Here is a 57,290-nt window from a genome sequence, read left to right as displayed (position 1 = left end):
GCTGATGGAGGCCGTCCGGCGGGCGCCGGAGATCCTGGTCTTCGAGCACGCCATGGTCGTCGACCTGCTGACCGCCGCCGACGGCGGTGTGGCAGGTCTGACCATCCACGTGATGGGGGAGGGCGACGCCGACGGCGTCGGGATCGTACGCACCCGGGCTGTGGTCCTCGCCTCCGGCGGCCTCGGCCAAGTCTTCTCGCAGACCACCAACCCGGCCGTCGCCACCGCTGACGGGATGGCGATCGCCCTGCGTGCCGGTGCGACGCTGCGCGACCTCGAGTTCGTCCAGTTCCACCCCACCGTGATGTACCTGGGTGAGGACTCCCGCGGCCAGCAGCCGCTGATCTCCGAGGCCGTACGTGGCGAGGGCGCCTTCCTGGTCGACTGGGACGGCGCGCGGCTGATGGACGGCGTCCACGAGCTTCGCGACCTGGCTCCCCGTGACATCGTCTCCAAGGCGATCATGAAGCGGATGCTCGAGACCGGACACCCCAACATGTGGCTCGACGCCCGTCATCTGGGCGCATCGGTGATCGAGCCTGCCGAGATCTCCGACCGCGAGACATCAGCCAGCCGCACATTCTGGGGGCGCCGCTTCCCCAATATCCTCGCCACGCTCCTTTCCCACGGCATCGACCCGTCCCAAGACCTGATCCCGGTCGCGCCGGCCTGCCACTACGCCTCCGGCGGCGTACGCACCGACCTGTGGGGCCGCAGCGACGTCCCGGGGCTCTACGCCACCGGTGAGGTCGCCTGCAGCGGGGTCCACGGCGCCAACCGGCTCGCCTCCAACTCGCTCCTCGAGGGGTTGGTCTTCTCGCGCCGGATCGCCGAGGTGCTGCCCGGCGAGCTGCGACAGCTGGAGGATCCGGCCCCCGGTCGCGGCACCGGCCGCGCGCTCGTCCCCGGCGCCGCGCTCAAACAGCTGCAGGAGACGATGACGACCAAGGTCGGGGTCCTCCGCAACGCCACCGGCCTCGCCGAGGCGGTCGAGGAGCTCGAGCGGCTCGGGAGCGTCCCGGCGACCGAGATCGACCCGGCTGCCTGGGAGGCGACCAACCTGCTGACCGTCTCGCTGGCGCTGACGAAGTCCGCGCTGCTGCGCGAGGAGACCCGCGGGTCCCACTGGCGCGAGGACTTCGCCGAGCGTGACGACCCCAGGTTCGCCGGCCACTTCGATCTGACCCTCCGGGACGGCGAGCCCGTCGCCACCTTCACCCCGGCCCCAGCTACCGACCCGCTGACCCCAACCCTGGCAGGAGCCTGATGACCATCCGACGCGTGCCCTTCGACGAGATCCCGCAGTCGCTGCGTGACGAGCTGACCAAGGCCGGCCTCGACGCCGGCGAGGTCTACGACGCCGTCGAGCTCGCTCTCGATGAGGACCTGCCCTCGGTAGCTCCCGGTGAGATGCCCAGTGAGGACGTCACCTCGGTGGCCACGATCGCCCCCGACGCGGCCGCGATCGGCGTCTTCGCCGCCCGGGAGGACGGCGTGGTCGCCGGCCTGGGCGTGGCCGAGCTCGTCTTCGCGTACGTCATGGGTGACTCGGTCACGGTCACCGACCGCGTCAAGGACGGCTCCAAGGTGAAGGCCGGCGACGTCATCATGCGGATCGCGGGGCCGACCCGTGGCCTGCTCACCGCGGAACGTACGGCTCTCAACTACGCCTCCCACCTCTCCGGCGTCGCCACCGGTGTCGCGGCCTGGACCGAGGCGCTGGAGGGGACCGGCGCCCAGGTGCTCGACACCCGCAAGACCCTTCCGGGCTTCCGGGCCCTGGAGAAGTACGCCGTACGTTGTGGCGGCGGCGCCAACCACCGGATGTCCCTCTCCGACATGGCGCTGGTCAAGGACAACCACATCGTCGCCGCCGGTGGCGCCGTGCAGGCCTACGAGGCAGTGCGGTTCGCCTACCCGGACGTGCCCGTCGAGGTCGAGGTGACCACGCTCGAAGAGCTCGAGGCCCTCCTCGACGCCGGCTGCGGCCGGATCATGCTCGACAACATGTCCACCGCGATGATGAAGGAGGCCGTCGGGATCACCGCCGGCCGAGCCGTGCTCGAGGCGTCCGGCGGCCTGACCCTGGATCGCGCCCGCGAGGTCGCCGAGACGGGTGTCGACTATCTCTCCGTCGGTGCGCTGACCCACTCGGTGAAGGTCTTCGACATCGGCTTCGACCTGTCCGAGGGCTGAGGGGTCCGCCATGCCCCTGCTCGCAGTCAACATCGGCAACAGCCACACGGTTCTCGGGCTGATCGCCGACGGCGTCGTGTCCGCCGACTGGCGGGTCTCCACGCTGGAGCACCGCACCGCTGACGAGTGGTGGGCGCTGCTGCGGGGGATCCTCGGCGATTCGCTGGTGGCGAGCATCGACGGCGTGGTGGTCTGCGCGACGGTTCCCTCGGTCCTGCACGAGTGGCGCGAGATGCTCGCCCGCCATCTGGGCTCGGTCCCGAGCGTGGTGGTCGAGCCGGGCGTACGCTCCGGCATCCCGATCCTCATGGACAACCCGCGCGAGGTCGGCACCGATCGGATCGCCAACGCGGTCGCCGCCGTGGCTCTGCACGGCGGTCCGGTGATCGTGGTCGACTTCCGCGGGACGGCGACGACGTTCGACGTGGTCAACGCCGCGGGACAGTACGTCGGTGGTGCGATCCTGCCGGGGATCGAGCTGTCCTTGGAGGCGCTGGGGCGGCGCGGTGCGCAGCTGCGCAAGGTCGAGCTCGCCCGCCCGCGGTCGGTGATCGCGAAGAACACCGTCGAGGCACTGCAGTCGGGAATGGTCTTCGGGGTCGCCGCGCAGGTCGAGGGTATGGTCGCTCGGATCATCGCCGAGCTGGGCGTGTCCGCCGACGACGTGACGGTGATCGCCACCGGCTATCTCGCGGAGTTCGTGCTGGACGAGAGCAAATGTTTCTCCGCGCATTCCCCGTGGCTGACGTTGCAAGGGCTGGAACTCATATTCCAGCGGAATGTCGCTCGTTAGTGCTTTTCGGTATGCCGCACTGTTGATTCAACTGGGTGATATGTAATGCTATGCGTATCTCGCTTATACGCGGGGCCTATATTCGGCCCGTTTCCCGGGTGAAGAGCAGTGAAGGTAGGAACATGGCTAAGAAGGTTCAGATCATCCTCGAGGATGACATCGACGGCTCGGAAGCAGTCGAGACGGTGTCCTTTGCCCTGGACGGCACCTCCTACGAGATTGATCTCAGCGATGCCAATGCGGCAAAGCTTCGCGATTCTCTTGCGCTCTTCATCGGTCACGCACAGAAGGTGAGCGGTCGCCGCGGCAGCGCCAAGAAGGCCCCTGCGGCCGGTGGGACGACCCCGAAGGTCATGCGCGAGTGGGGCAAGGCCAACGGTTACACCGTTCCCGACCGCGGTCGCATTCCGGCCGAGGTCCGATCGGCTTTCGAAGCGGCCCACTGACCGACAGGTCCTGCCGCGCCGAACGACCGGCTGCCGCGCCCTTCCGGGGCGTGGCAGCCGTCTTTGCGTGGTCGGCGCTGTCCGACGTACGGAACGCGTGTTCGCTCTCAGCGCACGGATCGCGCTGTGTTGTCGGGAACGCGTAGGCTGTCTTCGGGGTTGGATCTTGGTGACGCCCCAGAATTCTTAGGAGAGATGCGTACATGTTCGAGCGGTTCACTGACCGAGCCCGCCGGGTGGTCGTGCTGGCCCAGGAAGAGGCCCGCATGCTCTCCCATAACTACATCGGGACCGAGCACATCCTGCTCGGCCTCATCCACGAGGGCGAGGGCGTCGCGGCCAAGGCCCTCGAGTCCCTCGACATCTCGCTCGAGGCGGTGCGCAACCAGGTCGAGGAGATCATCGGCCAGGGTCAGCAGGCACCGTCCGGGCACATCCCGTTCACGCCGCGCGCCAAGAAGGTGCTCGAGCTGTCCCTGCGCGAGGCGCTGCAGCTCGGCCACTCCTACATCGGCACCGAGCACATCCTGCTCGGCCTGATCCGTGAGGGCGAGGGCGTTGCCGCCCAGGTGCTGCAGAAGCTCGGCGCCGACCTCAACCGGGTCCGCCAGCAGGTCATCCAGCTGCTCTCGGGCTTCCAGGGCAAGGAGGGCCAGGCCGGCACCTCCGGTGCCACTGCGACGGCCGGCACGACCTCGACCGAGGCGCCTTCCTCCAGCCTCGTGCTCGACCAGTTCGGCCGCAACCTGACCCAGGACGCCCGCGACGGCAAGCTCGACCCGATCATCGGCCGCGAGGCCCAGATCGAGCGCGTGATGCAGGTGCTCTCGCGGCGTACGAAGAACAACCCGGTCCTCATCGGCGAGCCCGGCGTCGGCAAGACGTCGATCGTCGAGGGGCTGGCCCAGGACATCGTCAAGGGCACCGTCCCCGAGACGCTCAAGGACAAGCAGATCTACACGCTCGACCTTGGTGCGCTGGTCGCCGGCTCGCGCTACCGCGGTGACTTCGAGGAGCGCCTCAAGAAGGTGCTCAAGGAGATCAAGACCCGCGGCGACATCGTGCTGTTCATCGACGAGATCCACACCCTCGTCGGCGCAGGTGCGGCCGAAGGCGCGATCGACGCGGCGAGCATCCTGAAGCCGATGCTGGCTCGCGGTGAGCTGCAGACCATCGGTGCGACCACCCTGGACGAATACCGGAAATACCTGGAGAAGGACGCCGCTCTCGAGCGCCGCTTCCAGCCGATCCAGGTGCCGGAGCCGACGATTGCGGTCGCGATCGAGATGCTCAAGGGCATCCGTGACCGCTACGAGGCCCACCACCGGGTGACCATCACCGACGAGGCGCTGGTCGCCGCGGTCACCATGGCCGACCGCTACATCTCCGACCGGTTCCTTCCGGACAAGGCCATCGACCTGATCGACGAGGCCGGCTCGCGCCTGCGCATCCGCCGGATGACGGCCCCCGCCGACCTGCGGGAGTACGACGACAAGATCGCCGACGTGCGCCAGCGCAAGGAGGCCGCGATCGACGGCCAGGACTTCGAGGCGGCTGCCCGGCTGCGCGATGAGGAGAAGCAGCTCATCGCCAAGAAGGCCGAGCGCGAGAAGGCCTGGCGTGCCGGTGACATGGACGAGGTCGCCGAGGTCGACGAGGAGCTGATCGCCGAGGTTCTCGCCGTGGCGACCGGCATCCCGATGGTGCAGGTCAACGAGGAGGAGTCTCAGCGCCTGCTGCGCATGGAGGACGAGCTCCACAAGCGCGTCATCGGTCAGGACCAGGCCGTCAAGGCGCTCTCGCGTGCCATCCGGCGTACGCGTGCGGGTCTGAAGGACCCGAAGCGCCCCGGCGGTTCGTTCATCTTCGCCGGTCCGTCCGGTGTCGGTAAGACCTGGCTGTCCAAGACGCTTGCCGAGTTCCTCTTCGGCGACGAGGACGCGCTGATCCAGCTCGACATGTCGGAGTTCGGCGAGAAGCACACCGTCTCGCGGCTCTTCGGTTCGCCTCCGGGCTACGTGGGTTACGAGGAGGGTGGCCAGCTCACCGAGAAGGTGCGCCGCAAGCCGTTCTCCGTGGTGCTCTTCGACGAGGTCGAGAAGGCTCACCCGGACATCTTCAACTCGCTGCTGCAGATCCTGGAGGAAGGTCGCCTGACCGACTCCCAGGGCCGCGTGGTCGACTTCAAGAACACCGTCATCATCATGACCACCAACCTCGGCACCCGGGACATCGCGAAGTCGGTCAACCTGGGCTTCTCCCAGGCCAGCGACAAGGCGGGCTCCTACGAGAAGATGAAGTCCAAGGTCTCCGACGAGCTCAAGCAGCACTTCCGTCCGGAGTTCCTCAACCGTGTCGACGAGGTCATCGTGTTCCCGCCGCTGTCGCAGGAGCAGATCATCTCGATGGTCGACAACATGATCGCCTCCGTCGAGACCCGTCTCAAGGACCGCGACATGGGCATCGAGCTCACCACGGCCGCGAAGAAGGTGCTCGCCGAGCGCGGGTTCGACCCGGTCCTGGGCGCCCGACCGCTGCGTCGTACGGTCCAGCGCGAGCTCGAGGACGTGCTCGCCGAGAAGATGCTCTACGGCGACATCGGCCCGGGCGAGATCGTGCTGGTCGACGTCGACGGTGAGGGTCCTGCCGCGCAGTTCACCTTCAAGGGCCAGAAGCGTTCGTCCATCCCGGACGTTCCTCCCCTCGAGGGCGCGTCGGTCTCCGATATCGAGCTCCCCGACCAGGACGAGCCGACGACGGTGGACAAGCCCAAGCCCGAAGAAGAGTAACGTCGAGAAGTCACTTATCGACGCCGAGTGGTCAGAAGATCTGGCCCCTCGGCGTCGGGCTTTTTCCGACGCTTCAGTAATCGACCTCTCGCGGTCAGAAACTGACTTCTCGGCGGGTTAGGGGAGGGCGAAGAAGTCTGGTTCCACTTCGGTGGCTAGGTTGTCTTTCACCAGGCCTTCCAGGGCTCGTTGGCGTTGAGGGGCGTCGGACCAGACCACGTCCAGGCGGCTGCGGTGGACGGGGGAGTCGGCGTCGCGGAGGACGGCCAGGAGGCGGCCGCGGCATTGGCGGTCGGTGCCGGCCCAGGTCTGGACCTTGCGAGGCGGCCCGTCGTACGCGGGGTGGCCGGCCGCGCGCCAGGCGCACAGGTCCGCGACGGGGCAGCGGGCGCAGGACGGGTTGGCTGCCGTGCAGACCAGCGCACCGAGCTCCATCACGGCGACCGACCAGGTGGCGGCGGTAGGCTCGTCTGTCGGGAGTACGCCGGACGCGAGCTCGCGCTCGGCCTTGTTGACCGACTGCGACGGGAACTCGACGCCGCTCAGGGTCCTGGCGAAGACGCGGCGTACGTTCGTGTCGAGGACGACGTGACGCTTGCCGTAGGCGAAGGTGGCGATCGCTGCCGCGGTGTAGTCGCCGACGCCCGGGAGCGCGATGAGGTCGTCGTAGCTGTCGGGCACCTCGCCGCCGTGGTCCGCGACGATGGCGGTGGCGGCGGCGTGCAACCGCAGCGCTCGGCGCGGGTAGCCGAGGCGGCCCCAGGCGCGTACGGCCTCACCGGTCGGCTCCGCGGCCAGGTCGGCCGGGGTCGGCCAGCGCTCCAGCCAGGCCTCGTGGACCGGGAGCACGCGGGAGACCGGGGTCTGCTGGAGCATGAACTCGCTGACCATCACCGACCACGGTGTCGCGGCCGAGGAGCGCCACGGGAGGTCGCGGGCGTTGGCGTCGTACCAGTCCAGAACGGCGTCGTGGAGATCGGTCACACCCAGATTGTGCCGTGCGACAGGTATTGCCGCGGAGTGGCACCCCGAAACCTGGGCGCGGGGTCATTACGGTGTCGCCTATGGCCCGTGCGAGAAGGACTGGAGGACGGCTACCGGCCTCGGTCTACTGGCGCCGGCGGCTGGCTGTGCTCTCGATCGTCCTGCTCCTGGTCGTCGGGCTCTCGCGGTTCTTCGTCAACGCCTCCGACGAGCCGGACGACACCGCCACGCCCGTGGTCGACCAGCCCACGGCGACAGTGACGGTCACGCCGACGCCGAGCGCTGAGCCGTCGAAGCAGGCGGGCAACGCGGGCGGCAACAAGCCCGACAAGCCCAAGAAGCCGAAGAGCAGCGCACCGCCCGAGCCGACCGGCGAGTGCTCGCCCTCAGACATCGTCGTCGAGCCCGCCGTCGCCGACGGCTACTCCTACGACAACGTCACCATCCCGCTGCAGCTGCGCACCGTGAAGGCGTCTGCGTGCACCTGGAAGCTGTCCCCGGACGCGCTCCAGGTGCGGATCTCGCAGAAGGGCGGCGACCTGGTCTGGTCGACGGTCGACTGCCCGAAGGCAGTGCCGACCAAGGAGATCGTCGTACGCCGCGACGTCGTCACCACGCTCCCGCTGACCTGGACGGGCCGCCGTGTCGTCGCCGGCGAGTGCACCGGACACGGCCCGTGGGTGAAGCCCAACTTCTTCGTGATCGTCGCAGCCGCCCTCGGTGGGGAACCGTCATCGGCCACCTTCGGCCTCTACAAGCCGGGCACCGCCCTGTCGCGTACGGAGCCCGACTCCCCGGCCGGCTGACCCGCCGAGACGTCACTCCCGTCGTCCGAGTTGGCACTGGCGTGCCAACTCGGACGACGGGAGTGACGCTTCGGCCGACGCGGGTGACGCTTCGGCAGAGGGTTTGTCAGACGTAGCGCTCGAGGATGGTGGACTCGGCGAGGCGGGAGAGGCCCTCGCGTACGGAGCGGGCACGGAGCTCGCCGACGCCCTCGACGGCCTGGAGGTCGTCGACGCTGGCGGAGAGGAGCTTCTGGAGGGTGCCGAAGTGGTCGACGAGGCGGTCGACGACGGCGGGTGGGAGACGGGGGACCTTCGCGAGGAGGCGGTAGCCGCGCGGGGCGACGGCGCCGTCGAGCGCGTCGGAGGTGGTGAGGCCGAGGACGCGGGCGGTGGCGGCGGGGTCGACGAGCTCGGCGGAGTTGAGCGCCTCGAGCTCGGCCAGCAGCTCCTCGGGGCTGCGGGAGCGACGGCCGCGCGGGAGGTAGTCGCGGATGACCATCTCGCGCTCGGCGTCGACACCGGTGATGAGCTCCTCCAGCTGGAGGGACAGCAGCCGGCCGTCGGTGCCGAGCTCGAGGACGTAGTCCTCGATCTCGCGGGCGATGCGGGTGACCATCTCGAGGCGTTGGGCGACCACGGCGACGTCGCGCACGGTCACCAGGTCTTCGATCTCCAGCGCCGACAAGGTCGATGCGACCTCGTCGAGCCGCAGCTTGTAGCGCTCCAGGGTCGCCAGCGCCTGGTTGGCGCGGGAGAGGATCTGGCCGGAGTCCTCCAGGACGTGGCGGGTCTCTCCGACGTAGGCGGCGATGATCTGCATCGACTGCGACACCGAGATCACCGGGTGACCGGTCTGCTTCGCGACCCGGTCGGCGGTGCGGTGCCGGGTGCCGGTCTCGGTCGAGGGGATGGTGTGGTCGGGCATCAGGTGAACGGCGGCCTGCACGATGCGACTCAGCGAGTCGTCGACGATGATCGCCCCGTCCATCTTGGCGAGCTCACGCAGGCCGGTGGAGGTGAACGGGACGTCGAGCGTGAAGCCACCGGTCGAGATCGCGTCGACCATCTTGTCGTAGCCGAGCACGATCAGCGCGCCGGTGCGGCCCCGAAGGATCCGCTCGAGCCCGTCACGCAGCGGTGTCCCGGGCGCGATGAGAGCGAGCGTCTCGCGCAGTCGGATGGAGTCCGCGGTGCGGTCGGCGGGCACGGGATTCCTTTCGGAGTGGGATGAGGTGATTCTAGCGGTGGATCCAACCGTAATACCGAGAACGATCTGCCACGAGTCACCAAGATGATTACACCAAGCGGAGGAATTCCAGGGCGGAACCGATGCTGTGTACTTCAAATACGCGCATTCCGTCGACATCGCGCTCATTGGGGCGGTTGGGGACCGGTGTCCCCGGGTCGGCGGGGACGACCGCCACCGTGAATCCGAGCCGCGCCGCCTCGGAGAGTCGCTGGTCGAGATCGCGCACCCGCCGCAGCTCGCCGGCCAGGCCGATCTCCCCGAGCGCCACCACCCCGCGTGGCGTCGGGGTGCCGGAGTGGCTCGAGGCGACCGCGAGCGCCAGCGCCAGGTCGGCGGCCGGGTCGCTGATCCGGGCCCCACCGACGGTCGAGGCGAACACGTCGCGACCCGAGAGACTGACCCGCGCGTGACGCTGCAGCACGGCGAGGATCATCGCGAGCCGGGAGCCGTCCAACCCCGAGGTCGTACGCTTCGCCCGCTCCTCGGCCCCGAGCACGGTCAGTGCCTGGATCTCGGCGAGCAGCGGCCGACGCCCCTCCATGGTCACGGTGACGCAGGTGCCGGGGACCGAGACGTGGTGGGTCTCGACGAAGAGACCCGACGGGTCGGTGACCGCCACGATGCCCTCCGAGGACAGGTCGAAGCAGCCCACCTCGTCGATCGGGCCGAAGCGGTTCTTCATCGCTCGCACCATCCGGAACCGCGAGTCGCGGGCGCCCTCGAAGTGGAGGACGACGTCGACCAGGTGCTCCAGCACCCGAGGCCCGGCGATCGCCCCGTCCTTGGTCACGTGGCCGACGACCACGGTCGTGATGTTGCGGGTCTTGGCCACCCGGATCAGCGCTGCTGCCACCTCGCGCACCTGGGTCACCCCGCCGGGGATCCCCTCGACCCCGGAGGCGCCGATGGTCTGCACGGAGTCGACCACGATGAGCTCGGGCCGGCTCTCCTCGATGTGGGTCAGCACCGCGCCGAGGTCGGTCTCGGCGGCGAGATAGAGCTCGTCCTGGATCGCGTTGGTCCGGTCGGCCCGCAGACGCACCTGCGAGGCGGACTCCTCACCGGTCACGTACAGCGCCCGGCGTCCGTAACGCGCCGTCTGCGCCGCCACCTCCAGCAGCAGCGTCGACTTCCCGACCCCCGGCTCTCCGGCCAGCAGGATCGCTGCCCCCGGCACCAGCCCGCCGCCGAGGACCCGGTCGAGCTCCGGCACCCCCGACGTACGTCGCTCCGAATCGCTCACCGAGACCTCACCGATCGGCACCGCCGCGGTGGAGACGGGGGCCGACTGCGTACGTCCGACCGGGGCAGCCGCCTCCGCGACCGAACCCCAGGCCTGGCACTCGCCACAGCGACCGACCCACTTCGCTGTCTCCCAGCCGCACTCGGAGCATCGGTAGGTGGCGCGTTTGGACGAACGAGCGGTAGCCATGACCGCAAACCTAGAGCACGGCACCGACATCCGAGCCGAGACCGAAGTGGGCCCGGAAGCGCCGCGCGACGTCGGCCTTCGTTACCATGTCTTGGAACGATCCAGAGTTCCACATCGGTATCAAGGGAGGCAGGGCGTGGTGATGCCGCGTTCCGGCGGTCATATCTCGGCCTCTCCGCCGACCCTGGCAGACGTCGCGGAGCTGGCCGGCGTCTCCCGGCAGACGGTCTCCAACGCGGTCAACAACCCTGACCTGCTGCGGGCCGACACCCTGGCCCGGGTGCAGGACGCGATCGACAAGCTCGGCTATCAGCCCAACCGGGCCGCGCGGAGCCTCCGGACGAGGGCCAGCCACCTGATCGGCCTGCGGATGCCGGCCCTCCAGGAGGGCACCGCCAACGCGATGATGGACCGGTTCGTCCACACCTTCGTCGAGGCCGCCGCCGAGACCGGCTATCACGTGCTGCTCTTCTACGGTGACCCCGCCGACCCGCTAGACGGCTACGACGAGCTGCTCCGGTCGACCGCGGTCGACGCCTTCGTGGTGACCGACACCCACCTCGGCGGCCAGCAGACGACCTGGCTGCAGTCCCGGCGGGCGCGGTTCGTCTCCTTCGGCCGCCCCTGGACCCAGCCCGACGCCAAGCATCCCTGGGTCGACGTCGACCTCGCCTACGGCGCCGAGATCGCCACCGAGCACCTGATCGAGCGCGGCCACTCCAAGATCGCCTGGATCGGCTGGCACAAGGACTCCCTGCTGGGGGAGGAGCGGCGCAGCGGCTGGATCCACGCGATGCACACCCACGGCCTCTCGACCACGGGCCTGGCCTCGCGCACCGAGGACTCGATCAGCTCGGGCAAGGCGGCCGCCGACGCGATCCTGGACGAGACCGAGCCGACAGCGCTCGTCTGCGCCTCCGACACCCTCGCGATGGGCGTGCTCCACTCGCTCTTCGAGCGGCGGCTGCGACTCGGCGAGGACATCGCGGTCGTCGGCTTCGACGACTCCCAGGTCGCGCAGACCGTGCCGCCGGGGATCACCTCCGTACGTCCTCCGCTGGAGGAGGCCGCCCGCGAGCTGGTCAAGGCCCTCGAGGAGCTGCTCGCGACCCCGTCCTACGCCGCGCCGGGCGTGATGCTGAAGCCGGTCCTCACGGTGCGGGGTTCTTCCTAGTTCACCGGTTCCGAGCGACGATGGCTTCATGGGAACTGAGGACACCGGCGAGGGAGCAACCGCGCCGATCACGGACATCGTCGTCATCGGTGCTGGTCTTGCGGCCGTCAGCGCCATCGAGACCCTTCGCGCCGAGGGGTACGACGGTCGGCTGATCCTGGTCGGCAAGGAGCCGGAGCTGCCTTACGAACGACCACAGCTCTCCAAGGACTTCCTCTCCGGGGCCAAGGAGTTCAAGCTCTCGCACGACGAGGCCTGGTACGCCGAGAAGGACGTCAACGTCCTGGCCGGAACCACCGCCGTCGCGCTCGACCTGAACGACGGGACCGTAGCGCTCGACAACGGCAAGAAGCTGGCCTTCGGCAGACTGCTCCTGGCCACCGGCGCCGATCCGAAGACACCACCGATCCCGGGCATCGAGACGGCGATGACGCTCCGCACCGTCGAGGACGCCCGCCGTCTCAAGGAAGCGATCCGGTCCGGGACCAGGGTCGTCACGGTCGGGGGCGGCTGGATCGGCCTCGAGGTCGCGGCGTCCGTGACCGCGCTGGGCGGCACAGCGGTCGTTCTCGAAGCCGCCGCACAGCCTCTTCTCAACGTACTCGGACCGGTGCTCGCCGAGTATGTCGCCGACCTGCACACCCGTCATGGCGTCGAGATCCACACCGAGACGACCGTGGAGGCGATCGAGCCGGGGGTCGTGCTGACCAGCGCCGGCGAGATCCCGGCCGACATCGTGCTCGTCGCCGTCGGTGCGGCTCCGGCCACGGACCTGGCCGCGGGGGCCGGTCTCGAGGTCGGCGACGGCATCGTGGTCGACGAGCGGCTGCGTACGTCTGATCCCAGGGTCTTCGCGGCCGGTGATGTCGCGCTCGCGACGCACACCGTCCACGGCGCGCTGCGTGTCGAGCACTGGGACAACGCGATCAGACAGGGCCGGCTGGCGGCCAGGTCGATGCTGGGGAAGGACGGCGTCTACGACTGGCAGCCCTACTTCTTCACCGACCAGTTCGAGTTCTCGATGGAGTACGTCGGCCGCTCGGCGCCCGAGGACGAGGTGCTGCTCCGCGGCAACGCCGAGGGTGATGAGTTCATCGCCTACTGGCGGCGCGGTGCGACCGTCACCGCTGGGATGAACGTCGGCATCTGGGACGTCAACGACCAGCTCCGAGAGCTGGTCGGGACCGAGACCGATCCCGACCAGCTCACCGACCTGTCACAGTCCTAGAAGCACTGCGACGCGCTGTGGTAGACGCTCGACTGGATGCCGAGGTGGATGTGGTCGCTGTGGTCGGGGTAGCCCGGCCCGAGCACCTGCGGGAACGACTGGCGTGAGGCACGCGCGATGCCACACATGGTCGTCGCGCTGCTGCCGGGCACCAGATCCATTCCCCGGCCGTAGAGATGGTTGCTGTTGCTGGCGCCGCCGACTCGGTCGTTGCACGCCTTCGAGCGATAGGCCGACGTCACCCGCAGCGGGTTGTCGCCGAGCCGGTGCCGGATTGCCTCGGCGCGCCACATCGCCTGCATCAAGTTGGCCTTGACCTGGGCGATCGTGGTCCCTGACACCGGCGTCGGCCAACCGCCGAAGCAGACGTCGTCGACCTCGCTCCACGAGAAGTGGATCGGGGTGCAGTCGTCGTCCTGGAGGGCGTAGAGCTTGCTGAACGTGTTGGGGCCGGCGACACCATCGGCGCTGAGCCCGTAGGCGGACTGGAAGTTGCGGACGGCGGTCGTGGTCGCCGGGCCGTAGGACCCGTCGATCGTGAAGATGGTGCGCGACGTCGCCCATCCGGCGACCCGGATCTGCAGTTGGGTGACGTCGGCCCCGGTCGCGCCCTGCTGCAGGGTGCGACCCCACGTGTAGCAGGCATCGGCGTGGGCGGGGGCGGCTGTGGAGGTGATGGCGACCAGACTGGCCGCCAACGTGATGAGGAGAGAACCGATGACCGTGCCGAGCCGACGCCCGAGACGTGGGATTTGGTGCATGGTGAAACTCCCTTCCTTGGGGGGAGCTTCAATGGTTACGGGTTTTCCTCGGCCGCGTGAGGCGATTCAGAAACGCTTCCACCAGAGGTTCACCGCGTAGTCGACGTAGGTCCCGTCGTGTTCGCCCAGGATCGCCTCAGCGGTCGCCGGATCGAACTCGATGCGTACGACCGCCTCCAGATCCGCGCGAGAGCTGAACGACCAGTCCATGTCGACGGGGACGCGTGTCCAGCCGTGCATCGACCAGAACCGCTCCTGCTCCTCGGGCGGCGGGACGTTCGGGTAGCCGCGGCGGAACCATGCGCCGAAGCTGGAGCGGGAGCCGTCGTTGTCGATCACCATCGCCACGCCACCGCGGCGCATCACCCGGTCGAGCTCGCCGAGCCCCGGCTCGCAGCCAGGGCCGAAGAAGTAGGACCAGCGAGCGTGCATGACGTCGACGGACGCCGGCGGGAGCGGCAACTGCTGCGCTATGCCGTTGTGGACGGTGACGTTCGAGAGCCGTTTCGTACGCCGCCGGGCCAACGTCACCAGGTCCGGATGGGGCTCGATGCCGGTGACGGTGCGGGCGTCCTCGGCGAACTTCGGCAGATGGAACCCGGTGCCGCAGCCCAGGTCGAGGACGTCGCGACCGGCCCACCGCGCGGTCTCGGCCATGGCGGCCCATAGCCGACCGTGCGGGTCGACCGCACGGTTCTCGATCTCGTACGTCGCGGTGTGGTGCCAGATGTTCGGGGACGGGATCGCTCCCGTCGCGCCGGGGAGGCCGAGCCTTGTCAGATCCGGACCTCGCCGCGGGGCGTCACGAACTTGGCGGCCAGCAGGCCGGGGGTGCCGTGCTCGGCGACCCAGTCGATGTGGACGTTCTCGGCGGGCTTGCCGGTCCACGGGTCGACCCGCTCCTTCAGCTCGTCGCCGAGGTAGTCCTTGACCCGCTCGGGGTCGCCGGAGATCTCCAGGTCGGTGAGCGTGATGTCGGAGCCGGCGTTGCCGGGGTGGAGGTCGGGGGTCTCCCACTTGATGAAGTAGGGCAGCTGCGGGTCGGCGATCAGGCCGTTGATGCCGATCTGCTGCCAGTGGAGCTCGCGGCCGTCGGGGAGGTGACGGTTGCCGGGAACCGCCTTGCGGCCGAGCCGCTCCTCGATCGGGGTCATGTCGTCGACGCCGATCACGAAGCCGATCCAGCCGCCGCCGAGAGCGGAACGGGCCTTGACGGCCTGCCCGAACGGGGCCTTGTCGCTGGCCGGGTGCTCGAGCGCCTCGACCACCTCGAGGTAGAGGCCGCCGCGCATCGGGAGGATGAAGTTGCGGGTGCCGAAGCGAGGGTGGACGCCGCCGTCGACGAACTCCTGGCCGAGCAGCTCGCCGAGCTGCTTGGCGGTCTGAGCCAAGCCATCGGGTCCTGCAGCGTACGAAACATGGTCCAGGCGCATGTAACGATTCTGAACGCTCGCTGAGGGAGAGACCAATCCAGGGTCGCTATCTCTTGATATCGAGAGATAGCTCGGCGTCATGGTGCAGGTCAGTGCGGGCTGGCCGGGTGGAGCGCCAGGGCGGACCTAGACCGGACGTGCGCCTCGCAGTGGCGGACGAGCTCGGCGTACGCCGCCTTGCCCATCAGCTCGGTGAGCTCGGCCGCGTTGGTGAGGTAGACGGGCTCTACGGCGACGTGGGCCTCGGTGTTGCCGGAGCAGTACCAGTCCAGGTCGTGCCCGCCCGGACCCCAGCCGCGTCGGTCGTACTCGGTGATCGTGACCTCGGTGTACGTCGTCCCGTCGGTGAGCTCGACATCGCGGAACGTACGCCGGATCGGCAGCTGCCAGCACACGTCCGGCTTCGTCTCGAAGTGCTCCCGGCCCTCGGCCGCGGCCAGGACGTGGAGCGCGCAGCCGGACCCGCCGGCGAATCCCGGCCGGTTGGACAGCACGCACGACTCCTGCCCGCGAAACTCCGTTACGCGCGTCTTCCGCTCGCCCTCGTCATCGAGCTCGACCCAGTCGTCGGTCGCCACCTCGCGCCCCGGGTGCTGCTCCCACAGCTCCGGAGTCAGCTTCTGGACGAACCCCGCCGTCCGGGCCTCGTCCTCCTCGTCGGCGAAGTGCGCCCCCAGCGTGCAGCACCCGACGTCCGGCGAGCTCTTGAACATCCCCGGACAGCCGTTGCCGAAGATGCAGGAGTACGCCGACGTCAACCAGGTCAGGTCGCAGCGCATCCGCTCGTCCGGGTCGTCGGGGTTGGCGAACTCCACCCACGCACGCGGGAAATCCAGGGGTACTTCGGGCACCTCGTAAGCCTACGTCCCGGGTCCCGGACCCTCCTGATGCTGACCATGATCTCGTGGCGTTGCCCGAGGTGCCGACGATTCCGAGGGACCGGGGAGGGGAGCGTATTCTTGTATATGCGGAGCGACCGCTCCGTTTTCTTCGTGTGTATCACCTCGCGCTGGCCCCGCCGGCGGACCAAGGCGGCACAGAGCCGCGGTTCGCAGCGGGAGGTTCGAAAGTGATGTCAAGGCAGGGCGAGCAGAGACTGGTTCGCGCCGTCGGGAAGACGTACTTCCCGCTCGCGCTGGTCGCGCGGATGCCGTACGCGATGATGGTCGTCGGTGTGCTGACGCTGGTCGTCGCGGGCCGCGGCTCGCTGGCGCTCGGTGGTCTGAACTCGGCGTTGGTGGGGATCGGTGCCGCGACGTGCGGCCCGCTTCTGGGTGCGGCCGTCGACCGGTTCGGTCAGCGTCGCGTACTGCTGGTGATCAGTGTCCTCAGCAGCGCTGCGCTGGCGGCCATGGCCTGGGTGGTCTACAGCCCGCTGCCGGACGTGGCGGTGCTGGCGGTGGCGTTCCTGGTCGGTGCGACCGCCCCGCAGATCGCACCGTTGTCGCGGTCTCGGCTGTTCGCGATCATCTCCGGGCACATCGTCCCGACGCGCCGCGTGCGGGTGCTCAACTCGACGATGGCCTACGAGTCGGCGGCCGACGAGATCGTCTTCATCGTCGGCCCGGTCGTCGCCGGCGTCCTCGCCGTGACGATCGACCCGTGGGCGCCGGTCGTCGCCGCTGCGGTGCTCACCCTGATCTTCGTCTCGGCCTTCGCCGTCCACCCGAGCGCCGCGACCGCGCAGGCGACTGCTGGACGTACGCCGGCCGCGGGCTCCGCCCGTGAGCTCGCCCGTCCGGGCGTGGTCGTCGTCGTGGTCGGCATCCTCGGCGTCGGTCTCTTCTTCGGCTCGATGCTCACCTCGCTGACCGCGTTCATGGCCGACCACGGGCGCCCGGAGGAGGCCGGCCTGATCTACGCCGCGATGGGCGTCGGCTCCGCCGCGCTGGCGCTCGGCGTCGCGGCCTTCCCGGTGGGCTTCACGCCGACCGCGCGGTGGCTGGTCTTCGGCGGCGTGATGCTCGCCGGCGCCCTCGCGCTGCCGGCGGTGTCCTCGCTGACCGGGATGGTGATCGCGCTGCTGATCGTCGGCATCGGGATCGGTCCGACCCTGGTCACGCAGTACGGCCTCGGTGCCCGCCGCAGCCCGGTCGGCCGCTCGGCCACAGTGATGACCATGCTCGGCTCCGGCGTGATCCTCGGGCAGTCCCTCGCCTCCGCGGTCACCGGCGAGATCGCCGAACGCTGGGGCACCGAGGCGGCCCTGGTCATGCCTGCGGCTGCCGCGCTGGTGGTCGTCCTCGCGGGAGTCGTCAACGCCCGGATCGGGGAGCCTGCCCCGGCGGCGGCCCTCGAGCTCGAGCGCGCTTCGGCTACCTCCAGCCGCTGAAATCGCCCGCTGGGCAACCTTTGGAACACGAGGTACGCCCGGCGAAGTAGCGTAGAGCCATGCGTCTGGGCGTACTCGACATCGGATCGAACACGGGACACCTGCTCGTGGTCGACGCCCACGGCGGGGCAGCCCCGCTCCCGGCGTACTCGTTCAAGCAGCCTCTGCGGCTCGCGGAGCATCTCGACGACGCGGGAGACGTGACCGAGCAGGGGATCGAGGCGCTGGTCGCGTTCACCCGCGACTCGGTGGCGGTCGCGGAGGAGAAGGGGGTCGCCGAGATGCTGGCCTTCGCGACCTCGGCGGTGCGGGATGCGGGCAACTCGCAGGAGGTGCTGGACCGCGTCCATGCCGAGACCGGGGTCGAGATCGAGGTCCTTCCAGGTGACGACGAGGCGCGGCTGACCTTCTTGGCCGTACGACGCTGGTTCGGCTGGTCCGCGGGACGGCTCGCCGTCTTCGACATCGGCGGCGGTTCGCTGGAGATCGCGGCCGGACTCGACGAGCAGCCGTACGTCGCGTGGTCGCTGCCGCTCGGCGCCGGCCGGCTCGCGCGCAGCTACTCCGGTGACCGGCCGACCGACGACGAGCTGCGCGAGATGCGCCGGACGATCCGCGCCGCGATCGCCGAGGACGCGGGCAAGATACTGCGCGGTGGCCGTCCGGAGATGGCAGTGGCGACCTCGAAGACGTTCCGCTCGCTGGCGCGCATCTGCGGTGCCGCGCCGAGCGGTGAGGGGCTGCGGGTGCGCCGCGAGCTGTCGCTGGCCGAGCTGCGCCGCTGGATCCCGAAGCTGTTGGACATGTCGCTCGAGGAGCTCTCCGAGCTGCCCGGGGTCAGCCCGTCGCGAGCTCACCAGATCATCCCGGGGGCGCTGGTCGCCGAGGCGTGCCTCGACATCTTCGACCTGCCGTCCTTCGAGATCTGCCCCTGGGCGCTGCGTGAGGGGCTGATCCTCGACCGCATGGACCACCTGTCCTTCATCGGGGATTCCACTCTTGGAAGGGCCGAATAGGAGACCCGCGATGATCTCGTTGTCGACGTCCTCGACCTATCCAGAGTCGACTGCCCACGGCTTCGCCTATGCGGCCGAGGTGGGCTACGACGGTGTCGAGGTGATGGTCGGGCTCGATGCCCTCTCCCAGCAGACCCATGCGGTCAAGCAGCTCTCCGAGCACCACGGCCTGCCGATCGTCGCGATCCACGCGCCGACGCTGCTGTTCACCCAGCAGGTCTGGGGCTTCGAGCCCTGGGGCAAGCTCGAGCGGTCGGCCGAGATGGCCGTCGAGGTCGGGGCGGAGGTGGTCGTCGTCCACCCGCCGTTCCGCTGGCAGCGCGAGTACGCGGTCGGCTTCGTGGAGGGGATCGCCACGCTGGAGCGATCGACCGGCCTGCGTTTCGCGGTGGAGAACATGTACCCGTGGCGGGCGGCCAAGCGGGCCACGCAGATGTATCTGCCCCACTGGGACCCCTCGACCGAGGAGTACGCGAACACCACCATCGACCTCTCCCACGCCGCGATCGCCGGTGATGACGTGATCGAGATGGCGAAGCGGCTGGGCCCCCGGCTCCGGCACGTCCACCTCACCGACGGCACCGGCTCGGCCAAGGACGAGCACCTCGTTCCCGGCCGCGGCCACATGGGCGCCGACCGTTTTCTCCGTCATCTGGCCGCGTCAGGCTTCGAGGGCGAGATCGTGCTGGAGATCAACACCCGCAAGTCCGGCTCGCGGGCCGGGCGCATCGCCGACCTGCGCGAGTCGCTCGAGTTTGCGCGGGAGCACTTCCGCATCTGACCCCCGACCCCGCTGGTCGAGCCGCCGGAGCCGCTAGGCGGAGGCGTGTCGAGACCAACACGGTCTGATCGAGCGTCGAGGGGACTGTGTTGGTCTCGACACGGATTCGTTCGTTCCTCACGAATCCGGCTCGACCAGCGGTGAGGGTTCGACTTCGACCAGCGGAGACGGTCAGTCGCGGGCGGCGAACCAGGACCAGGTCAGCGAGATCAGCGCCAGGGCGATGACGGTGGTGGCGAGGCCCCACCAGCCGACGACGTACGCATAGCCGAGCAGCCACCCGAACAGGCTCGAGCCGCCGTAGTAGAAGAGGTTGTAGAGGGCGCTGGCCTGGGCTTTTCCGACCCGGGCGCGGGCGCCCACCCAGCCCGAGGCGACGCCGTGGGCGCCGAAGAAGCCGGTGGTGAGGACGAGGAGGCCGGTCAGCACGATCGCGAGGTTGTCCGGGAGGGTCATCGCGACGCCGACGATGGTGATGACGACGCAGGTCAGCATGACCTTTCGCCGTCCGTGGGTGGCAGCCAGGCGGCCCGCGACCGAGGACGACACGGTGCCGCCGAGGTAGGCGAAGAAGATCTGGCTCGAGATCGCCACCGGCAGCCCGAAGGGCTCGCGTTCGAGGCGGAACCCCAGATAGTTGTACGTTGCCACGAACCCGCCCATCAACAGCGCCGCCTGCCCGTAGAGGACGAGCATGCCCGGGTCGCGGAGGTTGGCGAGCACCCCTTCGCGTACGGAGGTGGTCGGCCTGCCCGTCGGGCGGACCCAGCCCCGAGCTCGCGGGATCAGGGTGATGGCGATGATCGCGGCGATCGCGGAGAGGACGCCGCCCGCGGCGACGCCCAGCCGCCAGCCGCCGAGGTCGGCGGACGGCCCGGTGATGACCCGACCCAGGAGGCCACCGACGGTGGTGCCGGAGATGTAGATGGCCGCGGCGAGGCTGACGTGGCGTACGTGGATCTCCTCGGCCAGGTAGGCGACCGCGAGGGCCGGTACGCCGCCGAGAGCGAGCCCTTCGAGGGTGCGCAGGACGAGGAGCGTGGTGAAGCCGGGGGCGAGCGGGGTGAGCAGACCGAGGACGAGGGAGAGGGAGAGCGCGATCTTCATCGCCGGGGCCCGGCCGATGCGGTCGGCCACCCACGACCAGCCGAGGACGCTGACCGCGAGGCCGAGGGTGGCGGTGGAGACGGTGAGCGCTGCTGAGGCCTCGTTGACCTCGAGCGCCTGCGCGACGGTCGGGAGGATGCCCTGGGTGGAGTACATCTGCCCGAAGGTCGCGATCCCGGCCGCGAAGAGGCCGATCAGGATCCGCCGGTAGCCGCTGCTGCCGGCGTCATGGCCTACCCATTCACGGGTCAGGGAGGCGTCTACGGACATCGTTCTCACGGTAGATCAGGCGGCATGTCCGGGTGAACCTGGCGCGTACGTGACATATCTCTACTCTTGGGTCGATGTCCGCCTCCTCGTCCTCCGTCGCCGACCGCCTCTCCGATCGGCTCTCGACGCGTCTCGTCGGGGTCGATGCCGCGCGGTGCCTGGCGCTGCTGGGGATGATGGCCACGCACGTGCTCGACCCGGTTGACGCCTCCGGGGAGCTGACCAGGATCCAAGAGGTGGCCGGTGGCCGGTCCGCGGCGCTCTTCGCGGTGCTGGCCGGTGTCAGCCTGGCGCTGATGACCGGGCGTCAGACGCCGGTGCGGGGGTGGGCGCTCGGGTCACGTTCGCTGGGGCTCGCCGCGCGGGCGGTGCTGATCGCCGCGCTCGGGCTGGTGCTCGGGTCGCTCGGCACCGACATCGCGATCATCCTGACCTACTACGGCATGCTGTTCCTGATCGGCATCCCGTTCCTCGGGCTGCGGGCGCGGTGGCTGTGGCTGCTCGGCGCGGCCTGGATCGTCGTGGGGCCGCTGCTGTCGCTGGGCATCCGCCCGCTGCTGCCGCCGCGGCAGTTCGACAGCCCGGAGCCGTCCCAGCTGCTGGAGCCCGGCCGGCTTCTCGCCGAGCTGCTCTTCACCGGCTACTACCCGGCTGTCCCATGGCTCGCCTACCTGCTGATCGGGATGGCCGTCGGCCGCATCGACCTGCGCAACCGGATCGTGGTCTCGATCCTCTGGACGGGCGGCGTCATCATCTCCGTCTCGGCCACCTGGCTGTCGGGGAGGCTGACCCGGCTGCCGTCGGTCGCCGAGGTGCTGCTGCGCACCTATCCGGGGACCGACATCGACAGCGCGCTGACCGAGATGAGCCACGGCCTCTACGGACAGACGCCGATCGACGGCGGCTGGCAGTGGCTGCTGGTCGTCGCGCCGCACTCGACCACGCCGTTCGACCTGGCGCAGACGATCGGCAGCTCGATGTTCGTCATCGGCGCGTGCCAGATGATCGCGCTGCGCCTGCCGGATCGGTGGCGCGTCGGGATGGCGGTGCTGTTCGGTGCCGGCACGATGACGCTGACGCTCTACAGCCTGCACGTGGTGATGATGACCGATGCCGTCTGGCCGCCGGAGACCCCCGGGTCGTACGTCGTCCACGTGCTCGTCGTGCTGGGCATCGGCGCGCTCGTCACCGCCTGGGGCCGCCCGGGCCCGCTCGAGTGGCTCGTCGGCCGCCCCGCTGCCTGGCTTCGGCGTCTGGAGTAGATCCGGGCAACGGGAACCGCAGACCCGGCGGGGATGGTGTGGGAGATTCGGGGGATGACGGAAACCGTGGTCGTGGCGAAGGACCTGAAGGTCGTACGCGGTAGGCGCGAGGTCCTCCACGATCTCGACTTCTCCATCCGAGCCGGTGAGGTGACCGGCCTGCTCGGGCCGTCGGGGTGCGGTAAGACGACGTTGATGCGGGCGCTGGTCGGCGTGCAGGCGAAGGTGACCGGGACGGTCATCGTCCTCGGCAGCCCGGCCGGGTCGGCATCGTTGCGACAGCGGATCGGGTACGTCACCCAGGCTGCCAGCGTCTATGACGACCTGACGGTCACGGAGAATCTGCGGTTCTTCGCTCGGATCCTCGGTGCGCCGACGTCGTCGGTCTCGGAAGTCGTCGAGACGGTCGACCTGGTGTCGCACCAGCACCAGGTCGTACGTGATCTCTCCGGTGGTCAGCGCTCCCGGGTCTCGCTCGCGGCGGCGTTGCTCGGCGCGCCGGACCTGCTGGTGCTCGACGAGCCGACCGTCGGGCTCGACCCGGTGCTGCGCGAGCAGCTGTGGGGCACCTTCCGGGACCTGGCGGCCGCGGGCGCGGCGGTGATCGTGTCCAGTCACGTGATGGACGAGGCCGAGCGGTGCGACCGGCTGCTGCTGATGCGCGGAGGCGCGATCCTCGCCGACGGCAGCCCGGCGGAGATCAAGCAGAAGGCGAACGCCGACGACATCGAGCAGGCCTTCCTGGCCCTGGTGAAGGGAGCGGCGTGATGAGCCTTCGACGAACTCTGGCCGTGGCCGGGCGGGTCCTCGCCCAGATCCGGCGCGACCACCGCACCCTGGTGATGCTGGTGGTCCTGCCGACGTTGCTGATGAGCCTGCTGTGGTGGATGTACGAGGAGTCGCCGGCGCCGATCTTCGACCGGATCGGCCCTGCACTGCTGGCGATCTTCCCGTTCATCGTGATGTTCCTGGTCACCTCGGTGACGACACTTCGGGAGCGGTCTTCCGGGACCCTGGAACGACTCCTCGCCATGCCGCTGGGCAAGGGTGACTTCCTGCTCGGCTACGCACTGGCGTTCGGGCTCCTGGCCGCGGTCCAGTCGGGTGTGGCAGTCGGGGTCAGCGTGGGTCTGCTCGGGTTGGAGATCACCGGTTCGGTCGCGCTGCTCGTGCTCGTCGCGATCGTCGACGCCGTCCTCGGCACTGCGCTCGGGCTGCTCGTCTCGGCCTTCGCGGCCACCGAGTTCCAGGCGGTCCAGTTCATGCCGGCGATCGTGGTCCCGCAGATTCTGCTGTGCGGACTGCTGGTGCCTCGCGAGTCGCTGCCGACCGTCTTGGAGGCGATCTCCAACGTCCTGCCGCTCTCCTACGCGGTCGACGCGATGACCCACCTCGTCGGCTCCACCGACACCGGCGAGGTCTGGGCCGACCTGGCGGTCGTCGCCGGGTTCGTCGTGGCCGGCCTCGCCCTCGGCTCGGCGACCCTGCGGCGACGTACTCCCTGATCGCCGAGGCGTCACTCCCGTCGGCCGAGGCGTCAGTCCGGTCGGCCGAGGCGTCGCTCCCGCTGTTCGAGTTGGCATCCCGCTGCCAACTCGGCCGACGTACCTGACGTCTCGGCCGACGGGCGTGACGCTTCGGCCGACGCGGGTGACGCCTCGGCAATTGGGTTGTGAGGTGGTGAGCGGAAGTTGACGGAAGGGGTACGGAGGGCCGGTCGGTGCGAAACGTCGACGCCGGAATGTAGGGGTTGCCCACCCCCGACCCGAAACGGTGTGAGTACGCGTGACCGACACCCACTGTCCTTACTGCAGTCTGCAGTGCGGGATGACCCTTTCACGCAAAGGGCCCCGTCTGGAGGTGGGTGTGCGGTCCCAGACGAACAAGCACAGCCCGGTGGACGAGGGAGCACTGTGCCGTAAGGGGTGGACGGCGGCCGGCCTGCGAGGGAGCCGGGAGCGGCTGACGACGCCGATGGTGCGCGATCGGGCGACGGGGGAGTGGAGCGCGACGACGTGGGACGAGGCGCTCGACCTGATCGCGGCGAAGCTCGCCGAGCTTCGGGAGGTCCATGGCGCCGACGCCAACGCCGTCTTCGGTGGCGGCGGGCTGACCAACGAGAAGGCGTACCAGCTCGGGAAGTTCGCCCGGGTCGCGCTCGGCACCTCCCAGATCGACTACAACGGGCGCTGGTGCATGTCCTCGGCGGCCTCGGCCGGCAACCAGGCCTTCGGCGTCGACCGCGGGCTGCCGTTCCCGCTGGCTGACATCGAGAAGACCGACGTCTGCGTGCTCGTCGGCTCAAACCTCGCCGAGACGATGCCGCCGGCGGCCCGTCACCTCGACAGACTGCGGGAGAAGGGCGGTCGCGTGGTGGTCATCGACCCCCGACTGACCCCCACCGGCGAGCGTGCCGACCTCTTCCTCCAGCCGGTCCCCGGGACCGACCTGCCCCTCGCGCTCGGTGTGCTGCACCTGCTCGACGCGGCCGGCGCGGTCGACGAGGACTACATCGCCGAGCGCACCACAGGCTTCCAGGACGTACGCCGCTCCGTGGCCGCCTGGTGGCCGGAGATGGTCGAGCGGGTCAGTGGGGTCGAGGCCGCGCAGCTGCGCGAGCTCGCTTCCTTGCTGGCGAAGGCGGAGAAGGTGATGGTCCTGACCGCGCGCGGTGCCGAGCAGCACGCACAGGGCACCGCCACCGTCCTGGCCTGGCTCAACGTCGCGCTCGCCCTCGGCATGCCGGGGCGGCCCTTCTCCGGCTACGGCTGCCTGACCGGACAGGGCAACGGCCAGGGCGGTCGCGAGCACGGCCAGAAGGCGGACCAGCTTCCGGGTTACCGGATGATCGACGACCCCGCGGCCAGGGCGCACGTCGCCGGGGTCTGGGGGATCGATCCGGAGACGATCCCAGGTAAGGGGCGCTCTGCCTACGAGCTCCTCGACGCCCTCGGCACCGCCGCCGGCCCCAAGAGCCTCCTGGTCTTCGGCTCCAACATCGTCGTCTCGGCCCCCAACGCCTCGCACGTCGCCTCCCGCCTGGCCGACCTGGACCTGCTGGTCGTGGCCGACATGGTGATGAGCGAGACCGCCGCGCTCGCCGATGTGGTGCTGCCGGTGACCCAGTGGGCCGAGGAGACCGGCACCATGACCAACCTCGAGGGCCGGGTCATCCTGCGCAACCAGGCGATCAGCCCGCCCGACGGAGTCAAGAACGACCTCGACATCATCACCGGCCTCGCCCACCGCCTCGGTGCCGCCTCGACCTGGTCGACCGACCCGGAGGAGATCTTCACCGAGCTCCGGGCGGCGTCGAAGGGCGGCAAGGCCGACTACAGCGACATCACCTACGACCGGATCCGGGAGGAGGACGGGGTCTTCTGGCCGTGCCCGGAGGGTAGCGAGGGCTCCCCGCGTCTGTTCGCCGACGCCTTCTTCCACCCCGATGGCCGGGCTCGGTTCGTCGACGTCGCCCACAGCGGTCCGGCGGAGCAGCCCTCGGCTGCCTTCCCGCTGCATCTCACGACCGGCCGGGTCCTCGCCCAGTACCAGTCCGGTGCGCAGACGCGTCGGATCAAGGAGCTGCCGGACGACGGCATCTTCGTCGAGCTCCACCCGCTGCTCGCGGACCGGGTCGGCGCTCACGACGGCGACCCTGTCCTCGTAAGAACCGCTCGTGGGGAGCTGAAGGCGCCTGCGCGGATCGTGACCACCATCCGCCCCGACACCGTCTTCGTCCCGTTCCACTGGGTCGGCGCCAACAGGCTGACCAACGACGCCCTCGACCCGTCTTCGCGGATGCCGGAGTTCAAGGTCTGCGCCGCGGCGGTGAGCGCATGAGCGGGGAGCCGATCGCGGGTAACACGTCGTTCGTAGGACTATCCGGTCGTTCAGATAGGGCGAGTAGTCCTACGAACGACGTGTTACACGAGTCCGCGGCGCCGCAGCAGCGGATCGTCGTCGTCGGCGGAGGGATGGCCGCGGCACGCCTGGTCGAAGGGCTGGTCGCACGCGGCCTCGGCCCGCAGACGACCGTGCTCGCGGAGGAGCCGCACGCTCCGTACAACCGGATCCTGCTCTCCGCCGTGCTCGAGGGCACCCACCGTCCTGAGGTGCTCGCGATGCGCGAGAAGCAGTGGTACGCCGACAAGGGAGTCGACCTGCGCCTGGACAGCCTCGTCGTCGACATCCACCGCGACAGGCACGCGGTCGAGCTCGCCGACCGGACGACAGTTCCGTACGACCGGCTCGTCCTCGCCACCGGGGCGATCCCGAGCCTGCCGCCGATCCGCGGCGTGGTGCGGGCGGACGGATCGATGGACCCGCGGGTGCAGGCGTTCCGGAGCCTCGACGACTGTGGGCGGCTGCTGGCCCTCCTCGACCGACAGAGCCTCCGCGACCACCCGCGCAACGCGGTGATCGTCGGCGGCGGCCTGCTCGGCCTGCAGGTCGCCCGCGCCCTGGCGGTCCGGGGAATCGAGACCGAGATCGTCGAGGGTCGCGACCACCTGCTCAGCAGCCAGGTCGGCGCCTCGGCCGGCAAGGTGCTCAAGCGGTCGATGGCCACGCTCGGCACCCAGGTCTATCTCGGCGCCCGCGCGACCAGGCTGACCGACGAGGGACTCAAGCTCGACAACGGCTACACCCTCGAGACCGACCTGGTGGTGCTCACCGCCGGTGGCCGCCCGCGCGCAAACCTCGCCCGCCGCGCCGAGCTCACCGTCGCTCGCGGCATCGTCGTCGACGATCAGCTGCGCAGCGTCGACGACCCCGACATCTACGCGATCGGCGACTGCGCCGAGCACGACTCGACCGTGACCGGCTTCGTCTCGCCGGCCTGGGAGCAGGCCGGAGTCCTCGCCGACGTCCTCGCCGGCAACCAGGCGACCTATTCAGGACACCGCGTCGTCGCCCGGCTGCGCGCCACCGACCTCGACGTGTGCGTCCTTGGCGAGCCCGAGCACGAGACCGGCGAGGTGGTCGAGATCGCCAACCCGATCAAGGGCACCCACCGCAAGCTGGTCGTACGCGACGGCCGCATCGTCGCCGGTGCCCTCGTCGGCGACCTGAGCCGGGTCGGCCTGATCACACAGGCCTTCGACCGGCAGACGGTCCTCGGCGAGCACGAGGCGGGGCAGCTGCTGCTGCCCGAGCCGTCCGCGGCGGGGTCGTCAGGTGTGCCACAGCTCCCCGACGACGCGGAGATCTGCGCCTGCGCCGGTGTCAGCGCCGGCGCGATCCGGGCCTGCCAGTCCCTCGAGGACGTACGCGACACCACCCGTGCCACCACCGGCTGCGGCGGCTGCGCGCCGACCGTCCGCCAGCTTCTCGCCACCCGCCAGACAAGTCCGCTCCCCAACAGTTTGCGCACAGTGGAAGGAACCCCGTCATGAGCCCTCACCTCCGCAAGAAGGTCGTCGTCGTCGGCCACGGCATGGTCGGTCACCGCTTCGTGACCGCCGCGATCGAGCGCGGTCTCACCGAGACCCACGACGTCGTGGTGCTCGGGGAGGAGCCGCGACCGGCGTACGACCGGGTCGCCCTGACCAGCTTCTTCGAGGTCGGTGCCGAGGCCCTCTCGTTCCTGCCCGGCGGCGTCTACGAGGACCCGCGGGTCACGCTCCGCACCGGCACGAGCGTCATCGAGATCGATCCCGCCGCGCAGACCGTGATGCTGGCTGACGGCGAGGAGATGGCGTACGACGAGCTGGTGCTCGCCACCGGAGCGGCGCCGTTCGTGCCGCCGGTGCCGGGCTCGGAGCTCGGGAACGTCTTCGTGTACCGCACGATCGAGGACCTCGAGGCGATCCGGGAGGCCGCGAAGACCGCGAAGGTGGGGGCCGTGATCGGCGGTGGCCTCCTGGGGCTGGAGGCGGCCAACGCGTTGCACCAGCTCGGTGTCGAGACCCACGTGGTCGAGCTCGCGCCGCGGCTGATGGCCGTGCAGGTCGACGATGCCGGCGGCAACACCCTCAAGCGCCACATCGAGAAGCTGGGCCTCACCGTCCACACCGGGGTGATGACGGAGTCGATCTCGACAAGCTCGATCCGGCGGATCGCGCCGGACGCTGCGGTCGAGATCTCCGTAGTCGACGCGGACGAGGCCGGCGTGCTCGACGGCAAGGTCAGCGCGCTGAAGTTCAAGGACGTCGAGGAGCCCCTGCCGGTCGACATGATCGTCTTCTCGGCCGGCATCCGCCCACGGGACGCGCTCGCCCGCGCGGCCGGACTGGACCTGGCCGAGCGCGGCGGTGTGCTGGTCGACGAGCGGTGCCGAAGCTCCGACGAGCACATCTGGGCGGTCGGTGAGTGCGCCGCGCCCGGCGGGAAGATGTACGGCCTGGTGGCCCCCGGCTACGACATGGCCGAGGTCGTCGCCGACGCGCTGCTCGGCGGCGCCGGCACGTTCGCCGGTGCCGACATGTCGACCAAGCTCAAGCTGCTCGGGGTCGATGTCGCGAGCTTCGGTGACGCGCACGGCACCACCGACGAGTGTCTCGAGCTGACCTACTCCGACGCCGTCACCGGTGTCTACAAGAAGCTGGTGATCAGCGAGGACGGCACCCGCCTGCTCGGCGGCGTGCTGGTCGGAGACGCGAGCGCCTACGGGCTGCTCCGGCCGATGGTCGCTTCTGGTATCCCGCTCCCGGAGAACCCCGAGGAACTCATTCTGTACGGGGTCTCGACAAGCTCGGGGCCACTGCGTTCAGACCCCGGTGCTGAGGAGATCTGTTCCTGCAACGGTGTCACCCGCGGCGACATCGAGGCGGCTGTCGACAACGGCTGCGAGAGCGCCGCGGAGGTCACCAAGGAGACCAAGGCCGGTTCGACCTGTGGGTCCTGCAAGGTGCAGGTCAAGAAGATCGTCGAGGACTACTTCACCGCTCAGGGCAAGACCGTCGACACCAGCCTGTGCGAGCACTTCGCGATGACCCGCGCCGAGCTCTTCGACGTGGTCCTGATCCACGGCTACAAGACCTTCGACCAGATCATCGAGGCCCACGGTGCCGGCCGCGGCTGCGACCTGTGCAAGCCTGCCGTCGCGAGCATCCTGGCCAGCCAGCTCAACGGGCACGTCCTGGCCAAGGAGAACCGCAAGCTCCAGGACACCAACGACGCCTACCTCGCCAACCTCCAGAAGAACGGCTCCTACTCCGTCGTCCCGCGCATCCCCGGCGGAGAGGTCACCCCCGAAGGCCTGATCGTGATCGGTGAGGTCGCCAAGGAGTTCGGCCTCTACACCAAGATCACCGGCGGCCAGCGCATCGACATGTTCGGTGCCCGGATGGAGGACCTGCCGGCGATCTGGAAGCGCCTGGTCGACGCCGGGTTCGAGTCCGGTCACGCCTACGGCAAGTCGCTGCGTACGGTGAAGTCCTGCGTCGGCTCCACCTGGTGCCGCTACGGGGTCCAGGACTCCGTCGGCCTCGCGATCATGCTCGAGACCCGCTACCGCGGGCTGCGCTCGCCGCACAAGCTCAAGGGCGGCGTCTCCGGGTGCGCCCGGGAGTGCGCGGAGGCCCGCGGCAAGGACTTCGGTGTCATCGCCACCGAGAAGGGCTGGAACCTGTACGTCGGGGGCAACGGTGGCGCCATCCCCGCCCACGCACAGCTGCTCGCCGGTGACCTGACCACCGTGGAGCTCGTCCGCTATCTCGACCGTTTCCTCATGTACTACGTACGCACCGCCGACCGCCTCCAGCGCACCTCGACCTGGATCGACTCCCTGGACGGCGGCCTGGACCGGGTGCGCGAGGTCGTGGTCGACGACGTGCTCGGCCTGGGCACCGAGCTCGAGGCCGCGATGGTGCGCCACACCGAGACCTACTTCGACGAGTGGAAGGCGACGCTGGAGGACCCCGAGAAGCTGCGTCGCTTCGTCTCCTTCGTCAACGCCCCCGACATCCCGGACCCCAACATCTCCTTCGGGTCGACGCGTGGCCAGATCGTCCCGGAGGTCGGCGAGGCGCCAGCCGCCGTCGGTCCCGTCTCGCTCGGTGCCTCCATCCCTGTCGGTGTGCCCACGCTGGAGGAGTCGCGATGAGTGCTGATCAGCTGAGCGCCGGCCAGACCGTCACGTACATCTCCGTCTGTCGTCTCGACGACATCGACCCCGAGACCGGCGTCGCCGCGCTGGTCAGAGGGGAGGCGGTGGCTGTCTTCCGCACCCTGGACGATCGGGTCTTCGCGCTGTCCAACTACGACCCGTACGGTCACGCCTCGGTGCTGGCCCGCGGGATCGTCGGGACGCGTGGGGAGGTGCCGTTCGTGGCGTCGCCGCTGCTCAAGCAGCCGTTCTCGCTCGAGAGCGGCCGGTGTCTCGACGATCCGTCGGTGGCGGTCGCCACCTACGAGGTGGACGTCGTCGACGGGGAGGTACGCATCGGGGTGCGCCACTAGGGTGGCGTCATGAGTGATCCTGTTCTCGGGGCCAAGGTGTCCGCGATGCCGTGGCCGACACGTCGCTGGGTGAGCGTGGTCGCGTCGCTGGTGCTGACGCCGCTCGGCCTCGTCCTGGTGATGACCGGCGGATATCGCCACGCCATCGACGCCGCCAGGCTCGGCACGTCCGTCGTCGGCATCGCTCTGGTGCTGCTGGGGGTGCTGCTGCTCTTCGTGGTGGCGGCTGCCGGCAGGATCGCGGGCATCGGCCCGGTCGTCGCAGGGGTGGCGTACGGCGGGTTCGGACTGATCTCGCTCTTCTCCCAGGAGATCCTGTGGAACCTGACGAACCTCTTCGGCAGCCAGGCGCTCCGGTACGGCGTGTTCAGCTATTACGCCGTCATGCTGCCGGCCGTCGGGGCGCTCCTGATCGGCGCCGGTCTGTCCGGCCGCTGGAGTCGCGATACGGCCGAGAGGTCGAGCAGCCCGTCCGGGCCGATCGTCGAGCTGTAGCGGCCGTGAGATCGTGAGGGAAAGTTAGCCCTCGCGATTCGAACAGTCTGCGTACGACGAAATGCGACCGGCGCAGGGTGGATCCATGGCGGTGGAGAAGGCGCAGGAGATCTACGATGCGGATGTGGACACTGGCGCGCTGAGCGGCTTCCGCGTCGGGGTAACCGCCGCGCGGAAGGCCGAGGAGCAGATCAAGCTGCTCGAACGGCGTGGGGCTCACGTGGTGTGGGCGCCCGCGCTCTCCGTCGACCCCAACCGGGTCGACGCCGGTGCGTTGCGCGCGGTGACCGAGCAGATCATCGGTCAACGCGTCGACATGTTCCTGGCGACGACCGGCATCGGGACCCGCGCGTGGTTCGAGGCCGCCGAGGAGTGGGGGCTGATCGACCCGCTCCTGGAGACGCTCGGCGGCGCGGAGATCCTGGCGCGCGGGCCGAAGTCGGTCGGGGCGCTGCGGCGGCGCGGGCTCCGCGAGCTGTGGGCGCCCGAGTCGGAGGAGTTCGACGACGTCCTGGAGCACCTGCGGGGTCGCGACCTGACCGGCAAGCGGATCGTGGTGCAGGAGCACGGTCAGTCGCTCTCGATGGTCGCGCACGCGCTGACCCGGCAGGGCGCCGAGGTCATCAACGTGATCGTCTACCGGGTCGAGTCGGCAGCCGACCCGGAGCCGATGTTCCGGCTGGTCGAGACGTTGGCCGACGGCGAGCTGGACGCGGTCACATTCACCTCCGCCCCGGCCGTGGCCGCGTTCATGCAGGCGGCAGGGTCGGTCGGCCTCCGGGACGAGGTCGTCGCTGCTTTTCAGGCCGACGTGGTCGCGGCCTGCGTCGGTCCGGTGACCGCAGCTGCCTTCGAGATGTGGGGCGTGCCGACGATGATCCCCGACCGTTCCCGCACCGCGGCCTTGGTGAAGATGCTCGAGACCGAGCTGCCGCTGCGCCGCGAGGGCCTGCTGATCGAGCTGGCCGGTGGTCACCAGCTGCTGCTGCACGACGACGCGGTGATCCTCGACGGAGCCGAGGTGAAGCTCTCGCCGGCCCCGGCGGCGGTCCTGGGTGCGCTCGTGGCCACCCCGGGCAACGTCGTCTCCCGGCCGGCGCTGCTGGCGATGCTGCCCTCGGGCACCGCCGGGTCCGAGCATGCCGTGGAGATGGCGGTCGCCCGGCTCCGGGCCGCGCTCGGGACGAAAGCCGTCCAGACCGTCGTCAAGCGCGGCTACCGGCTGGCGGTGGCCACGTGACGGGCCTCGTACTCGTTGCTCACGGGACTCGGCGGCTGCTCGGCAACGCCGTCGCCTCGATCATCGCCAAGCAGGCCGGACGCCGGCTGGGGATCGAGTCACGGGCGGCGTACGTCGAGCTCTGCGAGCCGCTCTTCGCCGACGTCGTCGCCGAGAGCCGACAGCCCACGCTGGTCGTGCCGCTGCTGTTGTCGACCGGCTATCACGTACGCGTCGACCTGCCCGCCGCCGCCTCTGCTGCCGCTGCTCCGGTGACTCTTGGCGCCCCGCTCGGCCCCGACCCGATGCTGGCTTCCGCGCAGGTGTCCCGGCTGGTCGCTGCGGGCGCAACGCCTGGTCAGCCCGTAGTCCTCGTCGCCGCGGGGTCCAACGACCCCGCTGCCCGCGCCGACATCGCCACGGCCGGATCGATGTTGGCGGAGGCCTGGGGCGGCCCGGTGCGGGTCGCCACGGTCTCCGGCTCCGGCGCCCCGGCCATCGGCGACGTCGTACGCCCGGGTGACGCCGTCTCGCCCTATCTGCTCGCGCCCGGGTTCTTCTCCGAGACGGTCCGGGTCCGCTCCTCGGATGCTGGTGCGGAGGTCGTCGCCGACGTCATCGGTCCCCATCCCGACGTGGTCGAGCTGGTCGTACGCCGCGCCTCGGTGCTCCTGGCGGAGGAACGCTCCGCGCGCGTCGGCTGACCCGCTGGCCGAGCCTCAGGTCGGCTAGTCATCCGCAGGTCGAGCCGCCGGAGCCGCTAGGCGGAGGCGTGTCGAGACCAACACAGTTCCCATGGCGCTCGAGGGGAACCGTGTTGGTCTCGACACGCTCGCTGGCGCTCGCGGCTCGACCGACGATGAGTCAGGTCGTGTAGTCGGCGTTGATGCGGATGTAGCCGTCGGTGAGGTCGCAGCCGTAGACCGTGAACTCGCCCGAGGCGATGCCGAGGTCGACCTCGATCGACACCTCATCCCCGGAAAGATAAGTCGACAAATCTGCCAATAGATTTGCCGAGACCTGGGCTGGGTAGGTCTCGGTGCCGCCGAAGGCGATGCGTACGTGCTCGGGGGAGATGTCGGTCTCCTCGTGGAGCTTGCCGATGGCCATCGCGACGCGGCCCCAGTTGGGGTCGGCGCCGTGGACTGCGGTCTTGACCAGAGGTGAGTTGACGATGGCCTTGCCGACCCGCTTGGCCTGGGCGTCGTCGCGGGCGCCGCTGACCGAGACCGAGATCAGCTTGGAGGCGCCTTCGCCGTCGGAGGCGATCTTCTTCACCAGTGCCAGCGCGGCGTCGTAGAGCGCGGCCTCGAACTCGCCCAGGTCGACAGCGCCGGCCGTTCCGGAGGCGAAGATCGCGGCGGTGTCGGAGGTCGAGGTGTCGGTGTCGATCGAGACGGCGTTGTAGGTGCGGTCGACGACCCGGCGGAAGGCGGCGTCGAGATCGGCGGTCGGCACCGCGGCGTCGGTGAAGAAGTAGGTCAGCATCGTGGCCATGTCGGGCTCGAGCATCCCGACGCCCTTGGCGATCCCCGTGATCGTCGCCCCGCCGACGGTCCGGGTCTCGATCTTGGCGATCGTGTCGGTCGTCATGATCGCCGCCGCGGCGGCCCCGAAGTCGGCCTCGACGGCGGTCCCGGCGAGCTTCTCCAGGGCGGGGGTGAGCACGTCCATCGGGTACAGCACACCGATCACGCCGGTCGAGGCCACCAGCAGCTCCTCGGGGCGTACGCCGACGACCTCGGCCGCCAGGCGGCGTACCTCCGCGGCGTTGGCCTCGCCGGTCGGGCCGGTCGCGACGTTCGCGTTCTTCGAGATGGTCACCATCCCGCGGAACGCGGAGACGTCCGCGGACCGGGAGAGCAGCACCGAGGCGCCGGCGAAGCGGGATCGGGTGAAGACCGCGGCGCTCGTGACCGAGCCGGAGGGGGCGGCGACGACGGCGAAGTCGTCAGCGCCCTCCTTGAGACCGAGGTTGGCGGTGACTCCGACGAATCCGGCTGGTTGAGGCATGCGGACAGCCTAGAACCACCCGGCGTGGGCTGCGCGCTATGTCCGCACCCACGCGAACGCCGCAGCCTCCAGGATCATCCAGGACCGAAGTACGCGCCCCACGAACGTGATCGCGACGAAGAGCATCAGGTTGGCCTTGAGTGTGCCGTAGATCACGGCGAGGATCGCCAGCGGAGGAAGCCCGCTGAGGGCGGCGACCGCGAGCAGCCCGCCGGCGTAGGCGGGTCGTCCCTGCGTACGCCGCTCCCACTTCTCCATCCGCAGCTGCCACTTCTCGCACGCCATCTTCTTGCGGACGAAGGGGAGGGCGGTGGTGCCCTGGCCGGCGTAGTACCAGACGACCTTGGAGGTGGTCTGGCCGACTCCTGCCACCAGCGCCAGGATCAGGGCGGAGAAGGTCAGGTTCGAGGCGGCCACCGCGAGGTAGGTCTCGAAGTTGATGACAGGGAAGAGGCCTCCGGTGAAGGAGGCGGCGAAGGTCCCGAGAATGAGTTCCATCAGCCGGCCTCTGGCCCGTTCGACGATTGAAACAATTCAAAGATTGTGTGTTGGGGGATCACTCGCGAAATCCTAGATGTAATCCGTGTCACGGTGCGACATCGGGCGTCACATCCACATTACGGACCGGTCGCCGAAATGAGGCCTTTGTCACTTAAACATGGGGTTACGAGGGTCTCAGGACCGGCTGTCGGAACATCGCCTGCGGTTGGATCGATCAATTGTCCAGGCTCGTGATCGATGACCCACTCTGGTGCACGGTACCCCGGTTGGAGCCCTCTTCAACTGGGGTAACGTGCCTGCAATCGGCGAAACTTTGAAGGGTGTCGGAATGGTTGACGTGGACAAGGTCCTCGATGAGGCGGGGCTGACGAATCCTCATGTGCGGGAGTATGTCTCCTACTGGGCAGGGGTGACCGGAGCCGAGCGGATCGAGGTTGTCAGCGCAGCCGACGACGAGCGGCTCCTTCAGGAATCCCTGGAGGCTGGTGAGCTGCTTCCCGTCACGGGCGGCCGCTACTACAGCCGTTCCTACAGCAAGGACACCGCGCGCTCCGAGGAGCGCACCGTGGTCGCCACCTCCAACCCGGAGGACAAGGGCGTCTACAACAACTGGAAGCCTGCCGACGAGACCGTCAAGACGCTCACCGAGCGCATGACCGGTGCCTCCAAGGGCAAGACGATGTACGTCATCCCCTACCTGATGGCTCCGGTCGGCTCGCCCCTGGAGGCGTACGCCGCAGGTGTCGAGCTCACCGACAGCCGCCCGGTCGTGCAGCAGATGATCCGGATGGCGCGCGTCGGCATCGACTACATCAACGACCTCGCAGACCCGAGCTCCTTCGTCCGTGCGGTGCACGTGACCGGCGACCTGCCCAACCTCGGTCAGGGCACCGACAACGACCAGCGTCTGTTCGCGACGGTCGCCGACCAGCGTACGATCCTTCACTACGGCTCCTCCTACGGCGGGAACGCGCTGCTGGGCAAGATCGCCCACGGCCTGCGCCAGGCCTGCTACGACGGCCGCGCCTCCGGCAAGTTCCTCGCCGAGCAGTTCCTGCTGCTGGGCATCAAGGACAAGGAGTCCGGCGAGGAGTTCCACGTCGTCGGCGGCTTCCCGTCCGCCTCCGGCAAGACCAACCTCTCGATGACGCTCTCGCCCGACGCCCTCGGTGAGCGCTATGAGGTCACCTTCTACGGCGACGACATCGCCTGGATCTGGGTCGGCGAGGACGGCAAGCTCCGTGCCTTCAACCCGGAGAACGGCGTCTTCGGTGTCGCCAAGGACACCAACGAGAAGACCAACCCGGGCGCGGTCCAGGCGATCCTGCCGGGCTCGGGTGCGATCTTCACGAACGTCGCCTACAACGAGAAGACCCAGGAGGTCTGGTGGGAGGGGCTCACCAAGCACCACCCGGACGACGTCGACGGCTGGATCGACTGGAAGGGCGAGCGCATCGCCGACCGGATCGACGACGAGCTGGGCGACCCGTGGGCCCACCCCAACTCCCGCTTCACCACGCCGATCTCGCACGTTCCCAACGCGGCGCCCGACTTCGACGACGCCGCAGGCGTGCCGGTCGACGCGATCATCTTCGGTGGCCGCACCCGTGACCGCGAGCCGCTGATCCGTGCGATCACAGACGTGGCCGAGGGCGTCTACGACGGCCTCACCCTGGGTGCCGAGGCGACTGCCGCGGCCGACGGCCTCGAGGGCGTGCTGCGCTACGACCCGATGTCGATGCGTCCGTTCCTCGCCTACGAGGAGGGCGACTACGCCCGCCACTGGCTGAAGATCATCGGCGAGGCCACCGTGAAGCCGGTCTTCGCGCACGTCAACTGGTTCCAGCGTGACGCCGAGGACGGTCACTTCCTGTGGCCCGGTTACCGCGAGAACGTGCGCGCGCTGCTGTGGCTGCACCAGTTCCAGAAGGGTGAGGTCAAGGGCCAGCAGAGCCCCGTCGGCGTCATCCCGACCGAGGACGAGCTCGACCTGCGCGGCCTCGACCTGCCGCAGCGGGACCTCGACCGGATCCTCTCCCTCGACCTGAAGCGGTGGAAGCAGGAGATGGGCTTCCGCGAGAAGCACCTCCACCAGTTCAAGCTGCCCGAGGAGATCTGGGAGGCCCACAAGCGCGTGGCCGCTGCGATCGACGAGGCCGCTCAGGCCTGACCTCTCGTCGCTGTCGAGCTTGTCGAGACCGGGGCGGCGTACGGAGACTCATCCGTACGCCGCCCCGATTCTCTCTGTCTGCGCCCGTTTCCTACGGGAAGATGAACTTTGCCCGGATTTGGGACACATGCCCGGGCAGACATTTACGTGGTCCATCTCGCCCGCCTAGGGTTCCTGACCGTGACGATCCCCCTTGACCAGCCGCTTCGTGCTGCCTCGATCACCGAGGCGTACTCACGGTTCTGGAAGAAGTACGCGACATTCTCGGGTCGCGCCAGTCGCACTGAGCTGCTCTGGCCGATGCTCGTGAACCTTCTGATGCTCATCGTCGTGGTGCTGGCGCGCAACGAGGTGGTGAGCGTCGTGGTCGGTCTCTACGCGCTCGCCGCGTTCGTGCCGACCATCGCGCTGGGCACGCGCCGGCTGCACGACATCAACCGATCCGGATGGTGGCAGCTGGTCCTGATCGTGCCGCTGGTCGGAGACATCGTCCTCGCGGTGCTGTGGCTGACCTTCCCGAGCCCGGAGGGCGTCAAGTACGACTTGGCCGCATGAACGCCCGTAAAATTCCCCTGGCTGTTCTCGGAGTTGGCCCGGAATGGCAGGCTATGGGCATGAAGTCCCTCGCAGGAGCTGCGGCGAAGCGGCTCGCCTTCGAGACCCTCGGCTGGCTGCTCGTGGTCGCCGGGATCGCCGCGATGGTGCTGCCGGGTCCGGGCCTACTCATGCTCTTCGGTGGGTTGGCCGTGCTCTCCCGTCAGTACGCCTGGGCTCGCCGCTATGTCGAGCCGGTCCGTCTCCGGGCCCTGCGCGGGGCTGCCGAGGGCGTGGAGACCTGGCCACGGATCATCCTGTCGACGCTAGGGGCGCTCTCCATCGCTGCCGTCGGCGTCGTCTTCCTGATCAGCCCGCCGGCCCCGCACTGGTGGCCGCTCGAGGCCACCTTCTGGCTGCTCGGTGGCGCCTGGACCGGCGTCACCCTGCTCGGGTCGTGCGCCATCGCTCTCGGCGTCCTGGCCTACTCCTACAAGCGCTTCCACAACCACCCCGACGCTCGCCACCAGCTCGATGAGGACATCGAGCACTCGGGCGAGATGAACAAGGTCGCCTAGGCCGTTCGCGGGTCGAGCGGCTACGGGCGGTCTCGATATCGGTCGGCGACCGCCCGCGCACGCTGATGCAAGGCGGAACGCAGCTCCGGTGGCGCAAGCGACTCGGCGTCGGTGTCGAGCTGCCACATCGCCCATTCCGCGTGCCATAGGTCCTGGAACGTGACCTCGAGGCGAAGCCAACCGTCGGCGTCGGGTGTCTCTGCGCGGACGGCCTCTGCCATGTCCAGCAGCTGGTCGCGGCGTGCTGGGTTCACCCGAACCTGGACGGCGATGTGACCCTCGGAGAGGAACTGCGCGCAGCGTTCCGCCCACACGCGCTCGAGGTCGACGTTGTCCGGTCGTTGCGCCGGTTCGGGCAGCTCGTACGCCTCGAGCACCCGCGACATCCGGAAGGTGCGGTCGGTGCCGGCCTCGGTGGCCAGCAGGTAGCCCTTGTCGCGCACCGTGACCAGGCCGATCGGGTCGACGACGCACCGGCGGGGTGCCTGACCGCGGGATGCGTAGCGGAGGCGCAGCTTGTGCCCGGCGAGGACCGCCTGGCGTACCTCGACCATCGTCTCCTTGGGGACCTCCTCGACGTCGAGACGGCGGGAGAGCAGGTCGGTCTCGGGATCGAAGAGGAACCGCTGCGCCGCATCGTTCGCGGCCGTCAGGTGGCTCTCGGGAAGTGCGTCGACCACCTTCCGCATGGCGGATGCGAGCGCGGAGCCGAGTCCGAAGACCCGCTCGCCCCGACCTGAGCCGGCGGTGAGGAGGGCGAGGGCCTCATCGTGGTTCAGCCCGGTGAGCTCGGTCCGGAACCCGGGCAGCAGCGAGAAGCCACCGTGGCGGCCGCGCTCGGCGTAGACCGGGACTCCCGCCGCCGACAACGCCTCGATGTCGCGTAGCACCGTTCGGGTCGAGACCTCGAGCTCGCGCGCCAGGACGTCCGCGGTCAGCTGCCCGCGCTGTCGCAGGAGGAGCACCAGGGAGACCAACCGGTCGGCACGCACGGCCGAACTCTATCCGGATACACGACAGGAGATGTCGTGATTCGCTGTCAGGCTCGACGCAGGTCGGGGATGGTCCCCGCCTGAACTGAACGGAGCTGATGTGGCGATCGAACGAACGGCGATCAACCCGGTGACCTGGTCGCTGGACATGGGGTTCAACCAGGGCGAGGTCGTGACCGGGCACACCCGCACCCTCTACTGCTCGGGCCAGACGGCGATGGGCGCAGACGGCGCGCCTCGGCACGAAGGTGACATGGCTGCCCAGATCGGTCTGAGCCTCGACAACCTGGAAGCGGTGCTCGGGGCAGCAGACATGTCACTGGCCAACCTGGTCCGGCTCAACGTCTATGCCACGGACGTCGACCTGCTCTTCCAGCACTATGGCGTCCTCGCCTCTCGGCTAGGTGCCGCCCAGGTCGCACCGGCCACGACCATGCTCGGCGTCACGCGCCTGGCGATCCCAGGCCAGATGATCGAGCTCGAGGGCACCGCCGTCGCGTGAGCAGGTGACGGCCACGTACTGGTGCTGGCGCGGGTCGCTGAGCTGCGCCAGCACCAGTACGTATCGTCCTCGGTCGGACGGTGCAGTCTCTTCGCCGGCTACGGCTTGCGGCGGTCCTTGTCGTCGTCGGCCGGTGCGTTCGGGGTCCAGCCGCGGGACGCGTTGGGGTCCAAGACGTCGCTTGCGGTCTCGGTCCAGTCGTCGGTGTAGTCGGCCTGCCAGTCCTGGTCCTGGCTGCCCCGCTTGTCGTCCTTCTTTCCGCCGCGGCCACCGGCTCCTCCGCTGCCGCCACGCCCACCGCGGCTGCCCGCTCCGGTCGCGCCGCCTCGGGCGCCGGCACCCCGGCCTCCAGCCGCGCCGCCACGTGCGCCCGCACCGGCTCCGGCTCCGCGTGCACCGGCCCCAGCTCCTGCACCCGCGCGGGCACCGGCGGCGCCGGCCCTGGCCGCTGCAGACCCAGACCTGGCTGTCGCCGACTTCGACGTCGCGCTGGCAGTCGCTGCCTTGGCGGACCCGGCGGCGAACCTGCTCGCGAGCGCCTTGGCCGCACCGGCACCGAGCAGAGCCCCACCACCGGCGATGGCGAGCGCGGCCATGCCGCCCGCGCCGCCGCCAAGCGGGGCCAGCCCGTCAGCGGTCTCGACCATCGCGTACGACGTCGAGGGCGCCGGAGACCCGTCGGCGTTGACCCACTGGGTGCCGTTCCACTCCGGCTTGTTCTCCGCTTCGTGCGCCGCGATGATCGCCTTCTCCTGGGCGATCAGCTCGTGGCCCATGCCGCCTGGGTAGAGGGTCCCGGAGTTGTACGACGCCATCCGGGCGCGGGCTGCTGCGATCTCGCTGTACGAACCGGGGGATGAAGGGGCCGCGGGGGCGCTTCCAGGGTCAGAGTTCGGTTCGTCCGTGATCGCCCGCACCGGAGGCTCAGCCGTGTAATTGTCCTCGTCGACCACCTGGATCTGCTGGGCAGCAGCTGCCTCGGCGTCGGCGATCGCCTGCTCGCGGGCAGCGTGTGCAGCGCGGTCGGCTTGGAGGGCCTTCTGGTTCTGGACTGCCTGAACGGTGTCGACTCCAGTTCCGCTCTGTGCGTACTTCGGGCTAGAGGGGTCGGGTGCTGGGCCGTGGTTGGTGGGAAGGGAAGCCTCGAGTCGGGCGTGCTTCTCCATCGCGGTACGCGTTGTGGTTTGCGCCGCGCTCAGGGCCTTGACGGCGGCTTCCAGTTGAACGGCCTTGTGAGCCAACTTTTGAGCTGAGTCCCTGAACCTTTGCTGAGCAGCGTTAGTCGTGAGAGACGTCTCTTCGAACGCCTTCGGCAAGTTGTCGGCGGCCGCCTCGAGGTCCTGCGAAACGCGCCGCAACGCTCTTCCCGCCTGGTTCCAGTCGTCTAGGCGAGCCTCGACATCGTCGGGCTTTGCCGTGGCGACGTACTGCTTGAGCGTCTCCATCATCCCGCCCTTGATCACGGACATCGATCAACCCTCCTTGTTCTGGCCGTACTCAGAACGAGACGCGATCTCCTCCAGCGCCTCGCCGGACAGCGGGAAGAATGGCAGGGCAATGTCAGGCAGATTGAGACGATCGTCCTTCATCAAGTTCTCAAAGAAGGGTTTGCTGATCAGGTCGGCTGCGGTGTCCAACTTGCGAAACGCGGTGGCTGCATCTGCATCAGCGTTTTTGGCGGCGCGCACAGCGTCATCGAGACCGTCGACGAAGTTGACCAGAGCGTCGTTGGTCTCGGAGAGAGTCGAGTTGATCCGGTCAGTGGCGCGGTTCATGAGGTTCTCAAGCCGGCTGGCGGTGGTACTGCCGCCGAGGGACTCGGCAGACGGCTTGTCGACATGGACCTTGTAGATCTCGTCTTTCGACTCCATGAGGACTGCCTTGATCCTGTTGACTACGGCCTCGTCAGCCCCGGTGGACTTCGGTCCCGTCATGTCGGCCTCCCCAAGTGTTTGCAAGCGTGGGCAAAGTCTAAGCACCTTCCCGCGGATAGTCACGGTCAATGACATCCATGACGTGCCACTATCCTTTCCGTCATGAATGGATCTCGGACGCAACTGTCCCGACGCCTCGCTCTGACTGCTGTTGCGGCCTTGACCGGATTTGTGTTGTGCGCCTGCGGTGGAGGAACGGATGACCCGTCTGAGCCCAAGACAGCGTCTTCCCCAGCCAGTCCGGCAGCCTCGGAGTCACAGACCGCCCCGACGTCCGAGGGGGAGACGGCCGAGGTCGACGGTGCCCAGCTGACTGCGCCAGATGGTTGGATCGTGCGATCGGAGGACGGGAGCATGGTGCTTCGCGCTCCCAAGGACGCCGACGGCTACTCGCCGGGTTCAGCGATTTTTGATGCTGACATCACCCTGTCGACGAACACGGATGAGTTGGCAGGAACGGCCCTCAAGGTCCTCAGCGCCTCCAAGCCGAACGCCAAGCGTCTTCCGGACGTTGAGTACGCTGGAGTCACTTTTTATCATCTGCGTAGCGAGGACGAGGTCAACTCCTACGACGAGTATGGCGCGGTTATCGGGGACGCTGAAGCCAGCGTGGCATGGACGTTCATCAACGACTTCGCCAACCGCAAGCAGATCGACGACCTGATCAACCAGGTGATGCCGACGTTCAAGTTCGAGGGCTGAGCGAGGTCGTTGGAACGTGACCACACCTCGGACAAGCCACGCCGCGCGATTTGCGGCCGTCATTGTGTCGGCGATGACCACTGCTGCTCTGGTCGGGTGTGGGGGCGCAGAGGGACCGTCTGGCTCGCCGCGCTCCTCGACCCCTCCTTCTGCCCAGGCCAGTGCGGATGCGTCGCCGACGGCTGCTTCGCGGGTCGTCGAAGTGAACGGCGCCCAACTACGGGTGCCGGCGGATTGGTCTGTGGGCGGCGGCGGCACGCAGCGAGCAACTATCTCCGTTCCCGAAGACGAGTCGGGTACGTCGTACGGAACCGGGGTTTTCAACGCGGATATAACCCTCGCTTCGGACACGGAAGAACTTGCGATGGGTCGAGCAAATGTGGCTGGGGGCGACGCGAAGCGGCTTCCTGACGTCGAGTTCGGGGGACAGTCGTTCTTCCACCTCCGTGAACTTCATGGCGGCATCGACTCGCTCGACACGTACGGCACCGTCATCAATGGCTCTGAAGTCACCGTCGCATGGGGATTCAACGCCGAGTTGGCCACCCGCGAGCAGATCGACGGGTGGATCAACCAGGTGATGCCGACGTTCAAGTTCGAGGGCTGAGCGGGAGCCTCTGAAGGTGTCGTCATCTCGGATGGGCCGTGCCGCCCGACAATTCATGATCGTTGCAGGATCGATGGTCCTCGCCGTCGCTGTCGGGGCCTGTGGAGGTTCCGGAGGCGGTTCGGGTGACGTGGCTTCGCCGTCAGCGGCCGCCAAGGGTTCCGCGACGAGCACCGAGTCATCATCAGCATCGCAACTGGCGGAGGTGAACGGTGCTCGATTCACGGCTCCTGCTGGTTGGGAGGTCGAGCAGGGGGAGTCGAGGATCCTCATCAGCGCGCCCGAGGATGATCTCGGCTACTCACCGGGTTTTGGGCTCTTGGATGCGGATATAACGTTTTCGGAAGACACGCAGACACTGGCCGCGAGTGTGATGAAGCAACCGGGCGCGAGGCGCCTGCGCGACGTCGAGTTCGGTGGCGTCAGGTTCTTCCACGTCCGAGAAGGAAACGACACGAACACATCGACACTTACGGGGCAGTCGTCGACGGGTCCAGTGTGACTGTGACGTGGACCTTCATCAACGACATGGCAAGCCCGAAGCAGATCGACGAGTTGGTCAACCAAGTGATGCCGTCGTTCAAGTTCGAGGGTTGATCAAGGTACGCCACAGAGACGTGGGTCTGCGTCGAGTGATTCCAGGCTCGGGTGGCGGCATGGAGTATCTGCATCCTCGGAAGTACGGGAAAGGTACGGGTCCGGGATAGGTCCGAGGGTCAATACCGTGGCGCCACGTCGGTCGCCGGCCGATGTGAGGCCATCTTCGACCGAAGGACCCGCACATGACCGAGAGATCATTCGACCCAGTCGCGGAGACAAGTCGGCATCGTCGGGTGGTGATCTTCGCGGCCGGATTGATCATCGCACTCGTGGCGGTCGCGGCCCCGATGATCGGGGCTCAGTCGGCTGAGGCCGCGACGACCTACTCCCGAAGCTTCACCACGAGCCAGTCCAAGACGGTCGCGAATCGATGTGTCCGAGTGACCCTTTCGGGCACGATGCTGTTCCAGCGGAAGGTTGCGGCGAACTACGGGATCTCCACGCTGGTGGTCTACGTCAACCGGAAGGTGACCAACCCGCGGGTGCGTGTCTACACCTACGCCGGGCCGTGTTCGGCCAAGAAGCCCAGACGGAGCATCGCCAAGCTCAGCGTGACCCAGCGATGGAGCGACCACTCCTGCAACGGCAACCTTTCGGTCTCGGTGGGATTCCCCTGGGGTGTGAGCGTCGGGGCCAGTCCGAGGTGCGGCCGAGAGGAGCGGGCGCACCGTTCGGCGACCTATGGCCGAAGCTCGGCCTATGACCAGAAGAACACGGACACGACCATCCGCTACGCGAACAAGGGATCCATCACCCACAACCCTCCAGCGTTCTCCAGGAATCTCCGGGGGGACGAGAAGCGGATCCGACTGTGCCAGTCGGCGGTGGTCTCGATGGTGATCTACCCGACCGCCTCGTCGTCGGACTCGTGGTCACCGACGTTCAGGCCGTGCGTCAAGTACTGGTGACCTGACGGGTCCGCATCTGTGTCGGTGCGTCCCGATAGGTTGCGGTCTGTGGTCGTACATCTGCACCGCGCGCCGCGGACCGATCTGCTCGCCGACTCGCTCGGCGAGCTGCTGTCGGTGCCGTCAGGGGATCCGTTCGCGACCGAGGTCGTGGTGGTGCCGGCGCGAGGAGTGGAGCGGTGGTTGTCGCAGCGGCTCTCGCATCGGTTGGGGGCTGCGGCAGGGCGTGCGGACGGGATCTGTGCCGGGGTCGACTTCCGGTCTCCGTGGTCGCTGTTCGCAGAGGTCGCGGGCACGGGGGATGAGGATCCCTGGGCGCCTGAGTCGCTGACGTGGCCGGTGCTGGCGGCGATCGACGCGTCGCTGGACGAGCCCTGGGCCAGGTCGCTCGCGGTGCACCTTGGCCACGGGGACACGACAGAAGAAGGTGTACGTCGGCGGGGGCGGCGGCTGGCGCTGGCCCGGCGGCTGGCGCAGCTGTTCGCTGCGTACGCGGACCAGCGGCCGGCGGTGGTCGCCGACTGGAGTGCGGGGCGGGACACGGACGGGCTCGGGTCCGAGATCGCCGAGGACCTGGCGTGGCAGCCGCCGTTGTGGCGGGCCGTTGCCGAGCTGGTCGGTGGGCCGACGCCGGTGGAGCGGCAGGCGCAGACGGTCGCGCGGCTGAAGCAGGCGCCAGGGGAGTTCGAGCTTCCGGAGCGGGTCTCGCTGTTCGGGCACACTCGGCTCTCGGTGACGGACATCGAGCTCGTCGCGGCGCTGGGGGAGCACCGGGATGTGCACCTGTGGTTGCCGCATCCGTCCGAGGCGCTGTGGGAGGCGCTCGCCGGGCTGAACGGGACGGCCGCGCGGACGGCGGATCGGTCGCACGATGCGGTCGGGCATCCGCTGCTGGCCACGCTGGGGCGGGATACGCGGGAGCTGCAGCGATCGTTGAACGAGTTCTCCGTCGATGCGATCTCCAAGGATGGTCTCGACAAGCTCGACCACCGGGGGTCGGGGCTGTTGGGGTGGTTGCAGGACGACATCCGGGGCAACACGGTCGGAGAAGCCGCCCAACGGGTGCTCGAGCCCGGTGACCGCTCGATCCAGGTGCACGCCTGCCACGGCGGCGAGCGGCAGGTGGAGGTGCTCCGGGAGGTGCTTCTGGGACTGCTGGAGGACGATCCGACGCTGGAGCCGCGGGACGTGCTCGTGATGTGCCCCGACATCGAGACCTTCGCGCCGCTGATCGAGGCCGGGTTCGGGCTCGGCGAGATGACCGGCGAGACCGGACACCCCGGCCACAGGCTGCGGGTCAAGCTGGCGGACCGGTCGTTGACGCGTACGAACCCGCTCCTGGAGGTGGCCACCAGGCTGCTCGAACTGGCCGGCGGCCGGGCGGGGGTGAGCGACGTACTCGATCTCGCTCATCTCGATCCGGTGCGGCGCCGGTTCGGGCTCAACGACGACGCCCTGGAGCAGCTCGAGGACTGGGCCAAGGACGCCGGGATCAGATGGGGTTTCGACGCGGAGCACCGCGAGCCCTTTGGGCTGGAGACGTACGTCGCCAACACCTGGCGCTTCGGGATGGACCGGATCCTCACCGGGGTGGCGATGTCCGAGGACTCCGCGACCTGGCTCGACACGACGCTGCCGCTCGACGACGTGGGGAGCGGGTCGGTCGAGCTGGCCGGGAAGTTCGCCGAGCTCGTCGACCGGCTGAAGGACGTGACCGATGAGCTGGCCGGGGTGCATCCGCTGGCGCACTGGCTGAAGGTGATCGAGGAAGGCGTCGCCGCACTGACGTCGGTCTCGACCAACGACGAATGGCAGTCGGGTCAGGTGACGCGAGAGCTGTCCCGAGTTCGCGACGCCGCCGCAGGCCAGAAGGTCGAAGAGCTGCGACTGCCCGACGTGCGGGCGCTGCTGGGGGCGCGGCTGGCCGGACGTGCGACGCGTGCCAACTTCCGCACCGGGACGCTGACCGTCTCCACGCTGGTGCCGATGCGGTCGGTGCCCCACCGGGTGGTGTGCCTGCTCGGCATCGACGACGGGGTGTTCCCGAGGGTCGGGATCACCGACGGCGACGACCTGCTGGCGCGTGACCCGCAGACCGGAGAGCGCGACCCGCGCAGCGAGGACCGGCAGCTGTTCCTCGACGCGCTGCTGGCAGCGACCGAGACGCTGGTGGTGACGTACACGGGCGCCAACGAGTACTCCGGCCAGCCACGGCCGCCCGCCGTCCCCCTGGGAGAGCTGCTGGACACGCTGGACGCGACCGCGGTCACCGCAGACGGGAAGCCGGTCTCGGAGGCGGTGACGATCAGGCATCCGCTGCAGCTGTTCGACCAGCGCAACCTCACCCCCGGGGCGCTGGTGACGGGTCACTCCTTCTCCTTCGACAAGGCCGCCGCGGCCGGTGCCATCGCCGCGCTCTCCGACCGCGTCGAGCCGCCCGACCTCCTGCCCGCCCCGTTGGCGCCACAGCAGACCGGGGACGTGACGCTCGAGGAGCTGTTGGGCTTCTACCGCGCGCCGGTGCGCGCGTTCTTCCGCGACCGCTTGGACCTGGCGCTCCCGCGTGACGACGACCCGCTCTCCGACGCGCTGCCGGTCGAGCTCGACGGACTGGGCCAGTGGTCGGTGGGCGACCGGCTGCTTCACGACCTGCTCGCCGGGATGTCGGAGGAGCAGGCGACCCAGCAGGAGTGGCGCCGCGGCGTACTTCCGCCGAAGTGGCTCGGCTGGCGCATCCTCACCGACGTGATCACCAAGGCGAAGCCGATCGCGGCCGAGGCGCTTCGGGTGCGCCACGCCGGCATCTCCACGGGACAGGCGCGGGCCGTCGACGTCGAGGTCGACCTCGGCGACGGAAGACGGCTGACCGGCACCGTCCCCCAGGTCTTCGGTGACCGGCTCGCCCCGGTCACGTACTCCCGTCTGGGCGCCAGGCAGCGGATCGAGTCGTGGGTGCAGCTGGTCGCGCTGGCCGCCGCCGACGAGGACCGGCCCTGGAGCGCCTGGACGCTGGGGCGTCCGGCGAACTCCAGGTCGCGTACGCCGTTCGGGCTCTCCCAGCTCGGCCCGCTCGACCACACCGCGATCGACATGCTCCGTGATCTGGTGCGACTGCGCGACCGAGGGCTGACCGCACCGGTGCCGTTGCCGCTGAAGACCTCGTTCGCCTACGCGCGCCAGCGACGGACCCAGGCCGGCATCGACGACGCGCTCTACAAGGCCGGCTGGGAGTGGAACGACAGCCGCTACGAGGGTGAGGAGTCCGACGTGGAGCAGGTGCGAGCCTGGGGCGCGAAGTCCGCGATCCCCGGACTTGGCGATCCTCCGGAGCCCGGCGAGGAGTTCGACGGAGAGACGTCCCGCTTCGGCGCGCTCTCGATGCGGGTCTGGTCGCCGTTGCTCAATGCGGAGCAGGGGAGCTGGTGATGATGCAGTTCACCCCCTTCGACCTGACCGGACCGCTGCCCACCGGCACGATGCTGATCGAGGCATCGGCCGGCACCGGGAAGACCTTCACCATCGGTGCCCTCGTGACCCGCTACGTGATCGAGGGGAAGGCGAGGCTCGACGAGATCCTGGCGATCACCTTCGGCCGCGCCGCCTCCCAGGAGCTGCGCGACCGGGTGCGTGCCCACCTCGTCGAGGCGGAGCGAGCGTTCGCGGAGGCTGTCCGCGGGAGGCGGCCGACTCCGCTCGACGCTCATCTCGAGCTGCTCCTGGACGTCTCCGAAGACGAGATCCGGGTACGCCACGAGCGGGTGCGCGACGCCCTCGCCTCGTTCGACGGGGCCACGATCGCGACGACGCACCAGTTCTGTCAGCTCGTGCTGCGCTCGCTGGGCGTTGCTGGTGACACCGACGCCGGCGCCGAGCTGGTCGAGTCGCTCGACGAGCTGGTCGTCGAGGTCGTCGACGACCTCTATCTGAAGTGGTTCGGCGAGGCGCGGGAGCGGCCCCCGTTCGACCGCGACGACGCGCTGGGACTGGCGCGCACCGCGGTCGAGGACCCGCAGTCGGTGCTGGCCCCGGCGCCGGCAGAGGACCCGGTCGCGGGCGCACGGGTGCGGTTCGCCGAAGAGGTTCGGGCGGAGGTCGATCGGCGCAAGCAGATGCGCGGTGTGATGTCCTACGACGACCTGCTCTCCCGGCTCGCGGTCGCGCTCGAGGATCCGGCAGCTCCGGCTCGCGCGCGGATGCGCCAGCGGTGGCGGATCGTGCTGGTCGACGAGTTCCAGGACACCGACCCGGTGCAGTGGCAGGTGCTCTCGCGGGCCTTCGAGGGCCACGCCACCCTGGTGCTCATCGGCGACCCGAAGCAGGCGATCTACGCCTTCCGCGGCGGTGACGTCTTCACCTACCTGACTGCCGCCCGGGCCGCCGAGACGCAGGCGACGCTCGACACCAACTGGCGCAGCGACGCACCGCTGGTGGAGCGGCTCCAGGTGGTCCTGCGCGGCGCGGCGTTGGGCTCCTCGGAGATCGTCGTCCACGACGTGAAGGCCCATCACGACGGCTCCAGGCTGGTCGGGGCCCCGCACCCGTCGCCGTTCCGGATCCGCCGGGTCGGCCGCGGCGGCTTCAAGCTCACCCGCGGCAAGATGGTCACCGCCGGCGACGCGCGCAACCACATCGCCCGTGATCTCGCCGGTGACATCGCCGGGCTGCTCGGTTCGGGGGCGACCTGGTGCGACGCTCCGGTGCAGGCCGGGGACATCGCGGTCATCGTCAGGGTGCGTTCCCACGGGCTGCTGGTGCAGCGGGTGCTGCAGGAGCACGGCATCCCGGCGGTGATGGCCGGCGGCGGTGACGTCTTCCTGACTCCCGCCGGTGAGGACTGGCTCGCGCTCCTGCAAGCGCTCGACTCGCCCCACCGGACGCCGCTGGTGCGGTCGGCCGGGCTGAGCGTCTTCTTCGGCTACACCGCCACCGAGCTCGACGCGGGCGGGGAGGCGCTGACCTCACGCATCGCCGACACGCTGCGTGGCTGGGCGCTGCTGCTGCGTGGCCGGGGTGTCGCCGCCCTGATCGAGGCGGCGGAGGAGCGTGGGCTGACCGCGCGCGTGCTGCGGCGCACCGACGGGGAGCGGTTGCTGACCGACGTACGTCATCTGGGGCAACTGCTCCACGACATCGCCGTCCGCGACTCGTTCGGGTTGCCTGCGCTGCTGACCTGGTTCCGCGACGAGCGTCGGCGTTCGGCCGCGACCGAGCGGCCGCGGCGGCTGGACTCCGATGCGGCCGCGGTGCAGATCGTGACGGTGCACGGCTCCAAGGGCCTGCAGTACCCGATCGTCTATCTGCCCTTCGCCTACGACTACTTCGTGCGCGACCCCGACGTCGCTCGGTTCCACGACGAATCCGGACAGCGGATCATCGACGTCACCCGGACCGGGCCGCAGTGGCCGCAGAATCTGGCCCGACACCAGGGCGAGGAGATCGGCGAGGAGCTGCGCGATCTCTACGTCGCGCTGACCCGAGCGCAGTCGCAGGTCGTCGCATGGTGGGCGCCGACGGCCAACACCGCCACCGGCGGCCTCCACCGGCTGCTGTTCGGGCGAGGTCCTGGTCAAGCGGTGGTTCCGGACAGCGTTCCGGTGCCGAGCGACGAGGACGCGGCAACGCTGCTGAGCAATGTCGCGCGCCACGGCGGTCCGGTGGCCGAGGAAGCCGTCCCAGCTGCAGCGGCGCCGCCGGTGCGAGCAGCGTCGCCCGGCCTGCTCGCCGCGCGGGCGTTCACCCGTGAGGTGGACGCGGAGTGGCGGCGTACGTCCTACTCCGGGCTCATCCGGGTCGACGAAGGCGTGGTCGCGACCTCGGAGCCGGAGGTGGAGGGCACCGACGACGAGCCCCTCGCCGAGGATGCCGACCTCGTTGAGCCCGGTGCGGCTGAGGAGCACCTCTCGCCGATGGCCGAGCTGCCCAAGGGCGCCGGCTTCGGGTCGCTGGTCCACGCGGTCCTGGAGCACACCGACCCCGAGGCCCCTGACCTGGCCGAAGAGCTGCTCACGAAGACCCGTGAGCAGCTGCGCTGGTGGCCGGTCCCGGCCTCGGCCGAAGAGCTCGCGACCGCGATGCTGCCGCTCAACCTCACCCCGCTCGGCCCTGTGGCCGACGGGCTGACGTTGGCCCAGATCCCGTTGCGCGACCGGCTCCGCGAGCTCGACTTCGAGATCCCGCTGGCGGGCGGCGACACGCGCGCGCCGGGGGGTCCCGACGTACGCCTGCGCGATCTCGCCCCGCTGCTGCGAGCTCATCTTCCGACGGACGACCCGATGGTGACGTACGCCGACCGGCTCGAGACCCCGCCGCTGGGGGACCAGTCGCTGCGGGGTTATCTGACCGGCTCGGTCGACGTGGTGCTGCGCCTGCCGAACGGTCGATTCGTGGTCGTCGACTACAAGACCAACTTCCTGGGGGTGGAGGCGATGGACTACACCCAGCCGAAGCTGGCCGAGGCGATGCTGCACTCCCACTACCCGCTGCAGGCGCTGCTCTACTCCGCGGTGGTGCACCGCTTCCTGCGCTGGCGTCTGCCCGGGTACGACCCCGAGATGCACCTCGGTGGGGTGCTCTACCTCTACGTACGCGGGATGCTCGGTCCGGACACCCCCGTCGTCGACGGCATCCCGACCGGCGTCTTCACCTGGCAGCCGCCCGCACCCCTCGCGATCGCGCTGTCCGATCTCCTGGATGGAGCGACCGCATGATCGAGCGCTGGGAATCCCAGGACCCCTTCGACGCACGCCTGGCCCGGTCCGCGACCGGCCTGCTCGCGTCGTTCAACCGCGAGGGCGTGCTGACCGCTGCCGACGTCCACGTCGCGACCCGTGCGGCCACGCTCGCGGGCGAGACGCGCGACGAGGTGCGGCTGGCAGTGGCGCTGGCGGTCCGCGCGATCCGGCACGGCTCGGTGTGCGTCGACCTGGCCGCGCTGCGGGAGACCGAGGAGACGCTGCCGTGGCCGGCCGCCGCCGGCTGGCTGGAGGCCGTCGCCGACAGTCCCCTGGCGGCCCAGTCCCTGGTGCAGGTCGAGGACGGCCTGCTCTACCTCGACCGCTATCACCGCGAGGAAGGACAGGTACGCGACGACCTGCTCGCCCGCCTGGCCTCGCCCCGGCCGGTGGCCGACGAGGCCCTGCTGGAGGCGACCGCGGCCCGACTCTTCCCGGGGGAGGGGTACGCCGAGCAGCGTGCCTCCGCGCTCGCCGCCGCCCGGCAGTCCACGACGGTCCTCACCGGCGGTCCCGGCACCGGCAAGACGACGACCGTGGCAGGCCTGCTGGCGCTGCTCACCGAGCAGTCCTCGACGCCGTTGCGGGTCGCGCTGACCGCCCCGACCGGCAAGGCGGCCGCGCGGCTGCAGGAGGCGGTCGAGAGTGCTCAGCTGGCGCCGCAGTTCACCGCGGCCGACCGCGCTCGCCTCTCCGGGCTGACCGCGTCGACCCTTCACCGGCTGCTCGGTTGGCGACCCGGATCGTCGACCAGGTTCAAGCACCACCGCACCAACCGGCTGCCGCACGACGTGATCGTCGTCGACGAGACGAGCATGGTCTCGCTGACGATGATGGCCCGGCTGCTCGAGGCGGTGCGGCCGGAAGCGCGCCTGATCCTCGTCGGCGACCCAGACCAGCTGGCCAGCGTCGAGGCCGGGGCGGTGCTCTCCGACCTCGTCGCCGGGCTCGCCGTGCGCTCGCCTGACGCGGTGGCCGCGCTCCGCACCACCCATCGCTTCGGTGGCGCGATCGGCGCGCTGGCGGCGGCGCTGCGGGACGGCGACGCCGATGCCGCGCTCGAGGTGCTCAACGGGGGCGACCCCGCGGTCGAGCTCGTCGACCCTGTTGACGAGGCCATGATGGCCGCGGTCGAGCGCGACCTCGTCGCGCACGCCGTCGCCCTGCACGAGGCCGCGCTCGTGGGTGATGCGGAGCGCTGCGTACGCATGCTCGACGAGTCGCGGCTGCTCTGCGCCCACCGCGACGGCCCCTGGGGCGTGGCCCACTGGAACCGGCTGGTCGAGCGCGGCCTCGCCGAGACGACCGGCGAGGCGCTCGGCATCGGCTGGGGCCACGAGTGGTACCCGGGCCGCCCGGTCCTCGTCACCGCCAACGACTACGGCCTTGGACTCTTCAACGGCGACACCGGCGTCACCTACACCGACGCCGGCGGTGATCTTCGGGTTGCGATCGCGGGTGGCGCGTCGTACTCGCCCTCACGTCTCGGTGACATCGAGACCCTGCACGCGATGACCGTCCACAAGTCGCAGGGCAGCCAGGCCAGATCCGTCACCGTCCTGCTCCCGCCCGACGACTCGCCGCTGCTCACCCGCGAGCTCTTCTACACGGCCGTCACCAGGGCGCAGGAGCGCGTACGCATCGTCGGCACCCCCGACGCTGTCACCGCCGCGATCACCCGCCGGGCCCAGCGCGCCTCCGGTCTCCGGCAGCGCCTCGGCCACCACTGACCGCCCACGCCGAGGCGTCACTCAGGTCGGCCGACACGTCACTCAGGTCGGCCGAGACGTCACGTCGGTCGGCCGAGACGTCACGTCGGTCGGCGGGACTGACGCCTCGGCCTGTCAGGAGCGGGCGATGGAGGTGGCGAGCGAGGCGAGGTGGCCGAGGCGGGCCAGCTCGGAGTCGAGGAAGTCGGGGCCGCCGCGGCGGCCGATGAGGACGATCTCGTTGCCGTCGATGCGGGCACCGGCGAACATGTTCTCGTCCTCGCCCTCGACCTCGATCCGCTCGGGGCGGTCGAGCTCGATGAAGGGGACGTTCTCGGGCGAGCCGTCGGTGGACCGGCTGATGCCCTTGACGCGGTGGACGCGGATGGCCCAGTCGGCGCGGAAGGTCAGCGGCAGCACGTCGATGAGTCGATCGAGCGCCTCGTGGGCATTCTCGGTGAGGTCCTCGACGGCCTCGAGGTCGAGGAAGAGGTTGCCCCCGGCGGCGTAGCGGGAGATCCACACGACGTGCACGTCTTCGAGCTCGTTGCACGCCGACACGATGGAGTCCGGCATCGTTCCCGGTTGGGTCTCGAGCAGCACATCGTCGACAGCTCTTCCGTCGACCTTGTTCTTCTCGACGATCTCGATCGCCTCGATGTCGCCACCGGCTTCACCGATGGCGGAGGCAAGGCGACCGAGTGAACCCGGGACATCGGGCAGCTCGACGCGTAGCAGGAACGGCATGGCCCTAGACCCTAGCGTCGCGAACCGACAGTCGTGGCACTGTCGCGGTTACACGCCGGTCAACTGGCGGGTTGCTCGTCGGCGGGCTCCAGCAGGAAGAGCGGAAAGACCCTGGACGTGTTGGGCTGATAGTCCCCGTACGTCGGCCACGTCTGCACCGCATAGGCCCACCACTCCTCGCGCTCCTCGCCGGCGAGCTCGCGAGCGACGTACGCCTTCTTGGTCCCGCCGTCCTGGAGGGCCATGTCGGGGTACTTGCGGAAGTTGGCCACCCAGGCGGGATTCTTGTCGCTGCCGCCCATCGAGGCGACCGCGAGGTAGCGGCCGTCGCGCTCGACCCGCATCAGCGGGGTCTTGCGGATGGCGCCGGTCTTGGCGCCGCGGTTGGTGATCAGGATGATCGGCTTGCCGTCGCGCTCGAGAACGTTGGCCTCGGCGCCGCCGGAGGCCTCGAACGCGGCAACCTGCTCGCGCACCCAGTCGGCCGTGCTCGGGACGTATTCACCTTGCAGTTCGGTCATGTCTTCCATAACAGCCGATCGCTGCGCGTATTCCAACCCCGGATAGCCTCGGTCGCATGAGTGCCATCGAAGGAGTCTCCGACACGTTCGACCCGAGCCGCTGGGACGAGGTCCCGGGCTTCGAGGATCTGACCGACCTGACCTACCACCGGGCCAAGGAGCACGGCACCGTACGCATCGCCTTCGACCGCCCCGACGTACTCAACGCCTTCCGCCCGCACACCGTCGACGAGCTCCTCCGCGTGCTCGAGCACGCCCGGATCTCCGCCGACGTCGGTTGCGTCCTGCTCACCGGCAACGGCCCCTCGGTCAAGAACGGCAAGCACTCCTTCTGCACCGGTGGCGACCAGCGCATCCGCGGCAAGGCCGGCTACCAGTACGAGGTCTCGACAAGCTCGACCACCGGCCAGTCCGCGTACGCCGCCGACCGGACCGGCGCGGAGGAACCGACTCCGATCGACAAGGCCAAGATGGCGCGCCTGCACATCCTCGAGTGCCAGCGACTGATCCGCTTCATGCCCAAGGTCGTCGTCTGCGTCGTCCCCGGCTGGACCGCCGGCGGCGGCCACTCCCTCCACGTGGTGTGCGACCTGACCCTGGCGAGCGCCGAGCACGGGCGCTTCAAGCAGACCGACGCCGACGTCGGCTCGTTCGACGGCGGCTACGGGAGTGCCTATCTCGCCCGCCAGGTCGGCCAGAAGTTCGCCCGCGAGATCTTCTTCCTCGCCGAGGAGTACTCGGCCGAGGACGGCGTCCGCATGGGCACCGTCAACCGCGCCGTCCCCCACGCCGAGCTCGAGGACGTCGCGCTCGAGTGGGGCCGCAAGATCAACGGCAAGTCACCCACCGCCCAGCGGATGCTGAAGTACTCCTTCAACCTCCTCGACGACGGCCTCGTCGGCCAGCAGATGTTCGCCGGCGAGACCACCAGGTTGGCCTACATGACCGACGAGGCCCAGGAGGGTCGCGATCAGTTCCTGGAGAAGCGCGAGCCCGACTGGTCGCCCTACCCCTGGTACTACTGAGCTCCTGTCACCACTTCAACTCGATCTCGATCTCGCGCTCGTCGTCCCCGATCTCGATCTCCAGCTTGAAGTCGACCTCGTCGGGGACGTGCACCTTGAAGCGCAGCCCTCCTCGTTCGAACTCGACCTCGTTGTTGCTGGCGAGCGCGTCGGCCAGGGCACGCAGGCGAGCCGCCGCTTCCTCGCGACGCAGCCTCGCCCGTTCGGTGACTTCCATCAGGTCCATGCTGATCTCCTTGATATGACGTTGAGGCTGCATGATCTCGGCCGAGCGCGAATCACGCCAGCCCCCTCCCCGGCGAGTTCAAAGCGATGCGAGTCGTTCACTGGGGCAATGCGGCGAGTTCGCTCAGCTCGCGCTGATAGGCGCTGTAGGTCTCGCGCAGCTCCGCCGCGGGCCAGTCGGAAGGGCGGAGCTCGACGGGGAGGAGCGGGTCGGCGCTGAGGTGGCGCACGATCGCGGCGGCGGTGGCGAGCCGAAGGGCGGGCTCGGGGGTCGTTGACAGGCGTTCGAGCAGGCGCTCGCCTTCGCGTGCCCAGTCGGCGAGATCCCACAACGAGGCGGCGAGGTCGCCGGAGTCCTGCTCCGGGGTGGCCGTGAACGCCTGGAGCACCGGATCGGTGAAACGAGGGCGCTGCAGGTTGGCGGGCCGGGTCCAGACCCCTTCGCGGAGCTCGGCGAGCCGGTGCGCCTTCAGCGCATCGCGCAGAACGGCGCGCTCAGGCCCCGGTCGGCCGGTGGCGACGACGACGGCCATCTCCCAGGTGCCGTCCCACGGCTTGTCTGCCGTGTGCACCGCTTCGTCCTGATGCGCCTGCCGCTGGATCAGCCGCTCGCCGAGCCGGTAGCCGGCGTCGGTACGCCGCAGGTCGCCGTCGCCGACGGCGCGGGTGACCGCGACGCGTACGGTCGCCGGCGCGATGCCGAGGAACTGGCCTGCGCGGGCGAGATCGGCCGGAGTCAGCGGGTTCGGGTGGGCGCCGAGCATCAGGCTCAGCATCGCCGAGCGGGCGGAGAGCGGAGCCAGTTCGTCGCGCGCGGTAGCCACCTGTTCATCTTCTCAGCAGCGGCCGAGGTCTCGACAAGCTCGACCACCGGTGTGCAACAAGGATGGACACGACTGTCGTCGTATCTGTAACATCGAGAAGGATCGACGACCTGCAGCCGACACAGAGGTGGCGCCATGACCAGCACGCACGAAGCCCACTCCACCCATGTGGTCAGCAACCAGGCCCCGCCGCTGGTGGGCCACAACACCGCCGGTGACCCGGTCCTGTGCGAAGGCGTCGAGCGAGAGGGTGCCGCGTGGGCGCTCCCCGAGATCGACGAGGTGGGCCGCCTCGCCGGGACCGCCGAGGCGCAGGATTGGGGCCGCCTCGCCGAGCGGGTCCCGCCGCGTCTGCACACCCATGATCGCTACGGACATCGCGTCGACGAGGTCGAGTACGTCCCGGCGTACCACCAGCTGATGACCACCGCGGTGGAGAACGGCCTGCACGCTACCCCCTGGGCCGACGGCCGGCCCGGTGCCCACGTCGCGCGGGCGGCGAAGTTCTTCGCCTGGAACGTCGATGCCGGCCACGGCTGCCCGATCTCGATGACCTACGCGGTGGTCCCGGCGCTGCGGACCAATCCCGAGCTCGCCGCGAGGTTCGAGCCGCTGCTCACCAATCGGGAGTACGACTTCGGTCTGCGTGACCCCGAGACCAAGCGCGGCCTGATCGCCGGCATGTCCATGACCGAGAAGCAGGGCGGATCCGATGTCCGCGCGAACACGACGACCGCGACCCCGCAGACCGACGGGACGTACGTCCTTCGTGGGCACAAGTGGTTCACCAGCGCGCCGATGAGCGACCTGTTCCTCACCCTCGCCCAGACGTCCGCCGGGGTCTCCTGCTTCCTCGTGCCGCGCGTCCTGCCCGGCGGCGAGAGCAACGCTATGCGCTTCATGCGCCTGAAGGACAAGCTGGGCAACAGGTCGAACGCCTCCTCCGAGATCGAGTACGACGCGGCGACCGGCTGGCTCGTCGGCGAAGAGGGCCGCGGGGTGCGCACGATCGTCGAGATGGTCAACATGACCCGCCTCGACTGCGTGATCGGCTCCTCGGCAGGCATGCGCACCGCGCTGACCATGGCGACGCACCACGCCCAGCATCGCTCGGCGTTCGGCAAGCTGCTGGTCGACCAGTCGGCGATGCGCAACGTACTGGCTGACCTGCAGGTCGAGTCCGAGGCGGCGACGACCGCGATGCTGCGGCTCGCGGGCGCCAACGACCGGGCCATCCGCGGGGACGAGGCCGAGGCCTCCCTGCGCCGGATCGCGCTGGCGGTCACGAAGTACTACGTCTGCAAGCGGGCGC

The 57,290-nt window shown here is 69.3% G+C and carries 51 protein-coding genes (2 of these 51 cut by a window edge); 34 read left to right on the top strand and 17 right to left on the bottom strand.

Annotated elements, in window-relative coordinates; genetic code table 11:
• From BJ988_RS22775 to BJ988_RS22755, 5 genes are all read left to right on the top strand, one after another.
• A protein-coding gene (locus BJ988_RS22775) for an L-aspartate oxidase (RefSeq protein WP_179660160.1) crosses the window boundary here: on the top strand, positions 1–1,267 show its 3' portion. The gene continues 446 nt to the left of window position 1, outside the view; 1,267 of the gene's 1,713 nt are visible here — the last part of the coding sequence; its start codon lies beyond the left edge, outside the window; its stop codon occupies positions 1,265–1,267.
• Positions 1,267–2,196: a carboxylating nicotinate-nucleotide diphosphorylase gene (gene nadC, locus BJ988_RS22770; RefSeq protein ID WP_179660159.1), complete on the top strand. Its 930-nt coding sequence runs from the start codon at positions 1,267–1,269 to the stop codon at positions 2,194–2,196. The genes BJ988_RS22775 and nadC overlap by 1 nt, the downstream gene beginning before the upstream one ends.
• Positions 2,197–2,206: 10 nt before the next feature.
• A complete protein-coding gene (locus BJ988_RS22765; protein WP_179660158.1) occupies positions 2,207–2,989 on the top strand; it encodes a type III pantothenate kinase in 783 nt (260 codons plus the stop codon).
• Between the two features lie 50 nt (positions 2,990–3,039).
• Entirely contained in the window at positions 3,040–3,435 is a 396-nt protein-coding gene (locus BJ988_RS22760; protein WP_343051745.1) for a histone-like nucleoid-structuring protein Lsr2, read from the top strand.
• 203 nt (positions 3,436–3,638) lie between these two features.
• Positions 3,639–6,224 (top strand): ATP-dependent Clp protease ATP-binding subunit, encoded by a 2,586-nt coding sequence (locus BJ988_RS22755; protein ID WP_179660157.1) that lies wholly within the window; start codon positions 3,639–3,641, stop codon positions 6,222–6,224.
• Positions 6,225–6,341: 117 nt separating this feature from the next.
• On the opposite strand, the gene BJ988_RS22750 is transcribed toward BJ988_RS22755, so the two are convergent.
• Positions 6,342–7,214 carry an HhH-GPD family protein gene (locus BJ988_RS22750; RefSeq protein WP_218861697.1) on the bottom strand — a complete coding sequence of 291 codons (873 nt, stop codon included), beginning with the start codon at positions 7,212–7,214 and terminating at the stop codon, positions 6,342–6,344.
• A 74-nt stretch (positions 7,215–7,288) separates the two neighbouring features.
• Between BJ988_RS22750 and BJ988_RS22745 the strand changes: the two genes are divergently transcribed.
• Positions 7,289–8,014: a hypothetical protein gene (locus tag BJ988_RS22745; protein ID WP_179660155.1), complete on the top strand. Its 726-nt coding sequence runs from the start codon at positions 7,289–7,291 to the stop codon at positions 8,012–8,014.
• Positions 8,015–8,120: 106 nt separating this feature from the next.
• Here BJ988_RS22745 and disA read toward each other — a convergent pair whose 3' ends face one another.
• Together disA and radA are read right to left on the bottom strand one after the other, a co-directional pair.
• Positions 8,121–9,203, bottom strand: a complete 1,083-nt coding sequence (disA, locus tag BJ988_RS22740; protein WP_179660154.1) for a DNA integrity scanning diadenylate cyclase DisA — start codon at positions 9,201–9,203, stop codon at positions 8,121–8,123.
• 88 nt (positions 9,204–9,291) lie between these two features.
• Complete coding sequence (gene radA / locus BJ988_RS22735) at positions 9,292–10,677, bottom strand: DNA repair protein RadA (RefSeq protein ID WP_179660153.1); 1,386 nt, start codon at positions 10,675–10,677, stop codon at positions 9,292–9,294.
• A 142-nt stretch (positions 10,678–10,819) separates the two neighbouring features.
• On the opposite strand from radA, the gene BJ988_RS22730 reads away from it, so the two are divergent.
• Together BJ988_RS22730 and BJ988_RS22725 are read left to right on the top strand one after the other, a co-directional pair.
• Positions 10,820–11,851: a LacI family DNA-binding transcriptional regulator gene (locus BJ988_RS22730; protein WP_218861695.1), complete on the top strand. Its 1,032-nt coding sequence runs from the start codon at positions 10,820–10,822 to the stop codon at positions 11,849–11,851.
• Between the two features lie 28 nt (positions 11,852–11,879).
• Complete coding sequence (locus BJ988_RS22725) at positions 11,880–13,079, top strand: NAD(P)/FAD-dependent oxidoreductase (protein WP_179660151.1); 1,200 nt, start codon at positions 11,880–11,882, stop codon at positions 13,077–13,079.
• On the opposite strand, the gene BJ988_RS31115 is transcribed toward BJ988_RS22725, so the two are convergent.
• The 4 genes from BJ988_RS31115 to BJ988_RS22705 form a co-directional block, all read right to left on the bottom strand.
• On the bottom strand, positions 13,076–13,840 hold the full coding sequence (locus tag BJ988_RS31115) for a D-Ala-D-Ala carboxypeptidase family metallohydrolase (protein WP_179660150.1): 765 nt from the start codon (positions 13,838–13,840) through the stop codon (positions 13,076–13,078). The two genes, BJ988_RS22725 and BJ988_RS31115, sit on opposite strands and share 4 nt — an antisense overlap.
• 66 nt (positions 13,841–13,906) lie before the next feature.
• A complete protein-coding gene (locus BJ988_RS22715; RefSeq protein WP_246321554.1) occupies positions 13,907–14,497 on the bottom strand; it encodes a class I SAM-dependent methyltransferase in 591 nt (196 codons plus the stop codon).
• A 119-nt stretch (positions 14,498–14,616) separates the two neighbouring features.
• Positions 14,617–15,273 (bottom strand): VOC family protein, encoded by a 657-nt coding sequence (locus tag BJ988_RS22710; RefSeq protein ID WP_179660149.1) that lies wholly within the window; start codon positions 15,271–15,273, stop codon positions 14,617–14,619.
• 89 nt (positions 15,274–15,362) lie between these two features.
• Entirely contained in the window at positions 15,363–16,124 is a 762-nt protein-coding gene (locus tag BJ988_RS22705; protein ID WP_179660148.1) for a DUF3109 family protein, read from the bottom strand.
• Between the two features lie 221 nt (positions 16,125–16,345).
• On the opposite strand from BJ988_RS22705, the gene BJ988_RS22700 reads away from it, so the two are divergent.
• From BJ988_RS22700 to BJ988_RS22690, 3 genes are read left to right on the top strand one after another with little or no spacing between them, the layout of a single operon-like run.
• Positions 16,346–17,605, top strand: a complete 1,260-nt coding sequence (locus BJ988_RS22700; RefSeq protein ID WP_179660147.1) for an MFS transporter — start codon at positions 16,346–16,348, stop codon at positions 17,603–17,605.
• A 59-nt stretch (positions 17,606–17,664) separates the two neighbouring features.
• Positions 17,665–18,621, top strand: a complete 957-nt coding sequence (locus tag BJ988_RS22695) for a Ppx/GppA family phosphatase (protein WP_179660146.1) — start codon at positions 17,665–17,667, stop codon at positions 18,619–18,621.
• A 10-nt stretch (positions 18,622–18,631) separates the two neighbouring features.
• On the top strand, positions 18,632–19,402 hold the full coding sequence (locus BJ988_RS22690) for a sugar phosphate isomerase/epimerase family protein (RefSeq protein ID WP_179660145.1): 771 nt from the start codon (positions 18,632–18,634) through the stop codon (positions 19,400–19,402).
• A 171-nt stretch (positions 19,403–19,573) separates the two neighbouring features.
• Here BJ988_RS22690 and BJ988_RS22685 read toward each other — a convergent pair whose 3' ends face one another.
• A complete protein-coding gene (locus BJ988_RS22685; protein ID WP_179660144.1) occupies positions 19,574–20,779 on the bottom strand; it encodes an MFS transporter in 1,206 nt (401 codons plus the stop codon).
• A 74-nt stretch (positions 20,780–20,853) separates the two neighbouring features.
• On the opposite strand from BJ988_RS22685, the gene BJ988_RS22680 reads away from it, so the two are divergent.
• From BJ988_RS22680 to BJ988_RS22635, 10 genes are all read left to right on the top strand, one after another.
• Positions 20,854–22,041 carry a heparan-alpha-glucosaminide N-acetyltransferase domain-containing protein gene (locus BJ988_RS22680; RefSeq protein WP_179660143.1) on the top strand — a complete coding sequence of 396 codons (1,188 nt, stop codon included), beginning with the start codon at positions 20,854–20,856 and terminating at the stop codon, positions 22,039–22,041.
• A 54-nt stretch (positions 22,042–22,095) separates the two neighbouring features.
• Complete coding sequence (ccmA, locus tag BJ988_RS22675; RefSeq protein ID WP_179660142.1) at positions 22,096–22,809, top strand: heme ABC exporter ATP-binding protein CcmA; 714 nt, start codon at positions 22,096–22,098, stop codon at positions 22,807–22,809.
• Positions 22,809–23,546 carry an ABC transporter permease gene (locus BJ988_RS22670; RefSeq protein WP_179660141.1) on the top strand — a complete coding sequence of 246 codons (738 nt, stop codon included), beginning with the start codon at positions 22,809–22,811 and terminating at the stop codon, positions 23,544–23,546. Before ccmA ends, BJ988_RS22670 begins: the two co-directional genes overlap by 1 nt.
• A gap of 280 nt (positions 23,547–23,826) precedes the next feature.
• Positions 23,827–25,881 (top strand): molybdopterin-dependent oxidoreductase, encoded by a 2,055-nt coding sequence (locus BJ988_RS22665; protein WP_179660140.1) that lies wholly within the window; start codon positions 23,827–23,829, stop codon positions 25,879–25,881.
• A gap of 80 nt (positions 25,882–25,961) precedes the next feature.
• Complete coding sequence (locus BJ988_RS22660) at positions 25,962–27,434, top strand: FAD-dependent oxidoreductase (protein WP_343051744.1); 1,473 nt, start codon at positions 25,962–25,964, stop codon at positions 27,432–27,434.
• Entirely contained in the window at positions 27,431–30,085 is a 2,655-nt protein-coding gene (gene nirB / locus BJ988_RS22655) for a nitrite reductase large subunit NirB (RefSeq protein WP_179660139.1), read from the top strand. Before BJ988_RS22660 ends, nirB begins: the two co-directional genes overlap by 4 nt.
• Positions 30,082–30,441, top strand: a complete 360-nt coding sequence (gene nirD / locus BJ988_RS22650) for a nitrite reductase small subunit NirD (protein WP_246321553.1) — start codon at positions 30,082–30,084, stop codon at positions 30,439–30,441. Before nirB ends, nirD begins: the two co-directional genes overlap by 4 nt.
• 9 nt (positions 30,442–30,450) lie before the next feature.
• Positions 30,451–30,936, top strand: coding sequence for a hypothetical protein (locus tag BJ988_RS22645; protein ID WP_179660138.1), 486 nt, complete (start codon positions 30,451–30,453; stop codon positions 30,934–30,936).
• Between the two features lie 85 nt (positions 30,937–31,021).
• The gene (locus BJ988_RS22640) at positions 31,022–32,176 is read left to right on the top strand and encodes a uroporphyrinogen-III synthase (RefSeq protein ID WP_179660137.1); all 1,155 of its coding nucleotides are present in this window, start codon (positions 31,022–31,024) and stop codon (positions 32,174–32,176) included.
• Positions 32,173–32,859 (top strand): CbiX/SirB N-terminal domain-containing protein, encoded by a 687-nt coding sequence (locus BJ988_RS22635; RefSeq protein WP_179660136.1) that lies wholly within the window; start codon positions 32,173–32,175, stop codon positions 32,857–32,859. Before BJ988_RS22640 ends, BJ988_RS22635 begins: the two co-directional genes overlap by 4 nt.
• Positions 32,860–33,019: 160 nt before the next feature.
• Here BJ988_RS22635 and argJ read toward each other — a convergent pair whose 3' ends face one another.
• Together argJ and BJ988_RS22625 are read right to left on the bottom strand one after the other, a co-directional pair.
• Complete coding sequence (gene argJ / locus BJ988_RS22630; RefSeq protein WP_179660135.1) at positions 33,020–34,168, bottom strand: bifunctional glutamate N-acetyltransferase/amino-acid acetyltransferase ArgJ; 1,149 nt, start codon at positions 34,166–34,168, stop codon at positions 33,020–33,022.
• A gap of 36 nt (positions 34,169–34,204) precedes the next feature.
• The gene (locus BJ988_RS22625) at positions 34,205–34,666 is read right to left on the bottom strand and encodes a hypothetical protein (RefSeq protein WP_179660134.1); all 462 of its coding nucleotides are present in this window, start codon (positions 34,664–34,666) and stop codon (positions 34,205–34,207) included.
• A 331-nt stretch (positions 34,667–34,997) separates the two neighbouring features.
• Here BJ988_RS22625 and BJ988_RS22620 point away from each other — a divergent pair, with 331 nt between their 5' ends.
• The 3 genes from BJ988_RS22620 (at position 34,998) to BJ988_RS22610 (ending at position 37,951) form a co-directional block, all read left to right on the top strand.
• On the top strand, positions 34,998–36,839 hold the full coding sequence (locus BJ988_RS22620) for a phosphoenolpyruvate carboxykinase (GTP) (protein WP_179660133.1): 1,842 nt from the start codon (positions 34,998–35,000) through the stop codon (positions 36,837–36,839).
• A gap of 180 nt (positions 36,840–37,019) precedes the next feature.
• Positions 37,020–37,394 (top strand): DUF805 domain-containing protein, encoded by a 375-nt coding sequence (locus tag BJ988_RS31110; protein WP_343051743.1) that lies wholly within the window; start codon positions 37,020–37,022, stop codon positions 37,392–37,394.
• A 59-nt stretch (positions 37,395–37,453) separates the two neighbouring features.
• Entirely contained in the window at positions 37,454–37,951 is a 498-nt protein-coding gene (locus BJ988_RS22610) for a PGPGW domain-containing protein (RefSeq protein WP_179660132.1), read from the top strand.
• A 20-nt stretch (positions 37,952–37,971) separates the two neighbouring features.
• Here the strand turns inward: BJ988_RS22610 and BJ988_RS22605 are convergent, their stop codons facing one another.
• Positions 37,972–38,943 (bottom strand): HTH domain-containing protein, encoded by a 972-nt coding sequence (locus BJ988_RS22605; protein WP_179660131.1) that lies wholly within the window; start codon positions 38,941–38,943, stop codon positions 37,972–37,974.
• A 106-nt stretch (positions 38,944–39,049) separates the two neighbouring features.
• Here BJ988_RS22605 and BJ988_RS22600 point away from each other — a divergent pair, with 106 nt between their 5' ends.
• Positions 39,050–39,445, top strand: a complete 396-nt coding sequence (locus BJ988_RS22600; RefSeq protein ID WP_179661645.1) for a Rid family hydrolase — start codon at positions 39,050–39,052, stop codon at positions 39,443–39,445.
• Positions 39,446–39,543: 98 nt separating this feature from the next.
• Here the strand turns inward: BJ988_RS22600 and BJ988_RS22595 are convergent, their stop codons facing one another.
• Complete coding sequence (locus tag BJ988_RS22595) at positions 39,544–40,914, bottom strand: hypothetical protein (RefSeq protein ID WP_179660130.1); 1,371 nt, start codon at positions 40,912–40,914, stop codon at positions 39,544–39,546.
• Positions 40,915–40,917: 3 nt separating this feature from the next.
• Positions 40,918–41,379 (bottom strand): hypothetical protein, encoded by a 462-nt coding sequence (locus tag BJ988_RS22590; protein ID WP_179660129.1) that lies wholly within the window; start codon positions 41,377–41,379, stop codon positions 40,918–40,920.
• Between the two features lie 354 nt (positions 41,380–41,733).
• Between BJ988_RS22590 and BJ988_RS22585 the strand changes: the two genes are divergently transcribed.
• The 7 genes from BJ988_RS22585 (at position 41,734) to recD (ending at position 52,657) form a co-directional block, all read left to right on the top strand.
• Complete coding sequence (locus BJ988_RS22585; protein WP_179660128.1) at positions 41,734–42,081, top strand: hypothetical protein; 348 nt, start codon at positions 41,734–41,736, stop codon at positions 42,079–42,081.
• Positions 42,082–42,154: 73 nt separating this feature from the next.
• Positions 42,155–42,688: a hypothetical protein gene (locus tag BJ988_RS22580; RefSeq protein ID WP_179660127.1), complete on the top strand. Its 534-nt coding sequence runs from the start codon at positions 42,155–42,157 to the stop codon at positions 42,686–42,688.
• A 73-nt stretch (positions 42,689–42,761) separates the two neighbouring features.
• Positions 42,762–43,190: a hypothetical protein gene (locus BJ988_RS22575; RefSeq protein WP_179660126.1), complete on the top strand. Its 429-nt coding sequence runs from the start codon at positions 42,762–42,764 to the stop codon at positions 43,188–43,190.
• A gap of 280 nt (positions 43,191–43,470) precedes the next feature.
• Complete coding sequence (locus BJ988_RS22570; RefSeq protein ID WP_179660125.1) at positions 43,471–44,196, top strand: hypothetical protein; 726 nt, start codon at positions 43,471–43,473, stop codon at positions 44,194–44,196.
• A gap of 48 nt (positions 44,197–44,244) precedes the next feature.
• Positions 44,245–47,622: an exodeoxyribonuclease V subunit gamma gene (gene recC, locus BJ988_RS22565; RefSeq protein ID WP_179660124.1), complete on the top strand. Its 3,378-nt coding sequence runs from the start codon at positions 44,245–44,247 to the stop codon at positions 47,620–47,622.
• The gene (locus BJ988_RS22560; RefSeq protein ID WP_246321552.1) at positions 47,622–50,903 is read left to right on the top strand and encodes a UvrD-helicase domain-containing protein; all 3,282 of its coding nucleotides are present in this window, start codon (positions 47,622–47,624) and stop codon (positions 50,901–50,903) included. Before recC ends, BJ988_RS22560 begins: the two co-directional genes overlap by 1 nt.
• A complete protein-coding gene (gene recD / locus BJ988_RS22555; RefSeq protein WP_179660123.1) occupies positions 50,900–52,657 on the top strand; it encodes an exodeoxyribonuclease V subunit alpha in 1,758 nt (585 codons plus the stop codon). The genes BJ988_RS22560 and recD overlap by 4 nt, the downstream gene beginning before the upstream one ends.
• 114 nt (positions 52,658–52,771) lie before the next feature.
• Here the strand turns inward: recD and BJ988_RS22550 are convergent, their stop codons facing one another.
• Positions 52,772–53,383 carry an ACT domain-containing protein gene (locus BJ988_RS22550; protein ID WP_179660122.1) on the bottom strand — a complete coding sequence of 204 codons (612 nt, stop codon included), beginning with the start codon at positions 53,381–53,383 and terminating at the stop codon, positions 52,772–52,774.
• A 59-nt stretch (positions 53,384–53,442) separates the two neighbouring features.
• Positions 53,443–53,904: a nitroreductase family deazaflavin-dependent oxidoreductase gene (locus BJ988_RS22545; protein ID WP_179660121.1), complete on the bottom strand. Its 462-nt coding sequence runs from the start codon at positions 53,902–53,904 to the stop codon at positions 53,443–53,445.
• Between the two features lie 56 nt (positions 53,905–53,960).
• On the opposite strand from BJ988_RS22545, the gene BJ988_RS22540 reads away from it, so the two are divergent.
• Positions 53,961–54,929 carry a 1,4-dihydroxy-2-naphthoyl-CoA synthase gene (locus BJ988_RS22540; protein ID WP_179660120.1) on the top strand — a complete coding sequence of 323 codons (969 nt, stop codon included), beginning with the start codon at positions 53,961–53,963 and terminating at the stop codon, positions 54,927–54,929.
• A 7-nt stretch (positions 54,930–54,936) separates the two neighbouring features.
• Here the strand turns inward: BJ988_RS22540 and BJ988_RS22535 are convergent, their stop codons facing one another.
• Complete coding sequence (locus BJ988_RS22535; RefSeq protein ID WP_179660119.1) at positions 54,937–55,155, bottom strand: amphi-Trp domain-containing protein; 219 nt, start codon at positions 55,153–55,155, stop codon at positions 54,937–54,939.
• Between the two features lie 97 nt (positions 55,156–55,252).
• Entirely contained in the window at positions 55,253–55,978 is a 726-nt protein-coding gene (locus tag BJ988_RS22530; RefSeq protein ID WP_343051741.1) for a PaaX family transcriptional regulator C-terminal domain-containing protein, read from the bottom strand.
• Positions 55,979–56,113: 135 nt separating this feature from the next.
• On the opposite strand from BJ988_RS22530, the gene BJ988_RS22525 reads away from it, so the two are divergent.
• Positions 56,114–57,290: the 5' portion of an acyl-CoA dehydrogenase family protein gene (locus tag BJ988_RS22525; protein ID WP_179660118.1), read on the top strand. It continues 467 nt past the right edge of the window; the window shows 1,177 of its 1,644 coding nt (coding positions 1–1,177); it begins with the start codon at positions 56,114–56,116; its stop codon lies off the right edge, out of view.

The organism is Nocardioides panzhihuensis, from assembly GCF_013408335.1.
GTDB lineage: Bacteria > Actinomycetota > Actinomycetes > Propionibacteriales > Nocardioidaceae > Nocardioides > Nocardioides panzhihuensis.
The sequence above is the reverse complement of the archived record's forward strand: the minus strand, read 5'-3'. Positions and strand labels throughout refer to the sequence as shown.

Coding starts and splice junctions, on each gene's coding strand:
- nadC (WP_179660159.1), top strand. CDS start 1,267: ATGACCATCCGACGCGTGCCCTTCGACGAGATCCCGCAGTCGCTGCGT.
- BJ988_RS22765 (WP_179660158.1), top strand. CDS start 2,207: ATGCCCCTGCTCGCAGTCAACATCGGCAACAGCCACACGGTTCTCGGG.
- BJ988_RS22760 (WP_343051745.1), top strand. CDS start 3,040: ATGCGTATCTCGCTTATACGCGGGGCCTATATTCGGCCCGTTTCCCGG.
- BJ988_RS22755 (WP_179660157.1), top strand. CDS start 3,639: ATGTTCGAGCGGTTCACTGACCGAGCCCGCCGGGTGGTCGTGCTGGCC.
- BJ988_RS22745 (WP_179660155.1), top strand. CDS start 7,289: ATGGCCCGTGCGAGAAGGACTGGAGGACGGCTACCGGCCTCGGTCTAC.
- radA (WP_179660153.1), bottom strand. CDS start 10,677: ATGGCTACCGCTCGTTCGTCCAAACGCGCCACCTACCGATGCTCCGAG.
- BJ988_RS22730 (WP_218861695.1), top strand. CDS start 10,820: ATGCCGCGTTCCGGCGGTCATATCTCGGCCTCTCCGCCGACCCTGGCA.
- BJ988_RS22725 (WP_179660151.1), top strand. CDS start 11,880: ATGGGAACTGAGGACACCGGCGAGGGAGCAACCGCGCCGATCACGGAC.
- BJ988_RS31115 (WP_179660150.1), bottom strand. CDS start 13,840: ATGCACCAAATCCCACGTCTCGGGCGTCGGCTCGGCACGGTCATCGGT.
- BJ988_RS22715 (WP_246321554.1), bottom strand. CDS start 14,497: ATGGCCGAGACCGCGCGGTGGGCCGGTCGCGACGTCCTCGACCTGGGC.
- BJ988_RS22710 (WP_179660149.1), bottom strand. CDS start 15,273: ATGCGCCTGGACCATGTTTCGTACGCTGCAGGACCCGATGGCTTGGCT.
- BJ988_RS22700 (WP_179660147.1), top strand. CDS start 16,346: ATGTCAAGGCAGGGCGAGCAGAGACTGGTTCGCGCCGTCGGGAAGACG.
- BJ988_RS22695 (WP_179660146.1), top strand. CDS start 17,665: ATGCGTCTGGGCGTACTCGACATCGGATCGAACACGGGACACCTGCTC.
- BJ988_RS22690 (WP_179660145.1), top strand. CDS start 18,632: ATGATCTCGTTGTCGACGTCCTCGACCTATCCAGAGTCGACTGCCCAC.
- BJ988_RS22685 (WP_179660144.1), bottom strand. CDS start 20,779: ATGTCCGTAGACGCCTCCCTGACCCGTGAATGGGTAGGCCATGACGCC.
- BJ988_RS22680 (WP_179660143.1), top strand. CDS start 20,854: ATGTCCGCCTCCTCGTCCTCCGTCGCCGACCGCCTCTCCGATCGGCTC.
- ccmA (WP_179660142.1), top strand. CDS start 22,096: ATGACGGAAACCGTGGTCGTGGCGAAGGACCTGAAGGTCGTACGCGGT.
- BJ988_RS22670 (WP_179660141.1), top strand. CDS start 22,809: ATGAGCCTTCGACGAACTCTGGCCGTGGCCGGGCGGGTCCTCGCCCAG.
- nirB (WP_179660139.1), top strand. CDS start 27,431: ATGAGCCCTCACCTCCGCAAGAAGGTCGTCGTCGTCGGCCACGGCATG.
- nirD (WP_246321553.1), top strand. CDS start 30,082: ATGAGTGCTGATCAGCTGAGCGCCGGCCAGACCGTCACGTACATCTCC.
- BJ988_RS22645 (WP_179660138.1), top strand. CDS start 30,451: ATGAGTGATCCTGTTCTCGGGGCCAAGGTGTCCGCGATGCCGTGGCCG.
- BJ988_RS22640 (WP_179660137.1), top strand. CDS start 31,022: ATGGCGGTGGAGAAGGCGCAGGAGATCTACGATGCGGATGTGGACACT.
- argJ (WP_179660135.1), bottom strand. CDS start 34,168: ATGCCTCAACCAGCCGGATTCGTCGGAGTCACCGCCAACCTCGGTCTC.
- BJ988_RS22625 (WP_179660134.1), bottom strand. CDS start 34,666: ATGGAACTCATTCTCGGGACCTTCGCCGCCTCCTTCACCGGAGGCCTC.
- BJ988_RS22620 (WP_179660133.1), top strand. CDS start 34,998: ATGGTTGACGTGGACAAGGTCCTCGATGAGGCGGGGCTGACGAATCCT.
- BJ988_RS22610 (WP_179660132.1), top strand. CDS start 37,454: ATGAAGTCCCTCGCAGGAGCTGCGGCGAAGCGGCTCGCCTTCGAGACC.
- BJ988_RS22595 (WP_179660130.1), bottom strand. CDS start 40,914: ATGTCCGTGATCAAGGGCGGGATGATGGAGACGCTCAAGCAGTACGTC.
- BJ988_RS22590 (WP_179660129.1), bottom strand. CDS start 41,379: ATGACGGGACCGAAGTCCACCGGGGCTGACGAGGCCGTAGTCAACAGG.
- BJ988_RS22585 (WP_179660128.1), top strand. CDS start 41,734: ATGGTGCTTCGCGCTCCCAAGGACGCCGACGGCTACTCGCCGGGTTCA.
- BJ988_RS22580 (WP_179660127.1), top strand. CDS start 42,155: ATGACCACTGCTGCTCTGGTCGGGTGTGGGGGCGCAGAGGGACCGTCT.
- BJ988_RS22575 (WP_179660126.1), top strand. CDS start 42,762: ATGGTCCTCGCCGTCGCTGTCGGGGCCTGTGGAGGTTCCGGAGGCGGT.
- BJ988_RS22570 (WP_179660125.1), top strand. CDS start 43,471: ATGACCGAGAGATCATTCGACCCAGTCGCGGAGACAAGTCGGCATCGT.
- BJ988_RS22560 (WP_246321552.1), top strand. CDS start 47,622: ATGATGCAGTTCACCCCCTTCGACCTGACCGGACCGCTGCCCACCGGC.
- recD (WP_179660123.1), top strand. CDS start 50,900: ATGATCGAGCGCTGGGAATCCCAGGACCCCTTCGACGCACGCCTGGCC.
- BJ988_RS22550 (WP_179660122.1), bottom strand. CDS start 53,383: ATGCCGTTCCTGCTACGCGTCGAGCTGCCCGATGTCCCGGGTTCACTC.
- BJ988_RS22545 (WP_179660121.1), bottom strand. CDS start 53,904: ATGACCGAACTGCAAGGTGAATACGTCCCGAGCACGGCCGACTGGGTG.
- BJ988_RS22540 (WP_179660120.1), top strand. CDS start 53,961: ATGAGTGCCATCGAAGGAGTCTCCGACACGTTCGACCCGAGCCGCTGG.
- BJ988_RS22535 (WP_179660119.1), bottom strand. CDS start 55,155: ATGGACCTGATGGAAGTCACCGAACGGGCGAGGCTGCGTCGCGAGGAA.